Origin of the sequence: Caballeronia arationis, assembly GCF_001544975.2 — a bacterium.
GTDB lineage: Bacteria > Pseudomonadota > Gammaproteobacteria > Burkholderiales > Burkholderiaceae > Caballeronia > Caballeronia arationis.
In genome coordinates this window covers 57,672-115,342 of record NZ_FCOG02000011.1, presented here as the reverse complement: position 1 = coordinate 115,342, position 57,671 = coordinate 57,672, and the positions used below count along the sequence as shown (strand labels likewise).

49 protein-coding genes (2 of these 49 cut by a window edge) are annotated in these 57,671 nt (G+C 57.8%); 10 read left to right on the top strand and 39 right to left on the bottom strand.

Annotated features, from left to right (window positions below):
- Positions 1-2,091: the 5' portion of a family B DNA polymerase gene (locus tag AWB81_RS09195; protein WP_062634417.1), read on the bottom strand. It extends 78 nt beyond the left edge of the window; the window shows 2,091 of its 2,169 coding nt (coding positions 1-2,091); it begins with the start codon at positions 2,089-2,091; the stop codon falls past the left edge of the window.
- 766 nt (positions 2,092-2,857) lie between these two features.
- Here AWB81_RS09195 and AWB81_RS09190 point away from each other — a divergent pair.
- Positions 2,858-3,514, top strand: coding sequence for a hypothetical protein (locus AWB81_RS09190; protein ID WP_062634415.1), 657 nt, complete (start codon positions 2,858-2,860; stop codon positions 3,512-3,514).
- A 304-nt stretch (positions 3,515-3,818) separates the two neighbouring features.
- Here the strand turns inward: AWB81_RS09190 and AWB81_RS09185 are convergent, their stop codons facing one another.
- The 10 genes from AWB81_RS09185 to AWB81_RS09140 form a co-directional block, all read right to left on the bottom strand.
- Positions 3,819-4,235: a phage DNA polymerase-associated SH3 family protein gene (locus AWB81_RS09185; RefSeq protein WP_062634413.1), complete on the bottom strand. Its 417-nt coding sequence runs from the start codon at positions 4,233-4,235 to the stop codon at positions 3,819-3,821.
- 21 nt (positions 4,236-4,256) lie between these two features.
- Positions 4,257-4,664, bottom strand: a complete 408-nt coding sequence (locus AWB81_RS09180) for a hypothetical protein (protein WP_144444116.1) — start codon at positions 4,662-4,664, stop codon at positions 4,257-4,259.
- Between the two features lie 14 nt (positions 4,665-4,678).
- On the bottom strand, positions 4,679-5,149 hold the full coding sequence (locus AWB81_RS09175; protein WP_144444115.1) for a hypothetical protein: 471 nt from the start codon (positions 5,147-5,149) through the stop codon (positions 4,679-4,681).
- An 80-nt stretch (positions 5,150-5,229) separates the two neighbouring features.
- Positions 5,230-5,643, bottom strand: a complete 414-nt coding sequence (locus AWB81_RS09170) for a hypothetical protein (RefSeq protein WP_062634407.1) — start codon at positions 5,641-5,643, stop codon at positions 5,230-5,232.
- 2 nt (positions 5,644-5,645) lie between these two features.
- Positions 5,646-6,116, bottom strand: coding sequence for a hypothetical protein (locus AWB81_RS09165; protein ID WP_062634405.1), 471 nt, complete (start codon positions 6,114-6,116; stop codon positions 5,646-5,648).
- A 22-nt stretch (positions 6,117-6,138) separates the two neighbouring features.
- Positions 6,139-6,591, bottom strand: a complete 453-nt coding sequence (locus AWB81_RS09160; protein ID WP_062634403.1) for a hypothetical protein — start codon at positions 6,589-6,591, stop codon at positions 6,139-6,141.
- Positions 6,584-7,213: a hypothetical protein gene (locus tag AWB81_RS09155; RefSeq protein WP_062634401.1), complete on the bottom strand. Its 630-nt coding sequence runs from the start codon at positions 7,211-7,213 to the stop codon at positions 6,584-6,586. The genes AWB81_RS09160 and AWB81_RS09155 overlap by 8 nt, the downstream gene beginning before the upstream one ends.
- Complete coding sequence (locus tag AWB81_RS09150) at positions 7,210-7,590, bottom strand: hypothetical protein (protein ID WP_062634399.1); 381 nt, start codon at positions 7,588-7,590, stop codon at positions 7,210-7,212. Before AWB81_RS09150 ends, AWB81_RS09155 begins: the two co-directional genes overlap by 4 nt.
- Positions 7,591-8,531: 941 nt before the next feature.
- Positions 8,532-8,786 carry an acyl carrier protein gene (gene acpP, locus AWB81_RS09145; protein WP_062634397.1) on the bottom strand — a complete coding sequence of 85 codons (255 nt, stop codon included), beginning with the start codon at positions 8,784-8,786 and terminating at the stop codon, positions 8,532-8,534.
- 654 nt (positions 8,787-9,440) lie between these two features.
- Positions 9,441-10,448 (bottom strand): hypothetical protein, encoded by a 1,008-nt coding sequence (locus AWB81_RS09140; protein ID WP_062634395.1) that lies wholly within the window; start codon positions 10,446-10,448, stop codon positions 9,441-9,443.
- Positions 10,449-10,616: 168 nt separating this feature from the next.
- On the opposite strand from AWB81_RS09140, the gene AWB81_RS09135 reads away from it, so the two are divergent.
- Positions 10,617-11,420 carry a DUF7484 family protein gene (locus AWB81_RS09135; RefSeq protein WP_062634393.1) on the top strand — a complete coding sequence of 268 codons (804 nt, stop codon included), beginning with the start codon at positions 10,617-10,619 and terminating at the stop codon, positions 11,418-11,420.
- Between the two features lie 47 nt (positions 11,421-11,467).
- Here AWB81_RS09135 and AWB81_RS09130 read toward each other — a convergent pair whose 3' ends face one another.
- Positions 11,468-12,115, bottom strand: a complete 648-nt coding sequence (locus AWB81_RS09130; protein ID WP_062634391.1) for a hypothetical protein — start codon at positions 12,113-12,115, stop codon at positions 11,468-11,470.
- A 16-nt stretch (positions 12,116-12,131) separates the two neighbouring features.
- Complete coding sequence (locus AWB81_RS09125) at positions 12,132-12,707, bottom strand: helix-turn-helix domain-containing protein (RefSeq protein WP_062634389.1); 576 nt, start codon at positions 12,705-12,707, stop codon at positions 12,132-12,134.
- A gap of 597 nt (positions 12,708-13,304) precedes the next feature.
- Here AWB81_RS09125 and AWB81_RS09120 point away from each other — a divergent pair.
- The 3 genes from AWB81_RS09120 to AWB81_RS09110 all read left to right on the top strand — a co-directional run bounded on the left by AWB81_RS09120 (position 13,305) and on the right by AWB81_RS09110 (position 15,732).
- On the top strand, positions 13,305-13,859 hold the full coding sequence (locus AWB81_RS09120) for a hypothetical protein (RefSeq protein ID WP_062634387.1): 555 nt from the start codon (positions 13,305-13,307) through the stop codon (positions 13,857-13,859).
- 186 nt (positions 13,860-14,045) lie between these two features.
- Positions 14,046-15,275, top strand: coding sequence for a DUF8549 family protein (locus tag AWB81_RS09115; RefSeq protein WP_062634385.1), 1,230 nt, complete (start codon positions 14,046-14,048; stop codon positions 15,273-15,275).
- Positions 15,276-15,309: 34 nt separating this feature from the next.
- Entirely contained in the window at positions 15,310-15,732 is a 423-nt protein-coding gene (locus AWB81_RS09110; protein ID WP_062634383.1) for a hypothetical protein, read from the top strand.
- Positions 15,733-15,779: 47 nt separating this feature from the next.
- On the opposite strand, the gene AWB81_RS09105 is transcribed toward AWB81_RS09110, so the two are convergent.
- The 5 genes from AWB81_RS09105 to AWB81_RS09085 form a co-directional block, all read right to left on the bottom strand.
- Positions 15,780-16,835 (bottom strand): hypothetical protein, encoded by a 1,056-nt coding sequence (locus AWB81_RS09105; RefSeq protein ID WP_144444113.1) that lies wholly within the window; start codon positions 16,833-16,835, stop codon positions 15,780-15,782.
- Positions 16,836-16,919: 84 nt separating this feature from the next.
- Complete coding sequence (locus AWB81_RS09100; protein WP_144444112.1) at positions 16,920-19,202, bottom strand: hypothetical protein; 2,283 nt, start codon at positions 19,200-19,202, stop codon at positions 16,920-16,922.
- Positions 19,203-19,246: 44 nt separating this feature from the next.
- Positions 19,247-20,938, bottom strand: coding sequence for a hypothetical protein (locus tag AWB81_RS09095; protein ID WP_062634377.1), 1,692 nt, complete (start codon positions 20,936-20,938; stop codon positions 19,247-19,249).
- Positions 20,939-20,962: 24 nt separating this feature from the next.
- Positions 20,963-23,575 (bottom strand): DUF7193 family protein, encoded by a 2,613-nt coding sequence (locus AWB81_RS09090; RefSeq protein WP_062634375.1) that lies wholly within the window; start codon positions 23,573-23,575, stop codon positions 20,963-20,965.
- 67 nt (positions 23,576-23,642) lie between these two features.
- Positions 23,643-24,557 (bottom strand): hypothetical protein, encoded by a 915-nt coding sequence (locus AWB81_RS09085; protein WP_062634373.1) that lies wholly within the window; start codon positions 24,555-24,557, stop codon positions 23,643-23,645.
- Between the two features lie 187 nt (positions 24,558-24,744).
- On the opposite strand from AWB81_RS09085, the gene AWB81_RS09080 reads away from it, so the two are divergent.
- Both AWB81_RS09080 and AWB81_RS09075 read left to right on the top strand, forming a co-directional pair.
- Positions 24,745-26,847, top strand: a complete 2,103-nt coding sequence (locus AWB81_RS09080; RefSeq protein WP_062634371.1) for a hypothetical protein — start codon at positions 24,745-24,747, stop codon at positions 26,845-26,847.
- A 63-nt stretch (positions 26,848-26,910) separates the two neighbouring features.
- The gene (locus AWB81_RS09075; RefSeq protein WP_062634370.1) at positions 26,911-27,885 is read left to right on the top strand and encodes a hypothetical protein; all 975 of its coding nucleotides are present in this window, start codon (positions 26,911-26,913) and stop codon (positions 27,883-27,885) included.
- A gap of 118 nt (positions 27,886-28,003) precedes the next feature.
- Here AWB81_RS09075 and AWB81_RS09070 read toward each other — a convergent pair whose 3' ends face one another.
- The 13 genes from AWB81_RS09070 to AWB81_RS09010 form a co-directional block, all read right to left on the bottom strand.
- Positions 28,004-28,378: a hypothetical protein gene (locus tag AWB81_RS09070; protein WP_144444111.1), complete on the bottom strand. Its 375-nt coding sequence runs from the start codon at positions 28,376-28,378 to the stop codon at positions 28,004-28,006.
- Positions 28,379-28,386: 8 nt separating this feature from the next.
- Positions 28,387-28,611 (bottom strand): hypothetical protein, encoded by a 225-nt coding sequence (locus AWB81_RS09065; protein WP_062634368.1) that lies wholly within the window; start codon positions 28,609-28,611, stop codon positions 28,387-28,389.
- 27 nt (positions 28,612-28,638) lie between these two features.
- Positions 28,639-28,914, bottom strand: coding sequence for a hypothetical protein (locus AWB81_RS09060; protein ID WP_062634367.1), 276 nt, complete (start codon positions 28,912-28,914; stop codon positions 28,639-28,641).
- Positions 28,911-30,128 (bottom strand): DUF488 family protein, N3 subclade, encoded by a 1,218-nt coding sequence (locus AWB81_RS09055; protein ID WP_062634366.1) that lies wholly within the window; start codon positions 30,126-30,128, stop codon positions 28,911-28,913. Before AWB81_RS09055 ends, AWB81_RS09060 begins: the two co-directional genes overlap by 4 nt.
- Before the next feature lie 93 nt (positions 30,129-30,221).
- Positions 30,222-30,746, bottom strand: a complete 525-nt coding sequence (locus AWB81_RS09050; RefSeq protein ID WP_062634364.1) for a hypothetical protein — start codon at positions 30,744-30,746, stop codon at positions 30,222-30,224.
- 94 nt (positions 30,747-30,840) lie between these two features.
- Complete coding sequence (locus AWB81_RS09045) at positions 30,841-31,374, bottom strand: hypothetical protein (RefSeq protein WP_062634362.1); 534 nt, start codon at positions 31,372-31,374, stop codon at positions 30,841-30,843.
- Between the two features lie 289 nt (positions 31,375-31,663).
- Positions 31,664-32,422, bottom strand: coding sequence for a S80 family phage morphogenetic serine protease (locus AWB81_RS09040; protein WP_062634360.1), 759 nt, complete (start codon positions 32,420-32,422; stop codon positions 31,664-31,666).
- Between the two features lie 34 nt (positions 32,423-32,456).
- Entirely contained in the window at positions 32,457-33,182 is a 726-nt protein-coding gene (locus tag AWB81_RS09035) for a hypothetical protein (RefSeq protein WP_144444110.1), read from the bottom strand.
- Between the two features lie 32 nt (positions 33,183-33,214).
- Positions 33,215-34,648, bottom strand: coding sequence for a hypothetical protein (locus AWB81_RS09030; protein WP_062634356.1), 1,434 nt, complete (start codon positions 34,646-34,648; stop codon positions 33,215-33,217).
- Positions 34,649-34,663: 15 nt separating this feature from the next.
- On the bottom strand, positions 34,664-34,852 hold the full coding sequence (locus tag AWB81_RS09025; RefSeq protein ID WP_062634354.1) for a hypothetical protein: 189 nt from the start codon (positions 34,850-34,852) through the stop codon (positions 34,664-34,666).
- 76 nt (positions 34,853-34,928) lie between these two features.
- Positions 34,929-37,523 carry a hypothetical protein gene (locus AWB81_RS09020; RefSeq protein ID WP_144444109.1) on the bottom strand — a complete coding sequence of 865 codons (2,595 nt, stop codon included), beginning with the start codon at positions 37,521-37,523 and terminating at the stop codon, positions 34,929-34,931.
- Positions 37,524-37,878: 355 nt separating this feature from the next.
- Entirely contained in the window at positions 37,879-39,672 is a 1,794-nt protein-coding gene (locus AWB81_RS09015) for a hypothetical protein (protein WP_062634350.1), read from the bottom strand.
- 5 nt (positions 39,673-39,677) lie between these two features.
- On the bottom strand, positions 39,678-41,267 hold the full coding sequence (locus tag AWB81_RS09010) for a hypothetical protein (protein WP_144444108.1): 1,590 nt from the start codon (positions 41,265-41,267) through the stop codon (positions 39,678-39,680).
- A 112-nt stretch (positions 41,268-41,379) separates the two neighbouring features.
- On the opposite strand from AWB81_RS09010, the gene AWB81_RS09005 reads away from it, so the two are divergent.
- Together AWB81_RS09005 and AWB81_RS46395 are read left to right on the top strand one after the other, a co-directional pair.
- The gene (locus AWB81_RS09005) at positions 41,380-48,507 is read left to right on the top strand and encodes a glycoside hydrolase family 19 protein (protein WP_062634346.1); all 7,128 of its coding nucleotides are present in this window, start codon (positions 41,380-41,382) and stop codon (positions 48,505-48,507) included.
- Positions 48,508-48,579: 72 nt separating this feature from the next.
- The gene (locus AWB81_RS46395; protein ID WP_200822477.1) at positions 48,580-50,691 is read left to right on the top strand and encodes a DUF8550 family phage structural protein; all 2,112 of its coding nucleotides are present in this window, start codon (positions 48,580-48,582) and stop codon (positions 50,689-50,691) included.
- Positions 50,692-50,734: 43 nt separating this feature from the next.
- On the opposite strand, the gene AWB81_RS08990 is transcribed toward AWB81_RS46395, so the two are convergent.
- From AWB81_RS08990 to AWB81_RS08975, 4 genes are all read right to left on the bottom strand, one after another.
- A complete protein-coding gene (locus AWB81_RS08990; protein WP_062634343.1) occupies positions 50,735-52,303 on the bottom strand; it encodes a hypothetical protein in 1,569 nt (522 codons plus the stop codon).
- A gap of 69 nt (positions 52,304-52,372) precedes the next feature.
- Positions 52,373-52,927: an NADAR family protein gene (locus AWB81_RS08985; protein ID WP_144444107.1), complete on the bottom strand. Its 555-nt coding sequence runs from the start codon at positions 52,925-52,927 to the stop codon at positions 52,373-52,375.
- Positions 52,908-53,636, bottom strand: a complete 729-nt coding sequence (locus AWB81_RS08980; RefSeq protein ID WP_144444106.1) for a hypothetical protein — start codon at positions 53,634-53,636, stop codon at positions 52,908-52,910. The genes AWB81_RS08985 and AWB81_RS08980 overlap by 20 nt, the downstream gene beginning before the upstream one ends.
- 67 nt (positions 53,637-53,703) lie before the next feature.
- A complete protein-coding gene (locus AWB81_RS08975) occupies positions 53,704-54,246 on the bottom strand; it encodes a hypothetical protein (protein WP_062634336.1) in 543 nt (180 codons plus the stop codon).
- Positions 54,247-54,367: 121 nt separating this feature from the next.
- Between AWB81_RS08975 and AWB81_RS08970 the strand changes: the two genes are divergently transcribed.
- Positions 54,368-54,874, top strand: a complete 507-nt coding sequence (locus AWB81_RS08970; protein WP_062634333.1) for a hypothetical protein — start codon at positions 54,368-54,370, stop codon at positions 54,872-54,874.
- 77 nt (positions 54,875-54,951) lie between these two features.
- Here AWB81_RS08970 and AWB81_RS08965 read toward each other — a convergent pair whose 3' ends face one another.
- From AWB81_RS08965 to AWB81_RS08945, 4 genes are all read right to left on the bottom strand, one after another.
- A complete protein-coding gene (locus AWB81_RS08965; protein ID WP_062634331.1) occupies positions 54,952-55,662 on the bottom strand; it encodes a hypothetical protein in 711 nt (236 codons plus the stop codon).
- A gap of 11 nt (positions 55,663-55,673) precedes the next feature.
- Positions 55,674-56,207, bottom strand: a complete 534-nt coding sequence (locus tag AWB81_RS08960) for a hypothetical protein (protein WP_062634329.1) — start codon at positions 56,205-56,207, stop codon at positions 55,674-55,676.
- Positions 56,208-56,218: 11 nt separating this feature from the next.
- Positions 56,219-56,902: a hypothetical protein gene (locus AWB81_RS08955; protein ID WP_062634327.1), complete on the bottom strand. Its 684-nt coding sequence runs from the start codon at positions 56,900-56,902 to the stop codon at positions 56,219-56,221.
- Positions 56,903-57,305: 403 nt separating this feature from the next.
- On the bottom strand, positions 57,306-57,671 hold the 3' portion of the coding sequence (locus AWB81_RS08945) for a GIY-YIG nuclease family protein (protein ID WP_087134865.1). Its footprint extends 42 nt past the window's final position; only the last 366 of its 408 coding nucleotides appear in the window; its start codon lies off the right edge, out of view — the gene reads right to left on this strand; its stop codon occupies positions 57,306-57,308.

Here is a 57,671-nt window from a genome sequence, read left to right as displayed (position 1 = left end):
GACGCCAAGGCTCTCCAAGAGTAGATAGAACACTGCGACGGTATCCGTGATGAGTTTCCGAATCGCGATCTCGCTCTTGATCTCCTTTGGAATGCCCTTGGACTGGATGATCTGTTCCGGTACGTGGAACGTACTGATCGCCTTCTTCCCGGTCTTGAGAAACCAGCTTTGCAACCTCGAAGCGAGATCTCGATCGTCCATCTTGTCGAGCCACGCCTTGATCTTCACGGGCGACTTCAGATCGACAGATATCTTGACCGAGTTGTAGGGTGGTTCCTGCACTTCGCCGTACTTGTGGCCGAATGTATGGTTCCAGAAGGTGTAGTGCGCGAAATTGCTTTGCTCTGGTCCAAGCGTGTAGGACGCAGCCGGTTTGATCTGACCCATGCGAAAGTACTCGTAGCTCGAGCGCTCCAGAATCGACGTCCGGATGTCATGTTCCAGGGCGGCAATCTCGCCCATGACTTCCTTGAGCGACACGCCTTTTTCGGCCATTACGGTGTCCATGATCCGAATCATCATGGCTTTCGCCTTTGCCATCACGGCAGGCGGGGCATCCGACGACTTCAGGTGCACACCCTTGATCTCGGGCTCTTGCGCTTTATACAGGTTGCCTTCCTGACAGCCGATCGAGGCGTAGTAGTGTTTCGCCACCTGCGTCGGAACGAACACGTCGAACTTGTATTCGTTCTTCATCGCCACCTGGAAGATCCGGCTTTCTTCGATGCCGAAGTTGGCGGACATACGCGCGAGCACGTGCGTGATGGTCTGCGCCGCCAGGAAGATCATCGTAGCTGCCACGCCGGACGACCGATCGTCATAGCCAAGGCGACCGTCGTTGTACCAGAGGACCCAGTCCTGCACCGTGAAGATGGTCGAGTCCGTGTCACCCATCAGCGCCGAACGACGGATGCTTTCCGGGAAGTGGGCGAGGGAAGCCGGAACGTTCTTCGTCACCCAGAACGCCTTGATCAGGTTCTTGTACTCCGTGATCACCTGGCCGATGTGTGCCACGGTTGACGCCAGAATTCCATACGCGTCCGTCCCCGCCACGTCCTTCACCTTCTTGCCTTTCATCTCTCTCGGACACAGTTGCGAGGCGAGGGCGATGTGATCTTCGTGCGCGTTCTTGATGATGCTGTCCGGATCAGGATGGGCCTCACCGATACGGGACGACAGCTCGTGCACGAACTTGTAGACGATCTCCCGGTTGAACTTCATCAGGTGGTACAGATCGCCGGTGTAGACGAACGCGCTGCGCTGGATGTCCGTGAGCTTGCTGACGTACTGCTCAATCAGACGGTGTGCTGCTTCGTCGCGGAAATACAGCTGCGTCGAGTAGCGAATGCACTCCATCGTCTCTTCGACGCTCGGGTGACGAATCCCGAACTCGTTCATTGCGAGCAGGATCGAGTCGTAGTCCGTGTTGGTGACAATCGAGACGATGTTGTTCTTGACGATGTCCGGCGACCAGTAGTGCCGGTTGCCGTTCAGAAACTTTTCGTTGTTCGCTGAACCATAGCCCGCGGTCGACCTGCAGTTGGAGGTCAGGGTCGAGTGTGCGGTCTTGTTGAAGAGCGGGGTAGATGCGCTGACGTGGGCGCCCGAACATGCGTTGTTCGAGAGCTTCATGTTCGTCTGCTCGTTGTCTTTCAGAATCGCAAGGATGGAATTGCCGTCCATGCGTGCCTGGAACATGGCTTTCTTTGCCACGCCGCGGCGCTTGACGTTCGCGTCAATGAAACCCGCCAGCAGCGACTTCTTGACTGCCGGGTGGTAGTAGGTTGTGAGCGTGGGCGCAATGAGCTGACGTTCCTTGATCGACTCAGAGAGGTAGCCGCCGAGCGTGCCTTCTACCTGTTCACGGTCGCCGTGCTCGTTGCGGCGCAGATACAGCACGGCCGGGTCCTTGAACGGGAACTTGCCGTCTGGTCGCAGGTTATTCTTCACGAACGCCAAGCACTGTTCGCGGGGAGCGCCGGTCATCGCCGACAGGTACTCGACGCTTTGATCGACGTAGTGGCGCATGACATCAATGTCTCTGACGTACTTCGAAGCCGGCAATACAAAGGGATTGTCGAAGGTGGACATGGGAATTCCTTTCTTTCTCGTACAGGATTGATTCGCGCAATAAAAAACGCTCGATCCGGGAAGACGGCAAAAAAAAGGGAAGAGACCCGAAGGCCTCTTCCCAGAGCAAAGCCGAAGATGACGAGCCCAGGTGTGTCTCTTGGTGCGGCCGTCGCTTCCTCCAAGGAAGTAAAGGCGCGACGGCCGCGAGACCCACCGGCTACGAATCGTCTCCGTTGACACCCCTCCGATCCCCATCAGAGTTCCCGCTATCGGCCAAGGCCGCTCAGCAGGCTAACCGGACACTGTCATGCCCTTTTTACCACCCGCATGCTCGCGCATTAGGAACGTCATTACACGAGTTGAACTGGCGCATCACTTCCAGTCAAATCATGAGCCCGCGCGGTATTTTTTCTACCGAGGAAGGCTCGTCAGTAAATCGGTAGGTAAGTTCGACGTCGAGCGCGCTAGTGAAAGAGCTTCTCATAAGCGTGATCGCCTGGGTGACCTGAGCGTGCGTGTTTTGGCTTCCTCGTTGAAACGAAACCGGATCCGTCCGTGCCGCTTCACGGCAATATTAGACTTTCATTTTCCTTCCGGATTGCTATAGTTAGACTTACGGGCGCGGAAATTTGGTCCACCTGCCGTATGCTGATAATAAGTGCCACTAACGCTTTCGCTGTATCTCCTTAAAGAGGAGAAAGTCGCTGCAAGCAGTTCATTCCTTTTCCCTGAGCAACCTTCGTTACTACAGCAGCGAGCGACTCTATCTGATAGAGGGGTCAAAATGAGCATGCGTCGCCTCATCCAACAATTTCACTACGGTCGCACGGTGATCAGCAAGGCCCTTGCGGCTATCGCGTTTATTGCAGCTTCGAGCATGTTTGCATCGGGCCAGGCTGCGGAGGTATTAACCATTAAGTCAACCGGAGCGGCAGCAAGCGGGTTGGGGTTCTTCAGCGCTACCTGTCGGACGGACGGAACGGTATTTATATCCGTTACCGCAAATGCTACGCATTCAAAAGGCAGCGGCACCCCCGTAACCTCCCTCGCGTTTGCGGAAGTTTACATGTCCTGGTGGGATGACTGTACGCAAGCCTATTCTTACGCACTATACGCAGGCGACGTGCAATTTTCGTTCAAGGACGGCGGTGGAAGCAGACCTCCAAAGTCAGCGACTGCATCTGGTCAGATTCCTTCAGTCGATGGAAGTGACTTCGTTACAATTCAGATGGCACTGACCGCTGCTGGGACGCCCTTCGAAACGGACACTAAGCAAACTACTCGCTATCAGGGCTTCACTCAGAAAATCAGCCTCGACGAAGCCGGCGTCCCAGCAACAGGAACGTTTAGCGTTTCAACGCCAAGCTTCGGCATAGACATTCAAAACTTCAGCGCGCACTTAGGTAACACCAGGAGCAGCTACACGACGATCACCAAATGAGCAGTTGGTCGTGTGGGCGGGGAGGGTGTCCGATATGGATAACGTCCCCACCCTGCATGGCGCGTTGAAGGTCGAGGTAAATCGTGATTGCGCCAATCCCTGGAGCTGGGCCGCGAGTTCGTTTGACGAGGGGTAGGCAAAAAAAAACATCTTTGCGGGGAATAAGCCTCTTCCCGAGGGAAGAGGCAAACAAAGGAAATTGCAATCAACGTGCTATGGTTCTCGCGGTACTACCCCCGAAACTACTTCACCACTTTCCCCCTTGGCGACGGTGCGTTTCCCGCACTCTGTCACAATATACCGATCAAGAACCCGGCATTGCCGAGACAGTGACGGAGATGTTCGGGAAGCCGTTGCTAATGAGCGCGTTCTGGACAGCTTGAATGTCACTCGCGGTGACGCCGCTGATGACAGCGGTGATCGTCTGTGAGGTCCAGACCTTGATCGTGCTTTCGTTGATCCACGGCATCCCGAGCGCCGTGATCGCACCCGACTGCGTGCGCACCTTGATGTAGTTGTACTGAGCCGGGTCGTTGGGCGTTCCTTGCGGCTTCAAGTACGGATACATCTTGATGTGGTTGGCCACCGTATCGATGATGCCGTTAGCGGTGGACTGGTCCATGACGGCGAGGACCGTCACATACTCGAAGCTGTTGCCCAGAATGGGAGTGGGGTAGACGTCGAAGCTGATGACCTGACCGATCTGATAGTTGTACGACATGGGCGCTCACCGATTGAATCGCTAATAAGGAAAGTGAAAGAGGACGATGTCGTTGCCGAGGAAGCGATCGAACGCATAGTTGATGTTGCCGAACGTGTTCCTGTTGAGGAATACGCCAGCCTGCGACAACCGGCCAAACAATTCACAGGCGAATGTTTGAGTGGCACGCGTCACCTTCTCATACACTGCCTGATAATCCTCCCCTCTCAACTCTGGGATCTCTATACGATGAATTTGCGGGAGCTCGGCCAGCTGGCTTTCGTCTCCCTCCCAGCCCATGTAGATGTCGATACATTGCCTCACGAGTTCTTCGAACCCGAAGGGCGTGATCGTGAGACCGGTCAAGTCTCGACGGTATTGCGTGATGAGGTCAGCGACCGGGATAACCATCCGTTTTGAGAAGTTGACTTCTCGATCATGCTCCGGCACGCTGGGCTCCTTGTTTATCGACGACCCCTCCGGTGCACCTGGCTGCGTTCCCAGAGGTCTTCGTCGGTCAGATAGTCGATGGGAATCTTGGTCGTGAGCTTCGGCACCATCAGGCGGTGCATCAGCATGTCATGGCCGACCAGCTCGCCGAACTGATAGTGCAGGTAGCCGCCGCGATACAGTCGGAGGGCTTGCAGCTGCTCGAGCAGGTCCTGACCGAACTTGTACATCTCGTTCGAGTGGCGCGTGACGATATCGATACGCTCCTGACGCTCCTCTTCGGGGTCAAAGCGACCCAACCGAAGCTTGGGACCACTCTCGGGCAACGGCATATGCAGCAAGTCGTCGACGAGCTCCGCGCACATGAGGCTCAGTTGATCCTGCGCTTCCTTCTCGAATGCGAGACAGTCGAGGACCCGACCGATGAACTCGTCGGTATCTTCCTTGAGATGGGGCAGCCGCCTGAAGAGCGGTCCCAACAGCATGCGTGTCTCCAGAATCACGCTGTCCGGCTCGTGGCGCGGTCTGAAAAATGAATAGCCCATATTTTTCGTCGTGTATGAAATCAGCTCGCCGTTCGCTGGCGAGCGAGAAAGACCAACAGACCGTCGGATCTGAACTCAGAAAACGCGTACGGGAAGTAACCGTCACTCTCATACGCTCGCATACGAAACAGGTAATCGGCAGTGGCTTGGCCAGCGCTAATGATCTTCAGCGCCAGATCGTCCCGCTCCATCTGCGACATGTCGTTGTGACCGTAAAGCATGTCGCTGAAGGCCATCCGGTCAGCTACTCCATACAGTTCCTGCTTCCAAATATTTTCCTGATAGTTTCCGATCGCATCGAAGATTTGCGAATACAGCCAGTCGATGTCAACAGTCGGCATAGAAGGATTCGCCACCCAAGCCCGGAGAATCCGAAGCTCAGGCGGCGAATCCAGTACAAGCGTCTGCGGCTTCCGAGTCGCGCGGAAGTACATGGTCAACACTCCCGTGAGGTCAGAAAGCGAATGAAGACCAGCAGATCGGAACCGATCCACCGCGGGCGCATCTGCTCGCCGCAACTGTCCTGTGCGATCTCGAACAGTTTGGTGCGCAGGTGCTGCTGAAGCAATATATCGGCTGCCTGTTCCATCTCTTCCGCGACAAAGCGAATCACGCCGAGATTGAACAGGGCGCGATCCTGATTCAGAATGTCACGCAGACTTTGTTTCCCGTACAGATCGTGATGACGATCGACCGCGTACTCGAAGTCTTCCATTACCTTCGCCGCGAGACCGCGAGCGTAGCGATGGCCGTGGTGGTAGTTCGTCGTGTACGGACTGTTGAAGGAGCGGGTGAGAATGGCTTCCCGGACCAGGTCCTTCAGGCCGGAATCGTAGAACTCGAAGAACGGCGCGTATTCTTGGAAATCCCGGATCAGCGAGCGCGTATCGAGGACTATTGGTTTCATGGATTATACCCCTTGCCACCCCCTAGTACGGGCGGGTGACGAGCAAGTCGTATTCGGTCATCGCGAACGCGAGGCCCTCTCGGTTCTGGAAAGAGACCTCCGGCATGGTTTGCCCGACCGTCTCGACGAATGCGGAGAACGCTTCCTCGGCGAATTCGTGAGCGGTGCGTTCATCGATCCCTAATTTCTTCAGCTCAGCCTCGCTTTGAACGAGCTGTCCCATATTCCGCACGTCCCCGTCATGCCCGCCAAAGATTTCTTGTACGAGCGCATCGAAGAACGGGCAGATGTTGATGTCCATCAGGCGAGGCGGCTCGGCGAGAACGCCGTACTGCACGCGTCGGTGTTGGGCCCAGTAATCGCGAATCCTCAAGCGCAGCAGGCTCACCACGTGGCTCATGCCAATCCACGTATGGCGTTTGGGCTGCCGCACGAAGTGCGAGAGCGGCTGCCCGAGCACTGGCACTCTAGTCATACGCACATCCTTTCATTCGGTGCCAGTCAGCGATTCGAAAATCGATGCTTTTCTCGACCATTAAGCCGAAGCCTTCCCTGTGCAGAAAGTGGATGACCCAGCGGTTCTCGCCTGCGAAGTCCCGCACCTGCCCACGAATGGGGCTTGCCATACCCAGAATCTGATTGGCAATCTCGGGGTCCGAGCGATAGTCAGGGTGGATGACGGCAGCGACCTGGGCGAAGTCATCTTGTCGAGCGCTCCGCTTGCGCTGGTCGCCGTAGATCGAAAGCGTATCGATGAGGAGGCGTTCAATGATCGCCATGCCGCGGGTCGGCAGAGTCGGATCGTTGGAGAGCATTGGGATTTGCCCGGGCGTCACGACCACATTGCCGTCCAGGTCTCTGACCTCAGTACCGCGCTGTATGTCGGCGATTGTCCGGACAACAAAGTTACCGATGTCGCCTCGTTCGTTTCTACCCTGCTGATAGTAGACGCCGCTCGGATGCATCACCGGGTCGAACTTCCCCTTCGCATAGATACCCGGGGCGGGCTTCACCAGGTAGTCGCCGACGACCGCTTCAATCATCGAAGCGATGGGGAACGGGTCCAGCCTGAGTGTTTGAATAATCGGGTAGTTCATGGCCTAGTGAAAAGGAGGGCGGTGTCGATGTAATAGAAGACGTACAAATCCGTGCCTCGAAGATCGATGCTCACGGACTGGTCGTCGTAAATCAACGGCACCTTTATTAACTGTCGAACCGGCAACGAGATGGGATACGGCAAGGCATTCGCAACTTGATCGTGAAGTGCGCTGTAGACCGAGCGCTCGCGGGTGTGTCCTTGAACGGACAGGCCGTAGCAGTTCTCGATCTGCTGCGCGATGATCCATTCCACCGTGTCCTCGATTGATGCTCCCGAGAAGCAGACGTTGTCTTGCTCGAATATTTCCAGCAACGGCGGTTGGATAATCGCGAAAAACTCGCGGATGTCCTGAATGAGAGTGGCTTGTCGAAACACTTCTGGCTCCTGGTCTCTACACGATTTGACGTGGAGATATAAACTTCCCAGCACGAGCCCGTCAGAAGCGTTTCTGAGCGTTTTTAGAGGCATTCTGGAAAACAAACAGGCCGGGATTTTACACGGGTTCCGTTTGTTTCACTGGCTGGCTGAATTGACGGCATAAAAGGCAATTAGGGCCAACTCCCTCCTCGCGTAATGCGATCCTGGGGAATTGGCCCGTAGCTCTGCTGTGTCCGGCTGAGCAGTACGGAGACAGACGCTCTTTGTTTTATCCCGCTGAGCAGTTGGGAGACCATCACGACGTCGTGCAAACAGTGGATCAGCAATTAGGCCAGCACTAGCCTGCGCGCTGCCTTGTTGGCTCGAGTCGATGCTCGTGCCAGGCCCGCGCAGCCGCGTAGGTGGACGCTATATGTTCCAGACTGAATGCGGAATGTCTTACCACTCACTAGAGGGTCACTTGATGGATGGCTTCAGTCAATCGGACTGGAAATGGGAGCGTGAGCTAACCTACTTCATGGCGGACCTCTTCGGTTGTTTTGCGGATGTTGATGGAATCCAGTCTCGGAATGGGCCCCGCTCGCGGCCAGCGCCAACCAGCGCGTAGCGAGTGACGGAGACTGGGACAAACGCAGGATTGAAATCAGGTATGAGCGCCTTCCTCACATCACCTCCCCAGGCGATCTGATCGAAGTCAATCACTTGGATTGATCGAGACCTAAACTACTGCAGCCTAAGTTTGTTGCACTGAATTCAACCCTGCGACTACCGGCGCCAAGGTAGCGCGGGCGTGACGTTCAAACGCGGGCCTCACATTGTGTTAGCTCACCATCACGCCCAACGGGCAGGGCGCGCCGTTTGCGCGCCGACGCCCAACAAAAGAGCACCGCAGCGCGGGAGCCAAGTTCCCGCAAGCGGCGCGCGCCGGTTAAGAAAAATCAGACCGTGGCCGGAACTTTGCCTTTGACGTAGTCGATGATGCTCTGAACGGTCTTGAAGCTTTCCGCGTCCTCGTCGAGGATGTCCAAACCGAAGTCGTCCTCGATTGCCATCAGCATCTCGACTTCATCGAGCGAGTCAGCACCGAGGACTGCGACGATCGTGTCCTCGTTCCTGATGTCCGTGACGGGGACCTGAAGCTGAGCCGATACGATGGCTTTAACGCGTTCTTCGATTTGCTGTTTATCGCTCATGCTTTCTCCTAGATCGGGTGGACGACGTGGGGACTTTTCACCCCCGGCCCTTTTCAGACTGCTGCTATGCCCAAACCGGTTAGGCGTGCTCGTCTGGCCCGGTATCGCGCATACCGGCTCGCCGTCGTCCGTAACTGTTGATGTTGATTTGGAATGCGCTCAGCGCGAACGCATTCCAAACCTGCCTTCGCAGGCTGGTTGGGATCATCCCGTCCTCCGAGCAATCGGATCCTGCGGGACGATCGGTAGATTGGTTCTCACTGAACCTCGATCGATGCGACAGTGCCTTGGACCTCATTCGAAACAATTGCTCCCTCTCGGGACCAGCCCGATGCCTCGGGTGGCTGAACTCAAGTCTCGTGTCAGCACACTTCGCGATGACCAGCTTCCTGATAAAGAAGCTTCTTGTTTGTTCGATGTCAGGTGAGAAATCTGGCGAGCGGACTCGTCATGTCCCAGGCAAAACCCGCCAGAGCGTGGGGTCCATACGGCCTCCATTTGACCGCGGTATCCGGCTCTTTAGGGTGTGCAGTTAGCTTGGGGACGAACGAGCGCATGTGCACGTCATGCGCCGTCTTTGACGAGTATCCGCGTTTGATCAGAATCCGGCACGCGGGGGTTAAGCACAGCCCGCGCATCAGATCCCGCCACCAGTTACAACACCAGGCCGGTATCGGTAGCCTGATCAGCACTGGTCGAAATGCCTGCCTTGTTCAGACGTGCGGCGGTCTGCTCTTCGAGCTCGCGGAGCACGGTGTTCAGTCCGGCGGCGACTTCCGCGAAGACGCCGTCGGAGGTGACGTAGTGGAACGGTGCCAGCATGTTGAGCTTGTCGGAGGCGGTGTCGCCCTCGATGTAGCCGACGTACTGCACTTCCGGACGCAGCGACAGGCTCGGATCGACGTCAGGCATCGTGAGCGTCGCGATGCTGATGAGGTTGCCGATCTTGCTGAGGCTGGTGGCGTTCAGGTCTTCGATGAGCGTGAGCGCGGTGAGCGCCGGCTTGTACGAAGTGACCTTCTGGTAGTGCAGCCAGTTGTACAGATCCTTCGAGTCCAGCTCCCGGTTGCGGCGCGAGAAGAGCAGGCACAGTGCGGCTACGAGATGCTGCACGCGCTGATCGACGACGGGGCGCGTCATGTCCGCGCTGTTCTGCAGGTACGACATGATGACCGGCTGCTGACGTACGGTCGACGCGATCTGGTCGTAGGACTTCAGCGTGTTCAGTGTGTTCTCGCTGTACTTCTTCGTGCTGTCATCGCCGACACAGATGACGATCGTCGGATAGTCCTTCGCGAGGAGTTCCGAAACGATCGAAGGTGCGATCACTGATCCGGAACCGCCACCGGCCGACGAAAGGACGATGTTGAGATCGACCGGCTTGAACGTCTGCAGGATGTCGCGCACGCGCTCGCTGATGGCGCCGTGATTTTCACGACGCACTTGACCGGAGCCGTCGAGGCCGTCGATCAGGTAGACGCTTTCTGCCTTGATGTCGGAGTGCAGGTTCGACTTCGACGTGTCGATGTATACGACGTCGAGCTGGGCGAACGCTTCGTCGTTGCTCTGCGCGACGCGATCGACTTTGTGACCTACGTTCACGCCTGCGCCGCCACAGGCGTAAAGGCGTACACGGCCGCGTTCACGTTCATGCGTAGTCATGGTTGGTGTTCCTTGGGGTTGTGACTTGTGGTTGGTCATAACAAGCCTGACGGGGATAAAAAATAACTGCGACCTAAATAGCACTCGGCGAATGCTGTGTACGTCACAGCTCCAGTAAAGTGATATATCGCCATTTTTCTATTGGGTTGAGTCCCGGGAGATCCCCCCATGAATCCCATTACCAAGGCCCTCGCAGACATCAAGTTCCGCATCCCGCCCGAGGTCTTGCACACCGTTTTCGTTCAACGTGTCGAACGTTGGCGCGACACGCCGAAGAGCATCGACGATCAGATCATGAACCTGGTCATGCGACCGCGCGTGCTGATCGATTGCAACCTGGTTGGTGGCACTGAGATCTGGATTTGCCTCGACGGATTGTGCGAGAGCGGTGGCAGCATCTACGAATCGGTCTACCGCATCCCGAAGAGGATGACCAACGGTCGGACGATCATGTCCGTGCTCAATATCTCCTTCGCGGATCCCTCGCGTGTCTCGGCAGCAGGTATTGCAGCGAACGGCCAGAACAACATGATGTTGCAAGCAGGTCAGGCCGTAATGGATGCGATGGGGATGATTCCCCAAACGTCTACGGCTCGGCTCGAACTGATCGGTGAGAACGTCGTGCTCGTTCGCGATGTGATGACGATGCCGGCCAATGCGTATCTGCGCTGCACTGTGGCGAATGACGAGAACTTGAACAACATTCAGTTGCGCAGCTATCTGTCGTTCGTGAAGTTGGTGGAATTCGCGGTCAAGTCCTACATCTACAACACCTACGTCGTCCAACTGGATATGGGCGAATTGCGTGGTGGGCAGACGCTCGGTCGAATCAAGGAGATTATCGACGGCTATGCCGACGCCGAAGAGCTGTACCAGACCCACTTGACCACTCGTTGGAGGAAAGTCGCGTTCATGAACGACCCGGAGAGTTACTCTAGGTATCTTAGACTTATGATCGGCGGCAATCGCTGACAGCATAGAGGCCCGGGAAATCCCGGGCCCTCATGACGCTAAGTCAATTACGCGGCAGCTTCGCTCATCTGCCGCACGGCGCGGTTGAACTCCTCCGGCAACACGAAGGTGAAGACCACACCGCTACGGGGACATATGTCGCGGAGGCTCGGCTCGACGAACAGATCGATGGTGCCATTGACCCCGGGTGTCCAGGTGACCTTAACCGCATGGGAGTGAGCAAGCAAGGTGCGACGCAGTTCGTAGAAGAGCGTAGCGAACTGGAGCGTTCGCCTTTCCCCATTCTGGCCAGTGCCCAGCTGGTACTCGCCTTCGAAGACAGCGCTGTTCATGGCTTTCAGGACCGCCTCGAGTTCCTGAATAGCGTAGGAGACGCTATGGTAATACGCATGATCGCCGATACCTTGGGTCGTCATGTGCAGCGTCGCGAACGGCATGGCTTCATCGCCCAGCAGCGCGACGTGCTCGTGGACCTCGGGAAGCAGGCCACCGTTCTCGTTCGGCAACACGTGCACACCGTAGGTCGCCGAGAAGCCCGGGTGCGACGACAGGATGCGTAGCGTCTCGCGCCATTCCGCCAGGAACTTCTGTCCCGCTTTGTCGCCCATGTGGTCGTAGGCGATCGCCTTCAGAAACGGACGATCTTCCAGCGGGAAGCTGTAGCCATGGAACAGCAGGCTGTGTGCGTTTTTCATGTTTCGTTCGGTCCGTTCAATAGCCGGTCTTCGGGACCAAATCGAACTTCACGTTGAAGCCCAGCGCGTTCAGGAGTTCGTGCAGACGATCGATCGTCAGTGACTGGCGGCCGAGCTCAACCTCGGAAATCGAAGAAGGGCTGAGCGTGGTTTTCGCGGCCAGTTGCGATTGCGTCAGTCCGGCCTTCTTGCGCAGTTCTCGCAATGTCCGGCCGAGTTCCTTGCCGAGCGACGGCGCAGATGCGACCGCCGACGTTTCGGCCGGCTTCGAGACGAGGTTCTTGAACGCGGAGTTCGCTTCAGCCTTCTTCTGGGCGAGCGACTTCTTCGCAGCCGGCTTCGTCGCGGCGGCCTTCTTTACAGCGGGCTTTGCGACGACTGCTTCCTTAGCGGGCAGCTTCTTGACCGCGACGCTGGGATTGATCGCCTTCGGCGCCGTGGCCGTTGCTGCGTCAGCGACCTTCGCGGGAGCGGTGGGCTTGACCGACTTTGCGGCAGCCTTCTTCGCAGGTGCCTTCACCGGAGCGATTGCGGCCTTGACTGCCGGTGCCTTCGTGACGTCTGCTTTCTTCGTGATGCTCTTGGTGGCCATGTTGGTGTTGTCCTTGTTACTGTGGTTTAGAAATGTGCTGATGTCGCATACCCTACGGTTTCTCAGTATTTCTTCCCCGCACACCGGCATAAGAGCCAGCCTGCGGCCGGCCGGACTTTCGGCCCCCCTCCCCCCAGAAAAAGCGGGGTTTTTTCCTGCAATAGATAGAGGAGAGGGGACCTTCGTCCCCTCTCCTTGGATCGACGGCCCCCCTCCCCCAAACCCATTCATTTTTTATATATTGAAGGTCACTTTTTCTTGGTGTTGTTGTGTGTGACTTTCGATGCAAAGAATGCAGATAGAACGGTATTTTTTTATTCCGTCGGTCGTATGTATTTAAGAGGCTTCTCTGCGGAAGCCTCAATGAGTCAAGTTTGACCAACTTTTAGTTTCTAAGATGTTGCATCGAAAGAAGGCATAGACAGACAACACAGAACAACAACGAGAACAGAATCAACGAAAGGATAACGACTAAAAAGCAAAACCTCCAAAAGGGCGGCCGGGGCGCGGCGGGGCGGCGGTCGGAGCGGCGGCGCACGCTAATCCTGTGTTTGAGTGCAGTTGGTCTGCGCTCGTCCGAATATCCCCGGAGGAACTATGTCCCTGCTCAAAGCTGCGCTGGAAGGCGAATTCGTCGGCCAACAAGAGACCCCGGCGCAAGGCGCGTCGGATAAAGAGATGCTGGAACTGAAAGGTCCGCTCTCGGAAGTCTTCTCACAAGCACTCGCTCAGGCTTACGCGCGTCCCACATCCAACGATCCGCCGGAAGGCGGTGTGGCGACGGAATCGCAAGCCAATGACGCGCTGGCAATCGCACAACTCGTGAACGATGTCGAGATGGCCGGCGCCGCGACGCCGTCTGACGGCAATTCGACCGTGGTGTACGGTGTCGCGGCGAGCGACGTGAAGCCGGAAAACATCGTCGAGGTCAGCAAGGATCTCGCTGATCGTGACCTCGACGAAGCGGAATTTGTGCTCGTGATGGATGCCACCAATCCCTCCGTCAACGGCGACGATAGCGGCGTGCCGACGGAACGTATCGAGTATCTCGGCAAGGCGCTGGAAGCGCTCGCTGAAGCATACGGCGTGAAGGTGTATCCGAGCCTCGAGGCGTTCGCTGCCGCGTGGGTCGCAAAGAAGCGGGGTGCGTGATGGTCTTCCCGGTCCAGTTTTACATGCTGCAATCAATCATGGTCCGCTCCCAGATGGAGCTGATGATGACGCCGTGGTGGCTCTGGTAATCGCGTCGCGCGGCGGGGAGACCTGCCGCGCTTTATGCCGGCGCCAATCTTGTGATCCGGACGCTTTATGTCCGAGCCAATACTTGAGGAAGCGACCATGCCTGGGACTATTCAGGGCGTCTTCACCGAGGCCTGCGGTGGCCTGGTTTTCGATGCCGCATTCGCGAAGAAGCTCGCGATCTACAGAACCTCGTTCGCGCACAAGAACGAAGACCACATCAAGTTCTTCGGCGGCAACCTGCTGGGTGTGGAAGTGGTGCGGTTCACCGACGCGGACCGCGATCAGTGGTTCGATGAAATTTTGAAGGCGGACCAGAATGGTCTGTCCGAAAGTCTGCTCGCCTTGCCGACGGTAAATCCGACGTTCAATGTGTCGAGCGACACGATGAACTTGTCGTGCGCGTGGCTCATGCATGCGCTGTATAACTCGCCCAAGCTGAATCCGCAGCAGAAGCACGACGCGATGGTGGATGTCGGTCTCGTGCTGCAGTACAAATTCCTGACCTCGCGTCTCTATCGTCACTTCCGGTATCCGGCGGATCGTGCCACCGCCGAAGCGACGTATGCTGCGCTCTCCGGCAAGTACGCGATCAAGCAGCTCGGGAGCTGGAACCGCGTGCTCGAGCAGCGAACAGAAGATCTGATCTCGCCCGAAGGCCTGCACTTCAATGCGATCTCCAAGATGAACAACGATCTGGAGGTGATCTACCTGCTCAACGACACGCAGGGTCGCATTCGGGACATGTTGAAGAATATCTACGACGTGTTCCTGCAGGTCCACCACCAGGGCATCAAGATCCAGTCCACGTCCTCGCTCATGGAGTACGACGGCGAAGTGTTCTTGAAGGACCGAAACAAGAACCTGCTTGCCTACACGCGGTACCTGCATTCGCTCATCACGGACAAAGCTTCATTCATGCGCGAAGAGCTGATGGGCGTGATCGAGAAGTTGATGCATACGACGCCGCCGCGACTCTTCCGCGAGACGCTCACGTGGCTCTCGGACAACTATCGCCAGTCGGGCGCCGGCAAGATCGAGGAGCTGCTAAACGAGGTGCTGATCCACAGCTTCGACTATCTGGCCGAAGAACGTACGATGGTGCGCAACCATGTGGATCTGCCGACACTGCTTGCGCGACTGAAAGGCGTCTACACGTCCTCGCGCAGTATCGACCCTGCGCTCTTCTCCCTTCGACAGAAAGCGGAGTGGTGCGTGAAGCAGGCGACGGGCAATCGCAATGAGAGTGTCATTGCATCGGTCCGGACGTCGGTCCTGTTGTACCTGGTCATTCGAACGATGACCATGCAGCACTACACCAACAAGTAGGTGCTGTTTTCTTTGTCTTCTCAGGATCGCCCTTATGGCACTGCTAGTTGATTTCTGGGAATGGGGCCGGGCAATGGTGCAACGGGGAATTGCACGATTGCAGGGCCCGAGCTGGGTGCAAGAGTCAACGAAGGGAGAGGTGAGCAGCCTTTCCATTCACACGGTACAAGGATACGATCTCAGCATCTGTGTCGAGGCGACGTACTACGAGCGCAGGTATGAGCGCTTCTATATGCCGTCGCGCCTGATGGCGAGCTACCACGTCTATACGCTGGTGCCACCCGAGGCCCCAGAGCGTCTTCGGATGATTGCGGGAAACTTCACCGCGGATATTCCGCGTCCGTACACGTGGGCAAACGAGATTATACAGAAGCAGGGGGCGATTGAAGCCTACCTTGACGTGCTCATCAGCCGACTTGATCGGCGCAGCACGAGCGGACTGATCTTCGATCGGTAATGTCATAGAGGACAGGGCGGATTACTCCGCGCTGGCCCTTATGCCCTTCATGCTCCAGTTACTTTGCCTAGAAAGACGCCGAGTGCAAGCGTCCCGAACCGATCGATGAAGCTTGCTGCTTTCTCGCTTTTCGGTGTTGCCAGATAGCCCTTCCACAAAAAGACAATCAGAACCGAAAGCAGAAACGCGTAGAAGCCTACGACCATCCAAACCCAAAACGATGGAGGAATACCTAAGGGCGGCGTAAAGCCGACTTTATTTGGCGGAGCACCGGATTGAGCGTAAGCGCTCGGGATAAGACCAAAAGACGCTCCGGTTATTTGGTTCAAGATAAGAAGGAGCAATCCGAGCCCTCCTAACACGGCGCCGGAAAAACCTTCGTGTCCACGAAAATGTAAAGCCATCCGCAATGTTAGATTGGAATAACTTCGTTCGACGAGGTATTCGGCGCGTCTCAACTTTCCGAGGTATTCCGGATAATTCTGGGAACCTTCAGCACGGTTCCCAATTCGCTCGAGAAGAATTTCCTCTAGACCACCGAAATCTCGCTCATGTTTATTGCTTTCCGGCTTCAAGGCCATTGCTGCTTGTAGCGAGGCCCTAAAAATTTTAAAATTGGTGTCTTCAAATATCCCCTTCACCAGTGCGCTTAACGAGTCGTAACTGAATTGCGTAACTCCAATTTGAGCTCTTACGTCTCCGAAATTGGCACCTACGTATTCAGCAAGCGTGCTGGTAATTGCCTCCGCGTCGTACAGGTGTTCTAAGAAGGGATAAAGGATTCTTTCTCGTATTTCGGCCAACCTCTCGCGATCTGAATTTGAGCTAATTCCGCGAAGTAGAAAGTTCGGAAAGTGGAGTGCTAGTACGCAAGCGATTCCATACTCGTAGTCGGACGGCTCCTCGATTGGCGAATCCGATAAGAAAACTAAATAATTTTTAACTTTTGGAGTTGTAATGGGCAGCTCGTCGATTGTGTAAAAAAACTGAAGCGCCTCTGAAAGACTGGCCTCCATCTTTTCCTCAGAGGACATTAACAACCATTCCGGATCTCGAGTCATTTCTAGGACAGCCATCTCTTCACCTCTTGCGTAGGTATTCAAGAACGTCCACGAATCAATCACGAGTATAGACGGCAAAACATCATAATTGCCAGAGCGGATTGATCCGCTCTGGCAATTATGCCTTTATGCCGCCCGGAGGAATCTCCGCTCGTACGCATTCATCGACATGGTGGGTGGTCGATCGCTGAAATGCCCGTGCATGTTGTTATAGGACTGCGGCATGTTCCGCCTGTTCGACGCACCTTCTCGCATGCGCTCGCGCTTCTTCTCGCGAGCGTTGTTGAGGAGCGTATCCAAACTGAAGATCTCGCCCTGTTCCAACACCAACTTGCGGTCGAGCATACGGAGCTGATGTTCGAGACGCTGCGAGATCCACTCGTTCGACTCCTTCGACAGTTGCTCGTAGACGGTCTCGATCTGCTCGCGTATCTGCTGTTGCTCTTGACGCGTCTGACGATCGATGACCTGTTCCTCGGTTGCGCCGCCCAACGCTGCACCGATACGACGCTGGTCAATGCCGTAGAACGAAAGCATCTTGCCTTTCGTCAGCAGCCAGTTGCTCAGCAGCCAGCCGATGACCATGTCGTCGTGCCCGCCTGCCGGGTGATCGATACGACCGTTCTTCGACACCAGCGAGGTAATCTGCTCAATCAGCGTCTTATCGTGGACGACAGTGCAGCCGCGTTTCGCTGCGAGTTGAAGCGATTCGGAGTAGAGCAGGGCGCGTGACGTTGCACCCATGCCGCCCGAAGTTGTGAAGCCGAACATCTTCTTGTACCGCACGTAGATGTCCGCGGGGCGACGACCCATCGGAACCTGGATCTCCTTGAAGCGGTCCGGCATCTCGTCGTAGTCCTGCACCACCTTGTTGAAGAGACGTTCGAACGGATCGATTCCCATCGCGGGCAACATCAGCAACAAGTAGTCGAGCACGGTCGCGCCCGTACTGCGGCGCTCAATGTTCGCCGTGAAGGTCGAGAAGCGGGCGAACCAGCTGCACAGCCATTCGCAGAAGGTGATGAGGTTGGTTTCGTTGTACGTTCCGGCCGCGATCGTTTCCAACGTCTCGATGTCCTGGAGGTAGAGCGAGATGTCGTCACCGCCCGAAGCTTCGGAGGTGTCCATACCCATCACAAAGCGACCCTCGGCCATCCGTTGCTCGATCTCTTCTTCCTCGATGTACCAGCGGGTGACGTAGCCTTGCGGGCTGATCTCCGTGTGCTTCACATCCTGCACGCTGTTTGTGATCGCCTTGAGGATCGCGATCGGCAGCGGGTTGGTCAGCGAGCCCGCCGTCCACATGTTGAAGTAGTCTCGGTTCGCGTCATCCCCGCTCGCGGTCGACGCTTCGAGCTTTTCACGCAGCCATTCATCGGTCTTGCCCAACTGGCGGTGATTCAGCGTGATATTCACCCGATAGACGCCACCCCTCTCGCCACGCGATGCTTTACGAACCATGTCCTCCAGCTCTTGCTGGTTCTTCGCGTCGTAGAACTTCTCCGTCCAAATCGCAGCCGCTTGAAGCAATCCGTAAATGAAAGCACCGTCCTTATCGTCGATCTTCCCAGCCGTCGTGGTGAAGATGGTCCCGTAGTCGCCACCATTGGCCTTGACCTTATCGACTGCCGCACCGGTTGCAGCCAGTGCCGAACCGACTGCAATCTGGACGTTAGGCTGGAAGGGCGATTCGTCGATGTGCATGATCGGCGAGGTGAGGCCGCGACCCAGCTTGTAGGCGCCTTTCTCAGACGCCTGCGGCACGTGCGTCTTGTAGATGTTGCCCATCGAGTTGATCGTGATCGCCTCGGTGTTGTTCGTATCAACCTTCGGGTTACGCTGGATCAGATACGGCGGCAGCTCGTCAATGCACTTCTTCAGTCGGTCGATGTTGGTCTTGCGGAGGGTTTCGTCCTTTGTCAACAAGTTGATTTCCGTGTTCTCGCAGCGGAAATTCATCAGCAGCGTCATCAACAAGTCGGTCGAGAGCGACTTACCCGTCTGACGGATCTGAATCAGGAACGTCATGACGTGGTTGAAGAAGCACCAGAACAGCGCTACGTTGCCCCGGTTGCCTTCGAACGGTGTCGAACCACCGCCACCGATCGGCGGGACGCGCGCGATTTCGCGCATGAAGTACCACGGGTTGTTCTTGACTTCAACAGCGACCGCGGCCATTTCCTCGATCGTAAGATCGGGCGCGAACGGGTCGAGACCCTGGAGCGCAGGATTGATGAGTGCCAGACAGAAGGCGTTGTTCTTCACGCCCATTTTTCGATAAACCGAGGCGAGACGGACGTAGCTTTGATTGCTCGTCTTGGTATCGATGATGGCGTTCGGATAGCGATACCAATCTTCAAGGAACAGAATCATTTTCTTTCTCAATGAACCAAACAACACGCCGTCCACCCCGTCCTCCCCAGCGGGGGAAGGCGGGACAGACGACAGATTGATCAGTTGGTCTGTTGAACGGGGATACCCGCGATGGAGAGCTGAAGGTCGTTTGTGCTGGTGCGCAGGAAGAACGTGATGAACAACGTGCTGCGATCGGCGATCGGCGTCGTGGAGGTCTGCGTCGAGTTCCACTGCGAGAGCAGACAGACGATCGGCGAGCTGCCGTCGGGCATCTGAATCGCAAAGTGCGTCGGCACCGGCACGCTTGCTTCCTGGGCGAGATCGGTCAATGGCAGCGCGTTGTAGTAAAACGCTTGCAGCCAATCCGCCTGGGACGCGTAACCGCTGGTCAGGTTGAGGGTGTAGTTGTTCGCCGCCAACATCGTGGTCGCGGCGAAGTTGCCCGGACCGAACGGCGGTTGCTGACCCGGCTCGAACTGGACTTCCCACGGCGACGACTGTGTGCCCGGTGCCAGAAGCGTGATCGCTACGGTCGCCGTGAACAGGTAGTTCGTGAAGCCCGGATCGACCTTGTTCAGCTGAACCTGACCTTCGATGTTCTGCTGGATACCGTAGCCCAGCGGTTGGAATGCGGGCGAGGCCGGCGAGAAGGTAACCAGACTCGTGACATTCCACCAGTTGCTGCGATCGAGTTCGTACAGGTACCACTGCAGGCGGTAGCCGCTCACCGCGTCGATCCACACCGGGAACGCGAAGAGCTTCAGCGTGTAGTCGCCGTCTTCGTTGATCGTGACAGCGCTGTACTTGGACGTGATGAACTTGGCGTTGTTGACCGAGTTCGCGCCATAGACCGCCTCGTCCGAAGACAGGTTGTACTTGAGCACCAGGTCGAACTTCTCGCCCACGACCGTCGAAACGAAGCTGTCGAAACCGAAGATCTGGAACTTCGTGCCATCCACCGGCAGCGTTGCCGACGAGCCGTCGCTGTACTGCACCACACCCATGAGGTTCAGGCCCGAGAGCAGCACGTTGACCGGGAACTGGATGAGCGTCGGATCAGACGTCGAGAGGAACGGCGAGAGCAGCTGGATGCCCGTCACATACTTCACGCCCGTATCCGCCAGACGGATGAACGAGGTGTTTTCGACCAGCAGCTGTCGCTTCGAGACGACCATGCCCGAGCTCGAGTACGCCACGGCCGTCACCGGCGTGCCATCAGCGACTTGCACGTTGGTGTAGCAGACAGGGACCGTCATCACCGTGCCAGACGAGCCGTCCGGGAACGTGACGGTCTTCGGCGTGGTCGGAATCGCCTGATTGAGCAACTTGCCGGACTGATCGTAATTCGCCGAGATGCAGTTGTTGTTGTTCGAGAAGTCCGCGCCTGTGAAGATCTTCACAAACGCTGCTTCGTCGCCCGGGAACCACAGACGCGCGTCGACCGCGAGCGAGTACGGGATCACGCTCGTATCCAGATAGACGCGGTAAGTATCGGCCTGTGTGCCCGGCCCCACACCCTGAAGCAGATCGCCGGAGGTCATCACGGCATTGGGCGCCGTGGTGAGCGCGACCAGGGTCGGGATGTAGGTCACCGGATCGACCACCGCCACCCGATACCAGTCGTTCGTGGTGTAGTCGCAGACGTAGTCGTTGACCTTCGGGATGTACATGTTACTGCCGGACTGGCCCTGAAAGACGGACTGAAGCGCCCAGATCTGCCACAGCCCATTTGGGTTGTAGATCGGGACGCCCCCGTCGGTGCCGGTCGGCAGATTGACTGCGTCAGCCATTGACGACTCCAAAGAGGGAAAGAATTAGCTGCTGCTGATCGCGCTGGCGCTGCTGATGCTGGCGATCGAGACGAAGTTGTTCAACTGCACCAGACCGTTCAGGTAGATGCGGATAACGTGATTCAGGAAGTTGTAGGCGTACAGGTCGAGCGAGATCGTGACCGTCAGGTTGTGCGGGCGGATCGTGACGAAGTTCGGGTCTGGGCGGTTCGCCGTTTGCGTCGGGTCGTACGCCAGCAAGTACTCGTACGGCGCGCACACCTGCTTCACATACGCGTCGTTGTAAAACTGCCTGAACGGTGCTTCGTCGATGATGCCGAGCACAAGGTCGTAGATGATCTTGCAGGAGAACGGACTGAAGACCGGATACAACTCCGTGATCGTGTCGGGACCACTCGCTTGGGGCAGCGGGTAGTACAAGGTCATGTAATCTTCGACGGCCTTGTCGATCGCCATTGCCTTCTCGAGATACACGTACGTGTCCTCGGTGGTCACGCCCAACATTGGCACCACCACCTTCTGAATCTGGTAAGGCTGTCCGTTGATGGATTGCGGTCCCAGCACATCCGCCGAGCTCTCCGCGAACTTGAGTGCGGACTTCGGATAGACACCCCCGCCCATGACGATCCGGGTAACGTCGTCGTCCCGGATGTTGTAGCGGTTGTTGTTCGAGAGCAGACCGTACTGCACCCAGCCCGTTTCACGATAGCTGCGCGGCGTCAGATCGCGATTGCAGAATCCGCTCCAACGAATCGTGATCTGCTGCTGTTTGTCTTGCGGGAAGTCGAGCGCCGTCACGTTGTTGATCATGATCGTCGGAAACTGCATCACGAAGTCGAGCTCGTCGATCATCGTCCGGCCATTCACGAACACATCGAGTTGCCCCATGGGAATCTGCATCGCGAAGAGCTGCAACACATAGTTCCGAATGCCTTCCTGCTGGATCTGAATCGGCAGGTAGCCTTCCTGCGGCTGGATGTAGAGCGTGTAGGCGAGCATCACCTTGTTGCTTCGCACGCAGGTGTAGACCTTCGTTGGATCGATCGCCCATGTGAGCGTCGTGCCCACGATCGAGTACTGGCTGCTGCCCGTCACGTCTTCCCAGGCATAGGTCGGCTTGCCGGTGATCTGATCGACCGGGCACGTGTACATGCGGTAGTCGAGCGCAGGGTTGAGCGTCTGCGTCGTCATCCCGTACGTGTCGTCCAACTGCTGGCCTGCCGTACCGGCGTACATCTCGACAAGGGCGCAGGTGCTGTTCTGACAGGTGTAGACGCCACCGCTCGCATGGTTATAGAAACCGAGCAGCGTGCCTTCGCTGTCGTATTCCCACGCGGATGAGTTACTTTGCAGGTTGTAGGGCAGCGTGACGATCAACTGACCGGATTGCTTGGTCGGAATGAGCGGGCTGTTTCCGACGAGCTGACTGGTCGCGTTATAGCCATACGCGTCTTCGACCAGTTGTCGCGTGACCTTCGTCGCCGGCTGTGCGCCCATCACCTGCGCATACGACGATGCTTCGAGCGTGGCGGCCTGCCAATTTTCGAGCGTCGAGTTGGCGCCAGCCATGGCGCTTACGATGCCCGCGTCCGGAAGCTTGTAAAGCTCCATGATGCGATTGCTTTCGTAGGCGAGCGGTCGCGCGAACCCCGCTTGACGGATGTGCAGACGGATCGTGACCTTGGCCGCCGCTACCCAATCATCCTGATCTGCCACGAACCCGGCCACATACGCGGTCGGCATCGAGTAGTCGCGATGCGTGACGTTACGCAGGGCGTCCGGACGGTTGTGATGGTAGTAGAGACCCTTGGTGAAGCCGCTCGGGAACGTGTAATAGATCCACACGTCCACGTCGTCCTGGAAGTCGATCGTGTTGTCGCTCGTGCCGTTGTAGTGCAGCAGATACTTGAACTTGCTATCGAGGGTGCTGCTGAACGTGGGCAGATTCAGAAACGGAAAGTCGACGACCTTGTAGACCGAGCTGTCGTAGAGGTACTCGATAACATCCCCGATCTGGGCGGTCAGCACGTTCACCTGATCGACCTTGTAGCCGTTGATGAACGCATACACTGCGCCGGGTTTCGTCGCGAGCGCCGCAATCTTGTTCTGAATGTTCAGGATGTCGCTCTTGAAGGCAGGCACGACACCCGCCGTCTCGATGTAGTTCTTGGTCGCACCGAGCGTTGCACGCGGACTTTGAAAGAACGCGTTGCTGTACAGACGGAGAAAAAGTGCGTCCGTGTCCAGGTTGACCGCGATGGGCGATTCGAACTGGACTGCCACGATGAGGTTCTTATTCTTCGTGACCATGAAGTACGACTGGAACCGAGGCATCTGCAAGCCCTCGTTCGTGTATAGATCCGCGATCAGATTGTTCGCGTTCATGGCCGTCGAGAACGTGGTCCATGACGTCGCCGAAGAAAGCAGCCCGACCATGTGCGGGCTGATCTGACCGATCTGGTACACGTGGAAGTACACGCCCTTGGAAGGGAGATCGTACTGTCTCCAGCCGACCTGAACCGTGTTCATCGCACCACCATCGGGCGTCAATCTCGCCAGCTGGAAGATGTCCTGCCGGTCTTGCGCCGGCGCGCACCAGATATTTTTCAGTGCGTTATCGACGAGGTAATCAAACATGAGTCACCCAATGGCGAATACTCCTGGGGCCATACAGCACCCCAGGAGTCTTGAGTCTTGAGAGGAATTAGGCGGTTGCCAGTTGCGTGAGGTTGAGCACAGCGCGCAGGAACTGCTTGTTCGGCTCCTTGTGCGCCTGACGCTCGACGAGCTTGGCGAGGCCCGAATTCTTGTAGGTGCGCTCCACGTGCGCGGCCATCAGAAGAGCTAGCCAGGTGGGCGGATGCTCGAGCGCCACAGCCAGCATTTCTGCTGCGCCGACGCCGAACCACGTTCCCTTGATGATGCTCACCAGCACGCCCGGATTGAAGGCTTGCAGGCGCACGCTTCCGGTCGCGCCGGCGGCGAACGAGCAGAAGTCAGCAATGCTGTGGCAGGGACGCGATTGGTCGTCGAGCACCGAGAGCACGTCTTCCGCTGAGCAGCGCATGCCGCGCGAGATCTGCGTGGCCATCTTCATGCGCATCGTGTCGTCGAGGAACGACGCGTCGGTGAAGAGCGACTGGTAATGGAACGCCGCGAGGATAGCGAGGTTGAGCTGTTCCTTCGGGTCCAGCGCAAAGCGCCGTGCCACGTTCTCGCTCACCCAGCTCGCGAAGAGGTTCATCGCGACCGGGGAGACATCGCGCAAGAGTGCCGAGTCCTCGTTGATCCAGACATCGTTCAGCTGAGCGCGACGTAGAAGCAGCGCATGCTCAATCGTGTTGCGAACAACGAATGTTCCCTTCAGGCGATCGAAGCTGCCGTACGGGCGCGCGTCGATGCAGATGAGTTTCTCGCCATCGAACTCGAGCATGAAGGGGTGCTGGAACTCGGGCACGGCTGCCGCCACCGATCCGTTGCCTTGAATCTCGATGATGTTCGAGCCGTTGTCACGGTGATATTGCAGGTGAATCACCGCCGCTTTGAGGCTCGCCTCGAGCTTGTCCAACACGTAGCCGCTGCACGCGGTCGTGTCGTATGCAGTGTAAAAGAGCTTCATCTTAGAGCCTCGTCGCGTCATGCCGTCGGGGCACCGACAGCATCCTATGTCTTAAAGAAATTCGTGCGTTTCTTGCACACCGGGTCTGTGTGCCGGGGTCATACACCTAAGTAGTGCGAAACGTCGGAATTAATATGATGCGGCGCATCGTCTTCGAACCCATACCATTATTGACAGGAACTCAACCATGACAACGGCACAGATTGTCAATGGCGCTCCGATGACCATCATGCAGGGCACTCAGGATCTGAGTACCCAGCAGGTCACACCGACGCCGGAGCAGATCCCGCAGCACCTCCCGCTGATCCCGCTGTACACGCAGAAGGGCCCATTGACGACCGAGCTGGTGTCCGGGGCGGACCTGCAAACCATCTACGGCGCGGACTCTTTCGATCTGCGCAAGAAGTGGGCAAACCACGCAACCGTGCTCGCGAGCACGGTGAACGGACAAGGCAACGCCATCCAGGTGCGACGGATGCAACCGGCGGATGCGAATCCCCCGGCGTCGCTGCGTCTGTGGCTGGACGTGCTGGCGACGGACATCCAGCAATACGAACGCAACACCGATGGCTCGTTCAAGACGGACACGAACGGGGCGAAGGTCGCCGTAACCGGCAACGGCGCAACGATGCCCGGCTTCGTCGCAAAGTGGGTGCTCTCGGAAGTCAGCTACACCAACGGCGCAAGCGACTTCGGCACCGCGACCCAGATGGCAGGTGACCAAACGTCTGGCACGTCGACCACCTCGACCCGCTTCCCGATCCTCGACCTGCAAGTGTCGAGCTTCGGCGAGTACGGCAACAACTGTGGCCTGCGTCTCTGGGCACCGACCGTGAACTCCAGCACGCCGGCCAATCCGAACTTCATCGAAGACGACCTCGTCTACCCTTTCCGTGTCGCCTGCGTGCAGCGCAGTGCGTCCAACGCGACGGGCAAGGTTGCAGCGTCGATCGCTGGCTCGCAGTCCTTGGAAGTGACGTTCAAGCCGAACACGATCAACGTGGCGCTGGACAACCAGATCTCGATCCAGGACATCTTCATCTCGTCGTACCAGAGCCTGAACGACCCGAGCGGCGTGGCTGACATCTTCGGCACGTTCGGCAAGCTGCACGTCTACGACAGCAATGTCGCGGAGCTGGTCGGCGAGTTCTATGCCGCGGAAACTCCGGCGATCAACCAGTTCTCTGACTTCACCGGCGCTGACGGCGAAGAGTGGCTCTTCAACTTCGTGAGCGGCGTGTCCTCGCAGGGCGCTCCGTACTCGACGTTCCAGATCGACTCCGAAGGCACGGATGCAGCCTACCTGGGCGAATCGACGACCCTCTGGGCCGCTGGCGGTTCGGACGGCACGATGAACGACACCCTCTTCGCAGGCCTCGTGTCGGACTTCATGTCGATCTACTCGGATCTGACGAACCCGGTTCAGGACATGGTCTTGGCACCGGAATCGATCTTCTGGGACTCGGGCTACCCCCTGACCGCGAAGAAGGCGATCGCGCAGTTCATCTCGCAGCGCAAGGACACGTTCGTCGCCCTGTCGACGTTCTCGACCCTCTCGCCCCCGCTCACCGCGGAAGAAGAGTCGTCCATGGCGATCGCGCTGAAGGCGTACCTCCAGCAGTTCCCGGAATCGGATTACTTCGGCACGCCGACCATGCGCGGCATGATCGTACCAGGCTCGGGCACGCTCACGGGCAGCCAGTACACGAAGCCGCTTCCGCTCACGATCGAACTGGCCTCGAAGGCAGCGGGGTACATGGGCGCGAGCAACGGCAAGTGGAAGTCGGGCAACGCGTTCGATACGACGCCGGGTTCGGAAATCGACCTGTTCTCGGATCTGAACTGCGTGTTCTGGCCGGCGAAGGTCCGCAACGTCGACTGGACCAACGGCATGGTGGGTGTCGAGGCGTTTGAGCGTCGGAAGGCCTACTTCCCGGCGCTGAAGACGATCTACGACAACGACACGTCGGTGCTGAACTCGTTCTTCAACGCGATGGCGATTTGCCAGCTCGAGAAGATCGGTGACAAGGCTCGTCGTACGTTCTCCGGTGACACGAAGCGCACGAGCGCCCAGCTCATCAAGGACATCAACAAGTACGTGACGGACCGCGTGTCGGGCATCTTCGACAACCGCTTCACGATCGTCCCGACGACGACCATCACGGGCGCCGATGCGCAACGTGGCTACAGCTGGACGCTGGTGATCGCAATCTACGCGCCGAACCTAAGGACAGTCGGGACTTTGGCCATTCAGAGTTACCGCCTGGACGCCCTCTCGTCGAGCAACTAACCACCCATGCCATGACCGGTTCCGCGTGAGCGTGGGTCCGGCTGGCCTTCAGGAGAATGAAACATGGGTCGTATCGCAAACGCGATTCTGCAGAACACGACAGCGTTCGCGCAGGGTCACAACAACCCCATGGTGGACCTCCAGTATGGCGGTCAGATGGGCTTCACCCCGAACTACACGCAGTGGGTGAACAACCAGCAGTACATTCGTAAGAACCTGATCTGCTTGCTGATCGAAGCGCCGCTTGGCTTCCAGTATCTGCCCAACCCGGACGTTTGGGTCGGCACGCTGCGGGCGTTGGTTGAGCTGCACGCGATTCGCATCGAAGGTCTGAACGCACACCTCACGGTCGAAACGGCAGAAACGCCGGTCGGCGGTGGCGGGAACATGCAGCAGGACGTCGTGAACGTTACACGCGAACGTTCGCAGCCGCAGTTCACGTGGAACGAAAAGTACGGCATGCCCGTCTCGATGTTCCACCAAGGCTGGATCACGAACCTGCTGATGGACCCGGACACGAAGTTCGCGAACGTTGCGACGCTCGGTTCGGGCTCGACGTACGGTCCGCCGCCTGACATGCTGGCTGACATGTATTCGGCCACGATGATCTTCATCGAACCGGATCCGACGCACACCCGTGTCGTGAAGTCGTGGCTCGTGACGAACATGTTCCCCCTCTCGACGGGCGACATCGTTGGCTCGCGTGACATCACGGCGCAGGGCGACAAGCTCGACCTCAACATCACGTACGCGGGTATCGCCCAGTACGGACTGGGCGTCGACGCATTCGCGCAGCAGCTGCTCACGTCGATCAGCATCGCAAACGCGAACCCGTACACCGAGAACGCCTTCGCTCAGCAGATCGATCCGAACGTCGCAGCAACGACGACCGGCTACCAGAACGAAGTCGCGCAGATCGCGGTCAACCAGGTCAGCCCGACCTCGGCGATCGGCACCGGCATCAGCATCTCGGCGGATATGGTGATCTCGGCTCAGGACTCGGTCTCGGCCGTTCCGAGCGACACGATCCTCGCCTAAGGTCATTTTGGCTGTTTCCAGCCAAAAAAATAAGGACCGTCATAAGGCCCAAGCCCCCGCAAGGAGGCTTGGGCTTTTATGCCGTTAGTTCGGCGGCGTAGGGGTTGGCCGGGCGGGGCTAAGGCGTCAGCATCGCAACGACATGTCTCACGATCCAGATAACCTCGTCGTCGGACTGGTGGGGCTTCAGGATGCCTCCAGCTTGACCGCCATCCGATCCCTCGACGATGTACGCGTATTGAACGCCTCCGAAGGGCAAGCACTTCAGTCGCAAATCGACATCGAGCTTGTCGTCTTTTCGCACCCATTGCATCGCGAGCGATCCATCCACGTTCGGACTGATTTCACCGCTCATCATGACAGCGGGCAGGCGTGACAGTAGACCTTGTGCGCGCTGGAGAGCTGATTGGTTGACAGTCATCCCGCGCTGCGTGTCCAACTTCAAGAGCAGGGCGGTTTGTCCGGGCAACGTCGGAACGATTTGTCCTTCCACGCGTATGGTCATTCGGATTTGCTCACTTGGGGAACGCAAATGAAATTTACATGAGGGGTCTTGGCCCCGCGTGCAAACTCTCTATAGACCATCGCCCGTGCCGCTTCGCCGGCTTTCTTGCACGCAGACTCGTCAGCAAACGTCGCGGTCGTGTAGTTGGCGGCCGCCCCGCCGGTAGGTCCGCCTTGCGTAAACTGCCAGACGACCGAGAGGATGAGAATGAAACCGTTCATGTGCGCTCCTTAAAAAAGTCAGCGTGCTCAAGTGGCGTCGGGACGTGACTCATCGTGCTTCACCGCGCGTTGTTCACGAATGATTCGCAGCATACCGCGAATGTACGCCATGCCGATGTAGATTGACCAGACCGGCCACAGGATCGCCAAGACAAGCGAGGAAATGGTGAACACCAGGTCGCTCCCGGCCGTGCGCCGAATGATGCGAACGACTTCGGGATTGCACCGGAGCCAGAAAAGCCCGACTAAGAAATAGAAGGGAAGAAAGAGGGCGAAGCCTGCGAAGATTGCCAGCGTATTCATGCTTCTGCTTTTACGTGTGGAGGGATCGAGGAGATGAGCTCGCCCGCGCACTTCACCTCGAACTGGGCGTCCTTGAGATAGTCGCTGAGCAAGTCTCGGAAGAGATGGCGATGGCAGAAGACCCCGGCCTTGCAATAGCACGCGAGGGCGATCCTTTCCGGCAGGGTTTTGACGCGTTCCCATTCCTTGGATTGTTCCCGTCGCGAGTGACGCATCCGTGCGAGGTAACGTTTGGTGTATTGCTCCTCACTGAGCACGCCGCGCTTGTACGCCATGACGTCGTCGAAGAGTGGGGCAAACGCGGAAATGCCCGAGCGAGCGGTACAGTCGATGAGATGAATGCCGAGTTCTCGTGCTAATCGCCACTTGGACAGCTGTATTGTCCAGATCGTCATCTTGCGGTGCATCGATGAATCCTGTTGTTCTGCCCCCTGGTACAGGCCGGCCTTGATACGGTTGGTAATTGTGGTCTTGTGCACTCCGAGTGCCTCCGCCGCTTCGGCTAAGGTCCGGTATGTTGTACCGTCGATTAGAACGCTTTTTGATCGATATGCGTTACCGCGTCGCATGTTCAGCCTCTTCGCGTCCGTGTCTTTTCGACCGCGTGCAACAAGACTGAGTTTCGCGCGATGTTCCGCGCTTAGAAGCTTACCGCGATGGCCTACGCTGATTTTCAGCCGTTCTAGCGGATCGTCGAATCGAGCCTTGCCGCTTATAGAGAGCTTGGCTTTCGTTGCTGCAGACAAAGGAATGCCTTTGAAGCATTCCCGCAGGCGTTCCTTCTGCTCCGCGCTCATCTTTCTGTTGAGGCGAAGAAGTCCTTGGCGCGACTTCTCAATATGTTCAGCAGATAGTTTTCGCCCAGTCAGTGCCTTGCGCATTCGTTCGATTGAAGCAGGGGACTGCCACACGTTGCAGTAAGCCGCGTCTTTCGAAATGTTCAAGAAGGATGGTGAGCCGTAAAACTCGTCAATGATCGATTGCTCGAGCGCGAGGGCGGTATCCCGATCGGGTACTTCCATTGACACAAATTCGAAGTTTGGTTTCCTGGCGTAGCATCTTTGAAATTTGTAGTTGCTGTGTCGAGCGCCTCTCAACGCAGAAAGGTGTTTGCGTTGGCGGTACTTTTCGTCTTTTGTACTCCCTACGTTGACATCGCCTGTCTCAGGGTTGTGGAAGATGTAGACGTATGCCTTGTCTTGCTGTTCAGTCATGCCGTCTTCGCAGTAACAAAAGAAGGGGAAATAAAAAACCCCCGCCCGAAGGCAGGGGTTTTCTCGTCTTCGAAACGATACCGCTGAGAGTGCTTAGCTGCCGAACACCTTCGCAGCGTCGATCGCGAGCTGCTCCTTGACCTTCATGAGTTCGCCGCGGCTCTTCGTGCCGTAGGTGCGATAGCCAACGCGCAGCGAGCCGTGAACCGTCTTCGTGCCGACCGTGCCGTCTGCCGTGCGGTCCGGAACTTGGCGCGTCTTGTCGTACGTGAAGTCGAAGCCGTCCTTGCCGATCGTCGGCAGGTCGAGCGTGGTGCGCTCGATTTCCTTGTTGCTCTTCAGCACGTGCTCGGAGAGCTGGCCGAACGCGAGGCCCGCGGCGGCCGCGACCATCGTGTTGTGATCCTGCACGCCCTTGATGATCGGTACCACGTCGGCCTCGATGCCCGGGTACTTCGCCTTGATGTCTTCCGGCACCGCGCGACCGAGGTTGTCGACGTACCAGTTTTCCGTCACGGTACCGACGCCGGTCTTCGGGTCGAGCTTCATTTCCTTCTTGATCTCGGCGGACAGTTCCGTCGTGGTCGGCTTGAACTTGATGTCGGTGGTCGTGGTCATGATTACAGATTCCTTATTTTACGTTTGTGATAATGCTTATGGCCCCGGGTATCGGGGCGATGGTTTTAGGAGGCGAATTACAGGCGGCGAGCCATTACGACTTGTGAAAGTCCCTCCGCGTGCCGGCGCCGTTTGAATTCGGGTTGTAACGATTGGAGTACGGCCGCGCGCCTTCCCGAGGCGGGCGTTCGCTCCGATAGGGTCTGTTGCTGTTGTCGCGCTGGAAATACTCCGAACTGCGGATCTGTTGCGTGGATGGCACAACCACTTCAGAGGGAGAGCTGGTAATGATCCGAATCTTCTTCAGCCCTGGCGAGGAGATGAGGCGGCCCTTGACGGTAGCAGCGCCTTGCTCGAACGCCTTCTGCACGGAACTCTTGCCAAGCAAAACCGTGTACTTGCCTTCCTGCTTGAAGAAGGCGATTTCCCCGTATTGCAGCTCCGGTGCAGCAGGCGCGTAGCATACACCGAAATTCTGGGAGTCGGCACCTGTCGGATCGATCGGATTCAGATCTTCGGGTTTGACTTCAATTACGGGAGCCTGACGCATCAGGCCAATGAGCGTTTTCACGAGATACTCTTCGCCTTTGAATTGCAGGCGAATCTCATCGCGGTTTTCCATGTTCATAGAGCTAATTGATTTCCGGTTTGGTTCTAGCCATAACAAGGGGTTACCGACGTAAAAATTCCCCAGATTCCTTTAGAACTCTGGGGTTCCAGGTTCAAGTTAGTGATATGTGTTTGTTTTCGGTTTCAATCAGGTAAGCAGACGGCATAAGCGCCAGCAGGTCACCCCTGCTGGCGTATGTACGTCGACTATTCCTTCCAGTTGTTGCCGCAGTTCATGCAGCACCACCAGCCGCCCTCATGCTCCGCGAGCATGAAACTTCCGCATCAGGGACACATCGGTTAGTTCCTTACCAGTTCAGGTAGGCGGGCTTGTTACCGTTGTCCGACGCCCATCCGCAAGCTTGGAACAGCTCTTGAACGTTGAGGCGAACCGATTCTTGAGCGATACCTTGTGCGGACGCCCGCTGCGCACCTTCCAGATGGCGACGCGAGAACATCGATTCGGCGATCTCCTCGAGCGCCGGCGACTTGAACTTGTTGGCGATCGCAATGCCCGGCTCGTTCACGTAGTCCCACGTCACGATATTCTTGAGCACGCGGTGCGTCGTGCGACCGACCTGATCGTCGCGCGTGAAGGCACGGATCGAGAAGCAGACGTTCTCGTTCTTGTTCTCGAGCGAGCGACGCAGCGCGTCACCCTTCGGACCACTCGGGCAAACTTTACCGACGATCGCGATGCACTTGCGGCCTTGCGGATCGCGGATGCGGTCGAAGTCCAGCGTGATCTCCCTGATGTGGTGGGACACGTCGCCTTCGTAGATCGACAGGATGCGCTGAGCGTACGAGTCGTAGCTCTGGCCCGGCACCATCTTGGGATGCCCGTATTCGCCGCGCAACGCGCCGTTGGCTACGCGTCGCATCAGCTGGCTGGAGCTGGTGAAGAGTTCCTTAGCGGGCTCGTACGGATAGAACTGGTCGGCGGAGTTATACACATCCAGCCCACCCAGCACCACCTCGTAGTAGCCGTCTTCGTCCGGTCGCAGATCGCCAGCCTTGTTCGTGCCGTTGAGCGCCGTGAAACCGAAGCGGATGTAGTTGTTACCCATGATGCGGTTCTCGTTCTAAGAAAAGGGTTGCCGCTCAACTTGTCAGTAGCTGGTCCAGTCGCTCGACGCGCTCAGAGGGGGAGACCAGAGCACTGACGACACCGCGACTGAAGTAGCTGCCCGCGAGCTTGCTGAGGGTGTTGCTCGCTGCGTACTCGACTGAGCGCAGCGGAATGAAGACCGGCTTGTTGGTTTCGAGCTCCCGCATGTCGTTGACCGTCGTGCGGTAGTACTCATGGCGGTTCTTTGGATTGCGCGCGATGATCGAGACAAGCAACTCAGTGACTTCGTGGTTGCCGCCCACGTTTGCCCCGGCGTGGTAGCGCGCCGTGTCGAAGATCCGGGCCATCTCGTTGTAGCCTAGGTACCAAGGCGTATGGCCGCCTTCGATAATCTCCTTGTAGACTTTGTACACAAGCGTGTCGGTCTTCACGAGATCAAGGGTCGGTGTAATCACCGCGCCCTTCTCGAATTCGAACTCGAAGTATTCGTCCTCGTCGATCATGATCTTCATCATCGAGGTGGGTTCGATCCGGATGAGTGCGTTCACCAACGACACCGCGTAATAGCTGTCTTCGACAGTCATTGCATAGATGCCGTAGATGTACGTCTCGATCCCGATCGAGGCCAGTCCTCGCTCAGCGAACCGGGTTGGAATGTAGATCTTCACCGGTTCCTTGGCGATGAGCTGACCTTCTTCCGTTTCCCGGAGAGCGCTTTTGACCCGTTCAGGGTCTCTGATAAGAGTTTTCGGATCCATCACGTCCTCACAAGAAACAGAAAGATGCGCGCTTAGCCGACTACCTTAAGTTGCGTGCCGACCCAGTAAGCGATGTAGTTCAGGACACTGGCTGCTGCCGCTTCACGCACGGAGATGTCCGGGTTCTCGCACTTTGCTTGCTCGATGCCGACGAGGATGCGTTCAGCGTCCGTCTTGAAGAAGCGAGCACGGCACACGAGGATCAGGCATGCACTGTAGAGATCGTTCAGGTCGCTCTCGCGCAGCTTGGCGAGGCATTCCTTGAACAGACGCAGCACGGTTTCGCGGTTGTTCGCGGTCGCTTCTTCGCCATCGGTCACTTCCGCGAGTTGTGCACGGAAATGCAGATCGAGCAGATCCTTGGTGATGTTGAAGCGCTTGTTCGATTCCGCGGTGCGGGTGATCGACGCATGCGTGTTCCAGCGCTTGGCGAGCTGTTCGCGCTGAGCCATGATTGCTTCGATCGAGGTCGCAAACGGAATCCCGAGCGCGTTCGCGAAGAGCATCTCGTTCGTGCCGCCTTCTTCGAGGAAGCGTCGATAGACCGGTTCGTACACCACCGTCTTCGTACCGACCACGTCGCGCACCAGCTGACCCGACTTGCTCGCGCGCTCGATCTTGTCCAGCGCACGGCAGAGTGCAGCGCCGGCCTGATTGCGGAAATCGACGATCGTGCCTTGATAGCTCGAGAGCGACATTGCAGTGCCTTCGAGCGGCTTGCCATCGCTCAGCTTGCGCGCGATCAGGAAGACGGCCAGTGCCACGTCCGTGCCCTGTGCGCGGTCGGTGACCCATTCCCCGAACGAACGCACGCGGTCGCCGTCACGCGGGAAGGTTTGCTGGAAGAGGCTCGCCCAGACATAACGGAAAAAGTCATCTCCCTTTTCCGCCATCCATTCAGCGATGTCGGCGTCCAGTCCACCACCGCCCGAGAGCATCAGTTCACGGATCTCATCCATCGACAGATCCGGCAGGCGCAGCGTGAGCGAGGGGCTGTCGAAGGACAGACCGTCGAATTTGCGCACGGCGCTCTGCAGGGCGCCATTGTCGAGCGGCTTCGGCTCGCGCAGCACTTCGACTTCCATGCCCAGCAGCGACGACTGATTGACCTCCGCCAGCGATGCTTTCACGCGGGCGTACAGATCGTTGATCGCCGGTGCCACGATGGTACGGGCGAAGGCGATGTGACCTTTCACCGCAGCGATCGCAGTTTCGGCGATCGAGTCGAGAACAGCATCGTGCTCGGAGCACTGCATCATCGGGTCGGTCGTGTTGGCCATCGTGCAGATGCTGCCGATGAGCGCACGGGGGTCGCCGTTGGCAGCGATGAAAAGGGCCGAGTCCGAGCGGGTCGAGGAGCACAGCGCGTCAAGCGGCGTACCCGAAACCGGATACAGCGCGAGACCGCGCGCGTCCAGTCGCTCAGTCAACGGCAGCGAAGCCATCAGGACTTTCTCGTTCAACATGGTCTTCGCGTCCTTTTACAGGTAGGGTTGCACCGCAGCCTGAAACTTGGCCTGGGCGATTTGGTTGATCACATCCGTTGTGAGCGGCGCGCCCCCGAAGGTGTCTGCGGCGTCGTTGCCGAGGACGCCCTGAACGATGGTGCGCACGAGAGTCGTGGCATTCGCGAGCGTCACGAGCGTCTTTTCAGATTCTCTGGATTTCATGAAAATTCCTATCAGCAGGACTGAATAAATCTTGAACAAACAGCAGACCCGAAGGTCCGCCGTTTGTCCGTGGGGTCTACGACCGGTAGAGTTCTACGGCCTTCTGGCCGATCACATCGAGCAAGGTCGTGGTAGTAGCGATGAGTTCCGGGGACGACACGATCCGGTCTGCAACGGATTTCGCGCCAAAGATCGCATCGACCTTCAGTCCGGACTCCGTTCTCAGCTCACGCTCCATCACCTGACCAAACACCGTTTTCAACTGGTTGCCGAACACGCCCTTGTCACCCACGCCAGCCGGCACGTCCGCAGTGAGGTAGATTTGAATCGCTGCGGTGTCCAACTGAAGCGGTGTGCCTTCGACGCGGAAGCTTTCGTCGACGCTGCCGGTGTAGCCTTTCTTACCCACGGAGCGCGAACGCTTGATCATGGCCGCATCGGATGTGGCCGCGAGCTTCTGGAGTGAAGGCGACATGTCCTCCAGCTCCCCGTGGTAGAAGACCTCAATACGCTCAACGACACCCGCGGATTTCGCCTTGGGCGTTTGTTCGCTGAGCACACGCAGCGTGTCAAGAGACTCCTCGTCGAACAGACGGTTGCCCGCTGTCACGGCGTCCTCGATGACGCATAAAATATCCTCGGAGCCCAGAACGCTGCCCGGTTTTACGAGCTTGTGGATCTCTTGGTCGAAGTTGACGACGACGGTCCGCACCTTGGTCAACTGCGTGGTCAGCAGTTCCGAGACCTCTCTCGAGATCGCCGAGGAGTCCTCGAGCGTCACCATCGCCTCCATGAACACAGTCTTCACCGTGATCCCGGCTTTCCAGACAACACTGTCAGGATTCAGCACGTCCGGCTCGAAGAAGCCGTCGTTGTAGGAGAGGAGAGTGCCTGGCTTGAACGTCTGCCCGGCCTTCATGTTCGTGTTGACCTGGTGCGGAACCACGAGACCGGCGGCGTTGCCGTAACGGCGTCCGAGCTCGATGCCTTGAATCTCACCGTCTTCGTACTGCACCTGCATGCCGTGCTCATTGACGGATAGCACCTTGCCGCTCTTCTTCGCAGTCACTGCAAACAAGTCACCTGCACGATGAGCAATAACGCCCTCGTAACCCGTGCGAAGCGCTGCCTGCTTGTAGCCGCGACAGGCGATGCCGTGACTCTGCTGGATGCCGATGAAGTTCACCCGTTTCGGATCGTCGCGATCAGCCGCCGGTGACAACAGCGCCGACGTCGAAAGCAGAGCCGTTGCGCCCGACTTCTTCACGTCATAGGGACGCGAGACGCCACGCAGCGAGGTGAACTGCGGATCCGCGCTGGTGTAGGTGTTGATTGCGACGTCCGAAGAGTCGACGGTCGATTCCGAGATCGTGCCCATGTCGTTCTGATGGTAGGCACGGGTCGACTTCGTCATGCTGCGCGAACCTCGACCACCAACACCCGAGTACGTCACCGCTTCCATTTCTTTCAGGTTCTGGATCGGATTGATTTCCGACACCTGGATCTTTGCCGGATCCTGGGTGATGTTCTTCCAGACCTGGAACGGGTGCAGGTCAATCGGCAAACGCGATTTGCCCGCACGACCGTTGTGCACACGAATGGAACGCACGATTTCCGAGTAGACAGCACCCGCCATCCGCTCGTAGCCCTTGATCCGCATGTAGCGCGAATCGAGTTCGTCCGGGTGATGGTCAGTGAGCAGCATCTCGCAGGCCTTGAGTAGCAGGCTCTGATAGTCCGTGGGCTCCTTCATGTCGACGAGCAGCTCGCGCGTGATCGGGTCAACGAAAAGCTGATACTGAAGATCGATCTCGCGCAGATAGCGCGTCGATGCGCCAGCCGACTCCAACAGGTTCAGGTACACGCCGCGCCGGTCGAACTCGTGAACGTTGTATGTCCGCAGGCTGCGGTGATACTCGTTGAAGCCCGCGAGCACCATCGAGGCGAACGTCCTGTCACGCGGGAACGCGAGTGTCTCGTCCGAAAAGACCAGGCTGTATTCGTTCGGCTGCAGATTGACGCGCTGCCCTGCCGGTACGCGGCGAGGTTCGACCTTGAGCAGCTTCATCAGACGCTCGAGACCCATTTCGTAACCGAGCACCACACCCAGCGGGATCGTGCGTCCCAACACTTTCACTTCGGCGAAGTCGACAGGCGCCTTGGCAGGCTCAAGCTGCAACATCTCTTCGATGCTCGGCAGCACGAGCGGCAGATGACGCTGACCAAACGTGGCATGGTAGAGCGCACCTTTCGCGTCCATCAGAAGGAAGGACTTCGGATCCTTCATCGACTTGCCACAAATGACAATCCCGTCACGCTCGTAGACCTTCAGCATCTCCTCGCCATACAACGCCGCACGCTTGCTGTGATCGAAGTTCCACTCGAACCCCGCCAGCGTGAATCCACGGAACGACATCGCCAAGATGCTGTAGAGCCGAGGACACGGGAAGAAATTGTCGAACACATCCGCCATGTGCATGTTCCCGAGCAAGCTGCTGCCTTTCTCGAGCCCGATCGCGCGGATCGAGTTACACAACCAGGTCCCGTAGTCGTTCACGCGCTTCGGCGACCGAGAGACAAACACTTTGCCGTAGTAGCTCGTGAGCGCCACGATGTCCGGACCGATCTTTCGGATGGGAAGCACCCCATCCAAGGTGGACCATATCTTCACCCGCCTCGATTCGAGGGTAGGGTGCCTATCTTTTCGGATGTCTTGCGACGTCCTACTCTACTCGCTTGAATCACCGAGAGGTGACCACCTGGCTTTATACAGGTGTCGTTAGACGCCTTGCGTCGTAGCTTTCGATGGCCTCTGAGCACACTCCATATACCGTGGGTACTTAGGAGCTTCGCTGCGTCGGTTGCGCCACCCAACAACATTTTCACCATTCCTGTTTGGATGATTACCCTACAGGTGCTACGCTGCGTTTCCGCGCGTAGGTGGTAGTTGTTGGGTCTAGGCGGGTTCCCGCAATTAGATAGGTTTTCTTGTGCCGTATTTCTACGACACGGGGACCATACATGTTTTAATCCCCTCGCTGCTTTCGCACGCGATACTTCACACCGTTGCTGGTGAACGTACCGTCTTCAGCTACTGTTGGCAGCCGGAATCGGAACGTCGATTGTGTCCCATCGACCGGTGTCACGCGCACGGTGTAGATCTTGTATTCGCCCATGACATCATCGACGTCTTCGACCTCGTAGCCGGTGACGCAGAGGCCGGCCTGCTGAAGGTTGAGCACCATGCTGGCGACATCCTTCTGCATGACCTTCTTGATGTAATGTGAGTCGAACACCATGAGCGACGATTTGAGCATCGTCTTGTCCGGCACCGTTGCGACATCGGGTAGGGCTGGCGATTCCGGAATGTGTACGTCTTCTTTCGCAACCTGCGAAAAGTCACCCAGCGTCGACTTGCCGTCCGGTGCAACGATCTTCTTGTACGCCTGCGAGAGCGCTTGATAGCGACGGTGTTCGCCGGCACTCAGCATTCCCTGCTCGGCGAGCCGATCACAGATCTTCATCACGGCGCCTTCGGGACTGAGTGTGACCGGCGCTTCGATCACCGCTTCCGTGCGTGTCTCTTCCTCCGGATCGCTCAGATTCGCGATGTGCTCGAGCTGGTCCAGATCCGCGTCGATCTGCTTCTCCAACTCCATATCGCGATGGATGTCAGTGCCGCGCTCATCCGGTGCATCGTCTTCATGCTTGAGCGCTGCGACCACGCGCATGGTTTTGGTTCGGTCACCGTCTTCATCATCGAGATCCGCATCCAGCTGCTTCGGCACCTGGAAGTAGGTTGGTACCTCGCTCGGCTGCTGAACCGTCTTGGTGATCTCGCCCGTGGTCGGATTGACCGAATCCACGACGTTGGTCGGTTCCTGGGGGGTTTCGCCCGTGGCCGGCACCGCGCTATCGCTCTCAGCCATGACTTCAGGTGCTGCGGCAGTGCGGACTTCCATCAGGGACATGAGCATACGCAGGAAGAAACGCTGCATGCGAGCAGGCGGGTACCCGTGCTGATTCGCGTCCGGATTGGCCTCCAGCTCAGACGGCGTAGCAATCCGCCAGCCGTTGAGCGTGGCGAGGTTCACCACGAACCAACGGCCGCTTTCCTCGAACAGAAGGTTGACACGACCGATGTTCGCATCGTTCACGTGAGAGAGCATCGACGACTTGCGGTTCTCGCCGAGCCACTTCCAGATCTCAAGGATCATCAGCGCTTCGTGCGAATTGAAACGTTTGATGAGTCGCTGGTTGATGCCGCTCATCTCGCCGACCTTCAGATCAGCCAGACACGGCAGGATCTTGGGCAAGGTGATCGGAATGAACTGATGCCGATTGGAGCGCGAAGCAATGTCGCCCACCTGGCTCCAGAGCGTCTCCGCGATGTTGTGCCACTGATAGAAGTTGGCGAACAACGATCGCGGGTAGCGGTACATCCGCCACAGGAACGCATAGTTCATCACGGCCAGCGTGTTGTCGTCCCGCGTGCCCGTCTCGAAGTTCACGATCTTCTTGTACCGCCGATGCTTCTGGAACCACTGCGAAGAGAGCAATGGGGTCGAAGTCCGGACGAGGCGCGGGTTGCCCTGATTCGCGCTTTGCTGAAAGACGTGCGAGACGACGATCGGCTTCGTGATGCCACGAAACTCGATCTGGTTTGAGTCGGGACCGCTGTCGAGCGGACCGCCGCCCATGAAGTGGAACAGGCTGCGCTTGGGCAGCGCCAGTTGATCCATGCCCGGAAGGGGCGGTTGAATCAGCTGTGCGGTGCGGCGCACGCCGTATCGTCGATAGAAGTATTCGTACAGGAACATCTTGTTTAATCCCCGGTCAGGTTGTGCAGCACCAGGTTCACTGTGGAGACTGCTACGCTTGCAAGCGCTCGGCCGTCGGTGCCCACATAGGCGCGACGACTGGCGAGAAACTCATCAACTTCTTGAATGCTTTCGTCGGTGTAGGTGACGTTGCCCGAGGACGTATCGCCGTCGAAGTCAGCGCCCATCAGGCCCAGCTTGGAGCTGTGCGGCACCAGTGAGTTGATGAATGCGCCACCGTCGACAGGAAACTCGTAGGCCACGTAGTCGTCGCCCAGCGGATTCCAGTCCGGACCCAGTTCCTTGCGTCGTTCGGAAAGCACCGTCGTGCGAACGTGCGCCTTGCTTGGCACGATCGAGCCGATACCCGTAATCGGGTAACGCGTGACAAAAAGGGGCAGGCGGTCCATCTCACGATAGGTCGAGAGGTAGAGCAGCTGACAAAACGTGATCGGCGAGACGTCTTTCTTGTCGCGACCCTCGGGTAGCTCGTCGATGCTGTTCATGAAGCGAAACGTCATGTCCGGGCCCCGGTAGATGAGGCCCAGATACTTGCCGTCGATCTCGATGGGTTTGTGGCGCAGATCCTCTTCACCGAACGCCGTCAGAATTTTCTCGATCCCTTCACTCGTCATCCAGCGGTCGAAGTAGTCCACCTTCAACTGCGTCGGCTCCGCCTGTAGAGTTTTCTTGTTGACGAGCTTCGCAGCCATCCCAGCACCCGGAAAGACCTTTTGGAGAAAGCCATTGCGGATGTGATAGACAGCCACCGGTCGAGCGGCCTTCAGCATCTGATACAGGCCGATCACGGTGTTGTTGAAACCGACGTTGCCGGGCGCGCCGAGATACGCCGCCGAGGTGTCCATCGCCGTGATCACGTTTCGCGTACCGTCAAAGACACGCCGGCTCGCCCACTTGCCCATCAGAAGCTTGCGCTTGCCTTCTACCATGCTCTCGAGCAAGTCATAGAGCTTGTTGAAGGTCATCTGCAGGCTGTAGCGAACCGTATTGATGATCTCGGGGTTCGTGCGCAGCGCCGAGTCGGTTACGCTATTCGATTTGGCGATCAGCTCCCGGTAGATCGTGTTGATCTCGTCCTCACGCACCCGACCATCTGGACCAATCTCCAGATCGCGCATGCCAGCGGGCATCACTACGATCCTCGACGTCAGTCCCTTTTCCTTGAACTTCTCGATGAGCAGGATGTTCTGCTCGCGCGTGTCACTCTTCGTTTTCTCGAAGGCGATGTTCTTCCAGTTGGACACGAAGAACTGAAAGCCCGTCTTGCCGTTGACTGGATCGCTGCGTTCAAAGTCGCGGATCTCCGGATTCCACACGGCGTATTCGGCACCCGAGATGATGTCGCCGTACAAGCGCTTCAGGCTGACGAGCGCGCGGAAGATCACTGGATGAAAGATCGGCACGCGAATGTCGATGAAAGAAAAGCGTTGCGAACGCTTCTCGTCGCCGACTTTGCCGAAGATGCTCACGGAGAACAGGCCGTCTTCCGCAAAGTTGTTGCTATTGCCGTCGAAGAAGGCGAGTGAGGTCACGGGCTTCAGCCCTTGCAACTTGGCTGGCGTGAGTTCGAGCAAGCTCAGATTGAAAGGAATCGCAGAACGCTGTGGCATTTAGTGTTCCTACTTAAAAACGGGAAATCTATGAGGGGTCGCGATGTTCCGCGGCCCTATTTTTTTGGAGTCGCGTATGGCCAAGAAAAGGAAGCTCTCCGCAGTCGACGACTTTGGCTTCGACGAAGATCTCGACTTCGCGTCGGATTGGAACGCTTCAGCACCGAAGGCTAAGAAGAAGGACGACCGGAAGCCCGCGACCCAAGCGGCAATGGATTTCGGGAAGGGTGCGGTGAGCGGCGTCTGGGACTCGGCCCGGAGCAGCTCGTTCATCAAGAAGACCGTCAAATCGGCCTTGCCGACGGGCTATGGAACAGCCCTCGACATGGCAGATCAGACCAATGCGTCCCTGCGGACTCTATACAATTCGTCCGTCAAAGAGGTCCGTCCGCTTCTCAACGACATGAAGCGCGCGACCAATAAGTTGCTCCCGACGACTGAAAAATTTCTGCCGAAAAAGGTCCAGCAGCGCCTCAAATCCTGGTCGGAGTCGGCCGACAATGGCTCGACGGGTATCTCGGAAGAGGCGTCGCGCCACGCGGCGCTTCAGTCCACACTCGGCGACATTTTCAAGTTCCAGGCTGAGACGAACGCGCAACAGCGCGCAGAAGACAAGGCCGAATCCGACATCCAGAAGAACATCGACAATAATCGCTCCAATAACCAGCTGGGGCAGCTCAACTCGATGCGCATCGCGTTGCAGCGTCTGGCGGACTACCAGGATCGAGTGACGGTCAACTTCCAGCGCAAGTCGCTCGAGATCCAGTACCGCCACTACTTCGTCGCCATGGATTCGTTGGCGGAGCAGAAGGCACAGGGAGCACGGAATCGCGAATTGCTGGAGAACATCCAGAAGAACACTGCGCTTCCAGACGTGCTCAAGATCAAGATGCGCGAAGACTGGCCGACCCTCGCGAGGAACAAGTTCTTCGGCAATGTGGGCGGGATGGTCCTCGGTCAGCGCTCGGCGTTCATGCGCAACTTGACAGACCGGATTCAGAAGCAACTGACCGCCAGTCTGTCGAGCTTCGCGGGTAGTGCGCAGATGGCCCTGGGCGCTGCTGACATGGCCGCCGACGCAAGCGACATGCTGGGTGAAGGTGGTCCCAGCAAGTCACAAATGGCTGGCGAATTCTCCGGTGGTATGGTGGCGGACTCCCTTGGTGCAAAGGCCGGGCGCTGGGTCGGGAAGAAGCTCAAAGGGACACGCCTTGGCGACAAGATTGACAAGTACGGCAACAAGGCTCAGTACTACGCCGGTAACGCACCGCAACACCTGACCGAATGGGCGCACTCGGATCACGGAGACAACGTACCGCTCGTAGGTGGAGGCATCCGGTGGTTGAAGGATCAGATCCGCGCGTCAAACGGTGTCGAAACCGGGATGCACGTCGACAACCTGCGCAACCTTCAGGATCCCGCGCCGTTCAACGGACTCGCCCGCAAGTCACTGACGGAAGTCATTCCGGGCTATCTGGCACGCATCTACCGTGAGCTGCAGATTCTGCGCACGGGCGACGCGAAGACCGAACTCACCACGTACGACTACACCCGGAACTCGTTCCATAGCAAGAGCGAGATGGCGAAGAACGCGTTCGGCTCACTGGTGCGAAAGGAAGACAAAGCCTGGGTGCACGAGAAGGGCAAGAACCTGGTCGATCACCTGGAGAAGGAAAGCGGGGTTCAGCTCACGAAGAAGCAGCGTAAGGCACTCCTGCGCCGGATGATGCAGGACAACCTGACGAACCGGACAGGGTCCGCGAAGCGCTATAGCGATGTTTTCAGCTATGGCGGTGACAATGCGGAACATGCGGGCACGTTCGCCAAGCTCTTCGAGAACTACTTCAAGGACGACCACGACGGCGGCAAACAGATGCGCTTCCAAGCGCGGTTCGCCGATCTTGGTTCGGGCATGGGGGATCCTCGCGCCGCTATCCAGGACATGATCAGCAGCGGCATGCTGGACGTGGTCATGCAGACCGGTCTGGTCAAGAACGGCCGGCTGGATCTCGACAAGCTGATGGACTACTACCTGCATGACACGTTCAATCCGGCAGCGAGTTACGCCGGCGGCAACGTTCGTCCGATGGGCGGTGGTAGTAGCCACGGCATCCATGCGTCAATGGCGTCACGTCACCGCGGTGCCAAGCGTGTCAAGGGTCAAGGACCTCGCAAGAAACCCCGCCGTGCGTTCACACCGACTGCGCGTCATCGTCCGTCTGCGCAGACGCTGGGAGCGATGAACTGGAACGCGGCGCGTCGTCACGAGCCGGACGGCTTTGACGAGTGGCTGCGCGCGCTCGACGAAGCCGACGACCCGGCAGAAACGACGCCTGAGCACCACCTGAACATCGGTGGTCGGAAGTCGGCTGAAACGGGGGTCAAGGACTGTTGCGACCAGAAACCGATCATCGAGGCGATCAAGGAAAGCAGCAGCAAATCAATCTCGGAGAAGATCCATGAAACTCTACTCGCGATTCAAAAGAAGGTCGAGGAAGGTATTGATGTCCGTCATCGTCGCTCGGGCGTTGGAACTCACATGGGTGACGCCGATGGAGGTGGCGTTCGACGCTCGAAGAATCTGCTGACGTGGACCGTCGGCGACTTTGGCAGTGCAGCCGCCGGCGCAGGGAAGTGGGGCCTCGACAAGGTCAAGGGTGGCTTTCAGGGCGCCTGGGACTGGTGGAAACGTCCTTCGCCGATGTTCCACAAGGTGAAGGGCTGGGGTAAGTCGGGTCTCGACGCCGTCTCAGGCGGCGGCAAGAAGGCGCTGAGCTACGCCAAGAGCTTCGACGACATCTACCTTCCCGGGTCGAAAGAGCCGGCCCTCCTCGCATGGAAGATGCGCGCAGGTCACTACCGCGACAAGGCGACCGGCAACATCATCAAGTCTTACAAGGACATCACGAGCGACGTCGAAGACATCTTCGACAACGACAACATCGTTCTTGAGGCGAAGGACATCGGTCGCGCGTACAGCAAGAGCAAGATAGGCGTCAAGGCAATCTCGGCGCTGGGCGCGGCATGGAAGGGATTGAGAGGCGCATACGACAGTATCGCCGGAGGTGTATTCAGACTCGTCCCCAAGGTGATTGAGCACGGGATCAAGTTGGCCGAGAAGGGCATGGACCTTCTTGACCAGCCCGTCGACATCTACGTCAAGGGTAAGGACGACCCCGTGATGCTTGCGATCATGATGCGCGGGGGCGCGTATCGGTCCCAACTCAAGGGGACGCTGATCACCCGTCCCAGTCTCATCGATGGCCCGGTCGAAGACATCAGCGACAAGAACAACATCAAGTTGGTCTTGACAAAAGAGGATCTGGCAAAAGGCCTTGTGGACCGGAACGGGAAGCCAATGAAGACGCCGCTTGCGAAGCTCCTTGACTTGGCGAGGAAGCCGTTCGCGATGGCGGGCCGTGCTCTGTCGAAGGGCTTCGAGATGGCGAAGACATTCGTCTCTGCACCCTTCAAGGCACTGGGTAACTGGTTCGAGAATTGGCTGGGCAAGGACGGAATTATCTTTGCAGGCTCCCGGACCATGATCGACCGTCTCACCGAGATCCGCGACATCCTCACCGAGCGCTTACCGCGCCCGAAGAAGCGTCTCTTGGGCGATGACGGAGAGGGCTTCGTCAAGGGCTCCTGGGAAGAGAAGGAGCACGAGAAGAAACTTCCCGCGGGCGACGGCAAGGCCGGTGAAACCGGGATGGGCGCTGCTTTGTCCAAAATCAAGGATGCGATCAAGGGCTTGACGGATCGCTTCAAGAAGAAGGACGAAGAAGAGTCGGAGGAAGCCGGTGAGGCGACTGCGGGCAAGGGGTTCATCCGCAAGGCCATCAGCAAGATCGCGCCTGGCTTGTCACGCGCCGGCAACATGCTCGGCGGTATGGCGAGTTCGCTGGGACTGAATCGCGTCGCCAAATTTCTGAGTGGTTCGTCGTTGCCACCCGAGCTGGCGAAAGACGGAAGGATCGCGGGTATGTACGCCGCGATGAAAGCCGCGATTCAGGATTCCGAGAGCGACAGCATCGGTGGCGGCGGTGGGATGTTCAATAAGGCGAAGCGGCTACTCAAGCGCATTCCGGGTGCCGGTCGTGTAGGCAGGATGCTCGGAGGCGCGAAGAACGTCCTGAGAAGCGGAATGGGACGTCTCCTTGGCCGCGGTGCGTTGTCTGCCGGGTTGGAAGGCGCGGCAACTGTTGGCGCAGAAGGCGCAGCAGCGGCAACGGGTCTGGGAGCAGCCGAAGCCGGGCTGGGTGCGGCAGCCTTGACCGGTGCTGAGGGTGCGGGTCTTCTCGCTGGCGCAACGGGAGGTAGCGCCCTGGTCGCAGGCGGAGCAACGGTGTTGTCGGGAATTGCCACCGGCGCCGGGATGCTGGGCGCTGCGCTGCTGAGTCCGGTCGGTCTCGGTATCGCCGGTGCTGCTTTGTTGGGCTACAGCCTCTACAAGGGCTACAAGGCGCTGACGAAGAAAAGGCTTGGGTCGCTCTCTGCCCTGCGTTTCGCGCAGTACGGTTTCACGAAGGAGCAGGAGAAGTCGTATCTGCAGGCGGTGTTTGGTCTTGAAGACAAACTGATAAAGGGCGTCGTTTTCCAGAATGGACAAGCCAGCATCGACGCGAAGGCGGTGCCTGAGTTGCAGAAGCCGAAGGAGCTCGCCGAAGGTTTCGATCTGGACCTGAAGGACAACCAGCAGTGTGCGAATTTTGCACAGTGGTTCAGGGGTCGTTTCTGTCCGGTCTTCTTGAAGCACATGACGGCACTTCAGACGGCGAATGCTAACGCGAAGCTCGGGGAGGTCGACGAGAAGCTCAAGTCCGACGAGAAGAAGAAGTACTTCGAGGCGTCAAAGTGGCCGCAAGGTCCGTACTACGTCTCCGCGTCGCCGTTCTGGGATCAGCCGAGCCTGCAAGCAGGTCCGGAATATGTCCAGAAGATCACGCAGGAAGTTGCTGCCGAAATCGATAAGGACGCGGGGAAGAAAGACGGCGACAAGGGAACCGCGGGCGTTGTCGCGAGTGCCGCTGCGGCTGGTGCGCTGGCGGGAAAGACGGCGGATGACGTGAAGCCGAAGGAGGCCGGGCAGGACAAGGCGAAAGCGCTTGTAGCTCAGGCCCTGGGTATTGGTACTGCCAAACCGTCCGAAACAGGCGTTGGCGGCAAGTCGACTGCGTCCTATGCAATCGACCCGGCGCTCGCAAAGCCCGGTCAAACGCCGGGCAAGGTAGAAACGCTCACGGGCGTGCGTTACCGGACGTACGGTTTGAAGGACCTCGATGCCGACAAGTGTGCGCTCCTGCGTGCGCTCGAAGCGGAGACCTTCAAGTCCGTCCGCGTGACCAACGATGCCGCGCAGTTCAACGGCGATCCCGCACAGCTTCAGGAAAAGTTTGGCGCGCAGTTTGGTGTTGTGGGCCACCACAATAACCAGGCCTACACCTGGAACGCGTGGTTCAACATGCGCTTCCTGCCCACCTACCTGAACTACCTCGGCACGATGTCGAGACTGAGCGGCGGACCCACCATGGTCGGCAAGCTCACGGGTCGTTCGGAGGACATGCTCGAACCCGTCCTCGCAGCCCAGATTGCTAAGGCGATCGTCGGGACGCGCACGCCAGATAGCAAGTCGGTGCGGGAGGTCACGCAATCCCCGTGGCCTGGCTACGCGATGAACACGGATCAAAAGTCCGTGCAGGCAGCGCTCGACTTCCTCGATGGCAAGAGCAAGGACAAGGCCAAGACGCTGAACGATGGCACCGGCGTGTCGAAAGACAAGCCGAAAGCCGACTCGAAGAAGTCCGACGAAAAGAAGGAGGGTGACGGTGGCAAGGGCTGGACCAACTACTTGGCCGATAAGGCAGGGGAGGGATGGAAGAGCGTCAAGGACTGGGCGAGCAACGCGTTCAACTCGGCGAAGAACGTGGTCAGTAACGTTGCATCTTCGATCGGCAACGCTGCGGGCAAGGCATACGACGCCTTCAAGAACACCAAGGTCGGCGGTGCCATTGTCTCTGGCGTGAAGTCAGCGGGCAACTGGGTTGAGAAGAAGTATTCAGCGAGCGCTCAGGCAATCAAGAATGCCCTTCTCAAAGCGATGGTCGCGGCCGGCATCACGAAGCCCGAAGAGCAGGCTATGCTTATGGCGCAGTGTGACCATGAGAGTGGCGGGTTCAAGTCGCTCACGGAAAACTTGCACTACAGTGCGGGCAACCTGATGAAGGTGTTCGGGCCGAAGCATTTTCCGACCATGCAGGCCGCACAGGAGGCGGTCGCCGGAGGCGAGCGAGCAATCGCTGATGCTGCCTACGGCGGTCGTCTCGGCAACAGCGATGCCGACGATGGCTATAAGTATCGCGGTCGCGGCGTTATCCAGCTGACGGGCAAGGCCAACTACGCTCACTTCGGAAAGAAGATCGGGGTCGACCTGATCAACAATCCGGACCTCGCGTCCGAACCGAATACGGCGGCAAAGCTAGCGATCGCATTCTGGCAAGAGAACGTGAAGGCGGCAGGTAAGAACGGTGACGTGCGAACGGCGACGCTCGGTGTCAACGGGGGTCTCAACGGCCTGAACGATCGACAGTCGAAGTATCAGTTCTACCTCAAGCAGGCTCAGGACGGAAAGCTCGTCCCGACCGACATTGCAGGAAAGACGGACGCTAAGTCAGACGGTACCTCGGCTGCACAGACCTCGGCCGCTGGCGGTTCGGCTCCGGCATCCGGTTCGGGAAGCACTCCGCCCGCCGCTCCAGCTTCCGACACGTCCAGTGGATCGACCGGAGGCAGTGCACCGTCGACGGCTTCCACCGCTTCAGCTTCGTCCGGTTCGGCGACGTCGTCAGCTCCGGCGGCTTCGACAGGGAGCAGTCCGGCGGACTCACCGTTCGGTTTCGGTGGTTCGTCTGCCAAACCCGTCGGCTCGGGAAGTCGCAACATCGCGGCGGTCCAGCAAGCTCAGCATGACGAGCACATGGATGCCTTGGGCGGCGTGGGTGACACGCTTGGGAAGTCGTTGAAGGTTCACGAGGAAAGCCTTGGCACGCTGAAGGCAATTCTCGCCCTGATGCAAACCACGTCAAAGTCGAACGACCAAGGCGCGACGAGCGCTCCATCGACGACCGCCCCAGGCACAGGCCCGATTCAATCGGGACCGCCCCAGAAGATGCCGACTCCACCGGTATCGATGCGCAAGATGGTTTAATCATGTAGTCTAGGCGAGGGAGGAGCTTCGGCTCTTCCTTCGCTTTTTTTTCGCGAGATTTAGGAGTCCAACGTGGCAGCTCCATTAACCAGCGTGTCCGATGTGAGTTGGGTGAGAAACGCGTTCCTCGTGAGCGCCAAGGATCTCAGCGACGTCGATAAGCAGAACCGCTTTTACACTACAGCAAGCCTGAAGTACACCGACACCACGCCGGGCGGAAACTTCGCGATCAATCCCCCGCCGCAGTTCACGAGCTTCGCAGATCCCAAAGCACCCTCCAGAAAGAGCGGCGGCAAGGGGATGGGTATCTACTACTCGGAAGCTATCGACGATCACTCGCAAGTGATCCACATGCGTTTCGGTGTGCCGCAGTTCAACTCACTCACGCAGTTCTTCACGCACTTTTACAGCAGCGGCGCGGGAATGGTCGCGCGAACAGGCCGATCAACCGACGCAGTCTACAACATCGGTCGAGCAGCGGGCTTCGTTGTGTCGGTGATGAGCTGGAAGTTGCTTGGCCTCCTAGCGCTTGGCGTGGGGCTCAGGTTTCTCCAGAACAAGCCTTCATCGAAGTTTTACTATCTGAAGCCTGCGATGCCGGTGTATTGGCAGGTCGTGCAGACGATCGTGAACCAGATCGCGGTGAACAAGGGCGTGATCCCGCGAGCCGGCGAAGCGGTTGCTGACGCGACCGTGAATATGACCATTGCGGATAATTACGCATTCGACCAGACCGGCAATTCTCGACTCCATGATCTGCTGCCCGACATTTTCTTCGAGAAGGGCGGTATCGATGTCTATGCACTGGCTACTCGTGCAAAGCGTCTCCAGCGCAAGCAGCACCAGAATGAAATGCAAGTCCTGGGCGACTCGTCTGTGAACCTCAGTTCGGCCATCGGGTCCTTGTTCAGCCCGCAAAATAAGCTGACGGACGATAAGCGACCCAACTTCCCGGACTACCTCAAAACCTGGCTGAAAACGTCCAACTCGAAGCCAAGTGATTCGACTAGTACCAGCGACTCAGGATCGGAAGCCCTCGACACGACGCCGGTCGGGAACAGCGGACTCTTCGAGTTCTTTAAGGCCGAGTTGGATGATGGTTCGGCTTTCGTCAGCTTTCGAGTCGATACGACAGGGCCCGTGGCAGAGTCGTTCTCAAATCAGACGGGTGACTCGCCTCTCGCCAGCAAGATAAACACGATGTCGAGTCAGTCGCGCGAGACACGGTTCGACATGGCTAATGGGAATCTTAGCGACGGACTCATCGGCAAGACCTTAGGAGCCATTGTCGGCACGGCTGCCGATGTTGTGAGCGGAATCGCGGATGGACTCGGAATATCCGGTATTGCGTCGCTTGGTGGTTCCGCATTCGTGGACATCCCGAAGCATTGGACATCGGCGTCTGCAGAACTCGGCCGTTCGACGTATTCGGTCCAGCTAAGAAGTCCGTACGGTAATCCCGTTTCGCAGTTGATGAACCTTTACCTTCCGCTTGCTATGCTGCTCGCGGGCGCGCTGCCATTGGCGACTGGCCCACAGTCGTACACGTCGCCCTTCCTCTGTGAGTTGTATGACCGTGGCCGTCGTCAGGTCCGATTGGGCATCATCGATAGCTTGCAGGTCACACGCGGTGTAGGCAATCTCGGATTCGATGATCAAGGCAACGCGATGGGGAGTGATGTGACCTTCAGTGTGCTCGACTTGTCGAATCTGATTTATCTCCCGATTTCACAGGGTCTGACGAACGCATCGGCTCAAGCACTCGGTGATCTCGGCTTTGAGGTCGGTGCTGCGGTCGGTGGTGTTGCTGGTGGCGTCGCAGGCAGTGCGGCAGGGCCGGTCGGTACCGTTGGAGGCGCAGCAGGTGGAGCGGCAATCGGTGGAACTGCAGGTGCGGCGGTACTTGGAGCCGGAGGCGCGGTCGTCGACACGATCAATAACGTTCAAGATACGCTCAACGGTCTGTTCGACGGCGACAATCCATTCGCCGACTATATGGCGGTGCTGGGTGGGATGGGCCTAGCGGATCAGATTTACATGATGCGGCGGTTCAAGTTGAACCTCACCATGCAGATGGCTCAGTGGCGCAGCTGGCTCACACCTGCTCATTTTGCGAGCATGGCAGGCGATCTGCTTCCATCACGAATGGTCGGCATGTTCTTCAAGGGTACCAACAAGACTTGATGCGACGGCATAAGGGCCCGGGTCACGCCGGGCCCTTATGCCGTCAGTTGTTGAGACGCTGCAGCGTTACCGGATCCACTGCGAGGTAGTTGTCAGTCCCGTCGCCGTGATCCAGCCCACCAAAGTTGATGCCGGTACTGGTCCATGCTTGACCGTTGCCTTTGCCCTTCGCAACCAGGTAGGTCTCCGTGCCGCCATACTGGTTGGCGACGGTCTGGTAGGTCTGCCCGTTGACGGTCTGGTAGGTAGCAGGGTTCGGTTGACTAGCAACGCGGTCACTTGCGGGAGGAGTCGCAGGTGTGGCCTCGCCGCTACTCACGGGATAGTAGTTGTTGGTACCATCTCCGTGCGCAACGCCATCGCCGAAGTTGATGCCTGTAGACGTCCAGCCTTCACCGTTTCCATCATTCGTCACGCGATAGGTCGTGCCACCTATGTTCTGGTACGTGGTCGGCGCCGGCACAGCAGTCTTGCTGGTCGAGGCGTCGACCGCTGGTGTTGCGATCGCAGCCTGCTCAGGTTCGAGTGGCACGCCCGTGGAGCGCAGAGCAGGATCAATGTAGGTCGATGGATACATCGCCTTGAGATCGCTGTCCACGTCGCTCGGTTGATAGACCGTGGCGAGCCCGTTCATCTGCTCGACGGGATCGGATGAGTTCATCACCCCCGAAGCCAGCACACTCGTGAAATCGTCCGTTCCGCCAAGAAGACTCGAGATGTCCACCGCGTCATCGTCGTCGCCATCACTGCTGCGTGTCGATACGTTCCACGTCGGATCGGCCGTGTTGAACGTGTCCATCATCTGCACGTACGTGGCGCCGTCTTGGTAAGGTGTGCGTTGAATGACGCTGCCGATCAAGGAGCGGTTGTAGGACTGCACGAAGCTCGGCAGAAGGCTCGGGTTGACTGCGGAGATACCGACGCTGCTTGCGATCAGGGACAGGCTCTGGAGGCTTGTCAGATCGCCCGTGCGGACCAGACTCGGGAGCGTCTGAGCAATGATCGAATTGAGCACGTACGGATTGCTAATCCGGGACACCATCTGTTCGAACGCGCCCGAAATGCCGTACTTCGCACACTGATTGATGACCCCGGCAGCCATACCCGCGAGCGCCTGCGTGTCGACCATCAGGAATGCACCCGCGTCATTGGCGAATCCGTTGATGACCGAGCCCAGGGCCTGAATGTCACCGACCGCACCGTTCACGATCGTGTTGACGACGCCACCTACGGTTGCCTCTACTTGACCCAGCACCTGACCGGCTTCGCCAATTGCCGACTGCACACCCGATGAGAGAGCGCTGAAGGCGCTGTTGAGCGACGTACCACCTACCGCGGCCACGAGTCGATTGGAGGCGGTCAGCAGCCGCGCAAGGGCTGCCTGTGGGTTCATCAACAGCTTGCCATTGGCGATGCCCTCGACGATTGGGACGAGTTGGGCAGCCGCTGCTCCGGCGCGCAGCATACCGATCAGATCGACGTTGTACTTCGCCTCCAGGCTCTTGATCGAATTGACAATGCCGCCGGAGGTGCCGGTGTAGACGTCAACGGTGACCAGGTTGTCCTGCGGTCCCGTTAGAAAACTTGGGGATGCCAACACGTTCACAGGCATGAAACACTCCTACGGGCAAAAAAAGAGGACACCCGAAAGTGTCCTCCTTGCATTGATTGACAGCTCCGCTCAGGGCGTCGCCGGCTGCGGCTCTACGAATAGAACCTTCGGTGCCGCAGGCATGATTTCGCCTTTCTTCAGCAGCTCTCGGATCTGGTTGAAACCTGCACACAGCCAGGTCGCTTGCTGCGGGAAGATCTGGAGCTGTTCCGGACCGAACATGTAGTAGTACGCGAACGGCAGATCGGACTCGATCATCGCCTGCTTGATGTCTTCGTTTTGAACGATCTTGTGGAAGTTCGCTTCGTTGATGACGTCGACGAAGTGTTCCCGCCACACCATCTTCTTCGTCTTGGCATACGCCTTCGCGCGACTGGCTGTCAGCACGCGGAAATTGTCGTCCATGTCCTCGCACTTGATGAAGTGCCAGAAACCCTCCATCGACTTGAAGGGCCCGTAGATCGGGTGAACGAACTTCGTAACGGCGAAGTGCGCGAGCTTACGACCAAGCTCGGTCTTGCCATTCGTCGAAACGTTGAGGTGGGTTTGCCCGTCTTTCTCAGGATCGAATGCCGTCCTCGGAATCAGCAAGGCGGGGAGCCTGTTATTGGCGCTCGTGGTCATAGTGGGTAATTCCGTTGTTTTTGTCCGCCAGGTAGCGCTGGTACATCTGCTCAGCTTCTTTCTGGACGGCGCCGAGCGCGTGAATGCTTTCGTCAAGACGCTCGCTCTGGAGCGTGCGGGCTTCGTAGAGATCAGCTGTGAGAACCACGGGCTGTTCTTTGCCGGCCGCACCGGCGCTGGCGTTGTTTCCGGTCGGATGTTCAGTCTCCGATTCGAAGGGGAACATCACGGTCTGGGCGATGACGCCGCAGAATTCGCGCACCTGTTCATCCTCGAGTTCGGGCGAGGTCGGGGTAGTCACCTGCAGCTCTTCCAGGAACTGGTTGATTTGCGGACGGCTGCCGAAGTCCACGGTCGTGCCGTGCGTGGTCGTACGGCCGTTAGCGTAATGGCACTTGATCGCAAATTCGACTCTGACGACTTGCAGGAAACGCAGCGCCTTCATGAAGACCTTCCAGGTCATCTGGGGCCGTGCGAATTCCTTCGTGATGTTGCCGCGCGCGCTCGTCTGGTCTTTTCGCGTCGGCGCGATGCCGTTGCGAATGTCGGTGACAAAATCGCGCATGAGATCACCGTAGCGAGCGGGACCGATATTCAAATCCATCAACATCTGTCGCCACAGACGCGAGAGAACCCCGTTCGCGCCCGAAGTCTTACTAACGCCTTTATCCTCGGAATGCAGGATGCGTTGGAAAGGGTTGCGTGCCATATTAGCTTCCTTGTGGACCTGCTTGATTGACCTGCTTGATTAGACTGCTTAATGTAGGGTCGAGACCTCATTTACCGATCTCGAAGCTGAGATCGACGAGGGTCAACACCAGGAGTCGAACGTTGACCAGGAGTTTGGTCAGCATCCGCAAATTGTGCTCATGTACGCCGAGGGCGGCATTATCGCTGTTTTCCATCAACGTACATAGGATCAACGCGTCTCTTTTGAACGCGGCGAGCGAATCCGCCACATTCAGGTAAAAACCTTCCGCCGACGTGAAGAAGTGATCCAGTCCCATGGGTCGGGCGTCGAGCGTCGCCCAGGTGGTAGGCAGCGCTCCCTCACGCGTGAGGTAAGAGTTGATGATCTTAATTTCGCGCTGGTAGACATCGATCGTCGGGTAGAACGGCTTGATCTCGATGCCCACAGCGTGAGAGTTGCGAAACGACGCAAAGCGCGCGACATCCAAGGTGCGGAGAAGATCCTCCAAAGTCTTCCGGCCCGGGTGGTAGTTTGAGAGCGCAACGGTCTGCTTTCTCAGCGCGGCGTACTCTCGCTGAACACGGCGCTCTCGCCAGTGGTTCTCCCACCGGCTAATCCATCGCCTCATTTCTTTACTCCGATTTGTAAAATGTCTTGTGAAGATGCTTGATTAACGAATACCTCACGTAAATCGCTCATGAAAATAATATGTACCCGAGATTCTTTTGAGCTTTTATTGGAGGTGGACTATGTCCGGCCCGTATGAACAGGATGAATATGACCGCGTCCCTGAAACCAGTGGTTCGGATGCGGCGATTCAAAACATAGAGGTCATCGAGAACGAGGACCAGGTTCTCAACTTCACACAGCGCAAGCGCCAGCAGATCGTCACGCAGATGATGGGCACCAACGGCGAGAAGCTGAAGGAACTCGAACGTGGCGACAAGATGGTGCTGCTGCAAGCGCTTGACGGCATGGACCGCTCAGCTCTCGGCAAGAAGCGCTTGAAGACCGACGAGAAAACAGCCGCGTCCGCACAGGCCGCCGCTGCACTCATCGCGCAGGTGCTCACCGCGCCGGGCATCAATCACGCGGGCCGAGGCGACGCACCGCGCGCAGCGATTCCGACGCTGCCTACCGACATACCGGACCCGCACTTGGTACCTGGGGAGATCGCAACGGATGCTCCCCAGATGGACGTCGACACCTTTATGGCCCAATCCTTTGACCGAGGAGTGGGCCAGCAAGACGTGTAACCGCGCGTCTAACCTCCTCCCACAACCTGCCCAGAAAGAATCGGGCGGGGAGTGGGAGGGGGTTTATGCCGGTCGTCTTACGGTGCTGAAACTATGCTGAAATACCTGATGTCGATGAGTTCGAGCCCGACAAGTGGCGAGGCGAGCATGGTCATCGCAATGAACGGATGAGCCGCGTCGCGGACGAGTGACTTCAGGGTTTTCTCGTCCGGTTTCTCATTGAAGTACAGCGCAGGGGCGATAAGGTGGACCTCATTGAGCCGAGTATCCTTGAATGCCTCCGCGTGCATGTTCATCCAGGCTTCGTACTCGTACATGAACAGCATTGCGTAATGCGTCTTCACGACTGCGGGCGTCAGTTGCTCAGGGCGGATAGAGACGAGTTCGACGGGGACGTTGCCCCCAATCCAAGCCGTCACAGCTTTGCCAATTGCGTCTGCCGTCGCTGCATCGAGGACGTACGGAAACGTATTTACAGCAATCTGGACCCCATCGAAATAGGGACGCTCGATCGCCATCTCGGTCAGGAACGTGGTGAGTTCGCGAAACCGAGTTGTTAGCGCCGTAACCTTCGAGTGCTTCAGTGTTTCAACATCACGGGCTTGATAGAGTTGCCGGAAGGCTTCCCGATCGACGCCGTCAAAGACATCCTGCTCCCTGGCCAGGTAAGCAGGCGTCAGAACGCGAGCGGCGAGTTCTTCGCCCATGCGTTCGATTGTTCCCAGACGTGTATCCAGCAAGCAGTCAAGCTCCACCAGAATCGTCTCGATCTTTTTATTGGCTGCCATGTTCGCACGCTTTACGGGTTAGTCGTATCGCGCGCTTGGTCTTGCACGTTGCGTTTGCTCGCCTTCGGAGGTTCCGGGACGAGAACGAACAGCTGGATCATCAACAGCGTCACCAGCCATTTGTTTTGTTGAAGGAGAGTCAGCACACCCTCGGGATCAGGCAAGAGATCCCCGATTTCGGCGGGCATCATGACGAGCGATTCCTGTCCTCGAACAGGATTGCCGTCCCCACTTACTGCAAATGCAAGGGCTTGCACCAACTCGCTATAGCGACCCAAACCGCCCCAACGCGCGAGGAAGGTGAAGCCCAACGTGAAGACAAAGTCGCGGATCACTTCATCTTCGAAAACAAGTTCGATCGCATGCTGAACGCCTTTCGGGCTTGCGATCATGTACGGCTTTTCAGCCAGCACCATTGAGTACACGAACTTCGAAAGCTTGCCGTAACGTTCTTCGCTCATGCGCATGCAGTTAGCTAGCACGTGCTGCATGCTTGCCACGAAGACTTCGCCGGTTTCGATGAGTTCGTTGGGTAGGAGACTCATGCTCCGTCTCCTTAGGTTACGAGGCCTGACACCTGATAGTGCATTGCCGTTAGGATGGTGTTCAGTGCCTGCGTGGATTTCACGCCACCGCGCAGATGCTCGATGGCCTTCTGTGACGCTCCGCCCGTACGAGCGAAGCTGTCGTTCATTGCGTTAAAGCCTTGTGTATCGCCGCCGCGCAAGCTGATCATTTCCGCGATGTTCTTGTCGAGCTTGAGTGCCGACAGCACCTGCGTTTCCGGGTAGGAGATCTTGCTTGCTTCCGACTTGCCCGAAGGCTGGCCGGTCATGTCGTCGACGCTGCGATTGTCCTCGGGAATCGAGATCTTCTTCACCAGCACCTGTGCCTGACGGCGCAGCGTGATGTCGCCCACGAGATACTTTACCGGCGAGAGATACGGCGGAATGTCGTTGCCGTTGTCGATCCAGAGTCGCTCGAAGAAGTTGTGTCCCAGCTCGTCGCCGATGGCGAGATTGTTGGGGATGGTCACTTTCTCCTTCGAGAGGTTCGGCGCGATGATCGCCAGCCGGATTTCCTTGCGAGCGAGCTTGCCCATCCAGTCATCGAACGCCTTGTCGTCCATCCGGGCGAACAGGTCCTTATACAACTGGGCATTCGTTTCCGACCCAGGAATCAGTTTTCCGATGTACTTCAGGATGAAATCCTCAGTGATCTTACGATTCTTGGTCGTCATAGTAGCCCTTGCTTAACCGGTAATGTAGCGTTTGGTTCGGAACGCCTAGCGCTCGCGACGCGGCGAGAATGCTGGGGTACTCGACTCCGTTGATCGTAACCGGCGTAGATCCGTGCTTGTTCTGACCGGTGATGTTTGCGGCAAGATTCTGTCGCATCGCATCGCTTCGCGTCGTTCTGGACCATGAAACGCTTCGCTGCGCAACACTCATGCGAGCTTTCGCTTCTTCGGTGTGTTTCCTGCCAGTTAGGCTTGCCCTGACGTTCTCGACATGTTCAGCGGAGAGCTTTTTGCCAGTACGAGACGCGCTCATTCTGCTTCGTGACTCCTCTGACATCGTCTTACCAAGGTTGGCCTGCCGAATTCGCTCCTTTGTCTCGGGGGAATGTCGGTAGCCGGCGCGCTAAGCGAGAATCTTCGCCCGTTGCTCTTCCGTCCACTTCGTCCCTAGTGTTGGAGCCGTCGTGTCCAGGGCGATGTTGTAGAGGAAGTCTTTTCGATTGAACTCCTCGATCAGGTTTCTTTCAACGCCGCGAATGTCAGTTTCCCGGTCGGTGTAGATTGGCTGAACGCTGAACACGTGTCCCAGGTTGAACGATCTCTGAAGATGAATGTTGCTGTGTCGCTCACCGCGAAGGTCGCTGAAATGTTGAGATACTCTTCTCGGCACATTTTCGCTACTTCCGATGTACATCTTCCCGTTCGTCAGATCACCAATCAGATAGAGTCCGCGGCGACCTGGCGGTTTTTGCTCAGACGAGTCCGCACC

Excerpts from the sequence above, each read along its gene's own strand:
- AWB81_RS09090 (WP_062634375.1), bottom strand. The coding sequence starts at position 23,575 with ATGTTTGATTACCTCGTCGATAACGCACTGAAAAATATCTGGTGCGCG.
- AWB81_RS09050 (WP_062634364.1), bottom strand. The coding sequence starts at position 30,746 with ATGACCACGACCACCGACATCAAGTTCAAGCCGACCACGACGGAACTG.
- AWB81_RS08980 (WP_144444106.1), bottom strand. The coding sequence starts at position 53,636 with ATGGCACGCAACCCTTTCCAACGCATCCTGCATTCCGAGGATAAAGGC.
- AWB81_RS09095 (WP_062634377.1), bottom strand. The coding sequence starts at position 20,938 with ATGGCTGACGCAGTCAATCTGCCGACCGGCACCGACGGGGGCGTCCCG.
- AWB81_RS09155 (WP_062634401.1), bottom strand. The coding sequence starts at position 7,213 with ATGAACTACCCGATTATTCAAACACTCAGGCTGGACCCGTTCCCCATC.
- AWB81_RS09190 (WP_062634415.1), top strand. The coding sequence starts at position 2,858 with ATGAGCATGCGTCGCCTCATCCAACAATTTCACTACGGTCGCACGGTG.
- AWB81_RS09120 (WP_062634387.1), top strand. The coding sequence starts at position 13,305 with ATGTCCCTGCTCAAAGCTGCGCTGGAAGGCGAATTCGTCGGCCAACAA.
- AWB81_RS09170 (WP_062634407.1), bottom strand. The coding sequence starts at position 5,643 with ATGTACTTCCGCGCGACTCGGAAGCCGCAGACGCTTGTACTGGATTCG.
- AWB81_RS09160 (WP_062634403.1), bottom strand. The coding sequence starts at position 6,591 with ATGACTAGAGTGCCAGTGCTCGGGCAGCCGCTCTCGCACTTCGTGCGG.
- AWB81_RS09125 (WP_062634389.1), bottom strand. The coding sequence starts at position 12,707 with ATGGCCACCAAGAGCATCACGAAGAAAGCAGACGTCACGAAGGCACCG.
- AWB81_RS09025 (WP_062634354.1), bottom strand. The coding sequence starts at position 34,852 with ATGAAATCCAGAGAATCTGAAAAGACGCTCGTGACGCTCGCGAATGCC.
- AWB81_RS09075 (WP_062634370.1), top strand. The coding sequence starts at position 26,911 with ATGGGTCGTATCGCAAACGCGATTCTGCAGAACACGACAGCGTTCGCG.
- AWB81_RS09115 (WP_062634385.1), top strand. The coding sequence starts at position 14,046 with ATGCCTGGGACTATTCAGGGCGTCTTCACCGAGGCCTGCGGTGGCCTG.
- AWB81_RS09055 (WP_062634366.1), bottom strand. The coding sequence starts at position 30,128 with ATGACTGAACAGCAAGACAAGGCATACGTCTACATCTTCCACAACCCT.
- AWB81_RS08990 (WP_062634343.1), bottom strand. The coding sequence starts at position 52,303 with ATGCCTGTGAACGTGTTGGCATCCCCAAGTTTTCTAACGGGACCGCAG.
- AWB81_RS09135 (WP_062634393.1), top strand. The coding sequence starts at position 10,617 with ATGAATCCCATTACCAAGGCCCTCGCAGACATCAAGTTCCGCATCCCG.
- AWB81_RS09005 (WP_062634346.1), top strand. The coding sequence starts at position 41,380 with ATGGCCAAGAAAAGGAAGCTCTCCGCAGTCGACGACTTTGGCTTCGAC.
- AWB81_RS09085 (WP_062634373.1), bottom strand. The coding sequence starts at position 24,557 with ATGAAGCTCTTTTACACTGCATACGACACGACCGCGTGCAGCGGCTAC.
- AWB81_RS09045 (WP_062634362.1), bottom strand. The coding sequence starts at position 31,374 with ATGAACATGGAAAACCGCGATGAGATTCGCCTGCAATTCAAAGGCGAA.
- AWB81_RS08960 (WP_062634329.1), bottom strand. The coding sequence starts at position 56,207 with ATGAGTCTCCTACCCAACGAACTCATCGAAACCGGCGAAGTCTTCGTG.
- AWB81_RS09040 (WP_062634360.1), bottom strand. The coding sequence starts at position 32,422 with ATGGGTAACAACTACATCCGCTTCGGTTTCACGGCGCTCAACGGCACG.
- AWB81_RS09065 (WP_062634368.1), bottom strand. The coding sequence starts at position 28,611 with ATGAACGGTTTCATTCTCATCCTCTCGGTCGTCTGGCAGTTTACGCAA.
- AWB81_RS09110 (WP_062634383.1), top strand. The coding sequence starts at position 15,310 with ATGGCACTGCTAGTTGATTTCTGGGAATGGGGCCGGGCAATGGTGCAA.
- AWB81_RS09165 (WP_062634405.1), bottom strand. The coding sequence starts at position 6,116 with ATGAAACCAATAGTCCTCGATACGCGCTCGCTGATCCGGGATTTCCAA.
- AWB81_RS09140 (WP_062634395.1), bottom strand. The coding sequence starts at position 10,448 with ATGACTACGCATGAACGTGAACGCGGCCGTGTACGCCTTTACGCCTGT.
- acpP (WP_062634397.1), bottom strand. The coding sequence starts at position 8,786 with ATGAGCGATAAACAGCAAATCGAAGAACGCGTTAAAGCCATCGTATCG.
- AWB81_RS08970 (WP_062634333.1), top strand. The coding sequence starts at position 54,368 with ATGTCCGGCCCGTATGAACAGGATGAATATGACCGCGTCCCTGAAACC.
- AWB81_RS09030 (WP_062634356.1), bottom strand. The coding sequence starts at position 34,648 with ATGTTGAACGAGAAAGTCCTGATGGCTTCGCTGCCGTTGACTGAGCGA.
- AWB81_RS09175 (WP_144444115.1), bottom strand. The coding sequence starts at position 5,149 with ATGCTGTTGGGACCGCTCTTCAGGCGGCTGCCCCATCTCAAGGAAGAT.
- AWB81_RS09080 (WP_062634371.1), top strand. The coding sequence starts at position 24,745 with ATGACAACGGCACAGATTGTCAATGGCGCTCCGATGACCATCATGCAG.
- AWB81_RS08965 (WP_062634331.1), bottom strand. The coding sequence starts at position 55,662 with ATGGCAGCCAATAAAAAGATCGAGACGATTCTGGTGGAGCTTGACTGC.
- AWB81_RS09060 (WP_062634367.1), bottom strand. The coding sequence starts at position 28,914 with ATGAATACGCTGGCAATCTTCGCAGGCTTCGCCCTCTTTCTTCCCTTC.
- AWB81_RS09035 (WP_144444110.1), bottom strand. The coding sequence starts at position 33,182 with ATGGATCCGAAAACTCTTATCAGAGACCCTGAACGGGTCAAAAGCGCT.
- AWB81_RS09130 (WP_062634391.1), bottom strand. The coding sequence starts at position 12,115 with ATGAAAAACGCACACAGCCTGCTGTTCCATGGCTACAGCTTCCCGCTG.
- AWB81_RS08975 (WP_062634336.1), bottom strand. The coding sequence starts at position 54,246 with ATGAGGCGATGGATTAGCCGGTGGGAGAACCACTGGCGAGAGCGCCGT.
- AWB81_RS08985 (WP_144444107.1), bottom strand. The coding sequence starts at position 52,927 with ATGACCACGAGCGCCAATAACAGGCTCCCCGCCTTGCTGATTCCGAGG.
- AWB81_RS09015 (WP_062634350.1), bottom strand. The coding sequence starts at position 39,672 with ATGTTCCTGTACGAATACTTCTATCGACGATACGGCGTGCGCCGCACC.
- AWB81_RS09185 (WP_062634413.1), bottom strand. The coding sequence starts at position 4,235 with ATGTCGTACAACTATCAGATCGGTCAGGTCATCAGCTTCGACGTCTAC.
- AWB81_RS08955 (WP_062634327.1), bottom strand. The coding sequence starts at position 56,902 with ATGACGACCAAGAATCGTAAGATCACTGAGGATTTCATCCTGAAGTAC.